The 57671-nt window shown below is 62.4% G+C and carries 44 protein-coding genes and 1 pseudogene (1 of these 45 running past the window's edge); 29 read left to right on the top strand and 16 right to left on the bottom strand.

Annotated elements, in window-relative coordinates; all coding sequences use genetic code 11:
* From JF616_19675 to JF616_19665, 3 genes and pseudogenes are all read left to right on the top strand, one after another.
* Positions 1-1300 carry part of the coding region annotated (locus tag JF616_19675) for a tetratricopeptide repeat protein (protein MBW8889981.1) on the top strand (this coding region is incomplete at its 5' end). Its footprint begins 39 nt before the window's first position, so 1300 of the 1339 annotated nt are shown.
* 662 nt (positions 1301-1962) lie between these two features.
* Positions 1963-3828 carry a DNA helicase RecQ gene (gene recQ / locus JF616_19670; protein ID MBW8889980.1) on the top strand — a complete coding sequence of 622 codons (1866 nt, stop codon included), beginning with the start codon at positions 1963-1965 and terminating at the stop codon, positions 3826-3828.
* A 287-nt stretch (positions 3829-4115) separates the two neighbouring features.
* Positions 4116-4743: pseudogene (locus JF616_19665) on the top strand (hypothetical protein).
* Here JF616_19665 and JF616_19660 read toward each other — a convergent pair.
* The 5 genes from JF616_19660 to creB form a co-directional block, all read right to left on the bottom strand.
* Positions 4695-5438: a lysozyme gene (locus JF616_19660; protein MBW8889979.1), complete on the bottom strand. Its 744-nt coding sequence runs from the start codon at positions 5436-5438 to the stop codon at positions 4695-4697. The pseudogene JF616_19665 and the gene JF616_19660 overlap by 49 nt on opposite strands.
* Entirely contained in the window at positions 5435-6199 is a 765-nt protein-coding gene (locus JF616_19655) for a hypothetical protein (GenBank protein ID MBW8889978.1), read from the bottom strand. The genes JF616_19660 and JF616_19655 overlap by 4 nt, the downstream gene beginning before the upstream one ends.
* On the bottom strand, positions 6196-7602 hold the full coding sequence (gene creD / locus JF616_19650; protein MBW8889977.1) for a cell envelope integrity protein CreD: 1407 nt from the start codon (positions 7600-7602) through the stop codon (positions 6196-6198). The genes JF616_19655 and creD overlap by 4 nt, the downstream gene beginning before the upstream one ends.
* Positions 7603-7688: 86 nt before the next feature.
* Positions 7689-9152, bottom strand: a complete 1464-nt coding sequence (gene creC / locus JF616_19645; protein ID MBW8889976.1) for a two-component system sensor histidine kinase CreC — start codon at positions 9150-9152, stop codon at positions 7689-7691.
* Between the two features lie 3 nt (positions 9153-9155).
* Positions 9156-9887, bottom strand: a complete 732-nt coding sequence (gene creB / locus JF616_19640) for a two-component system response regulator CreB (protein ID MBW8889975.1) — start codon at positions 9885-9887, stop codon at positions 9156-9158.
* 307 nt (positions 9888-10194) lie between these two features.
* Between creB and JF616_19635 the strand changes: the two genes are divergently transcribed.
* Genes JF616_19635 through JF616_19595 form a run of 9 tightly spaced genes read left to right on the top strand, consistent with a single transcriptional unit; the run spans position 10195 to position 24830 of the window.
* A complete protein-coding gene (locus JF616_19635; GenBank protein MBW8889974.1) occupies positions 10195-12864 on the top strand; it encodes a bifunctional glycoside hydrolase 114/ polysaccharide deacetylase family protein in 2670 nt (889 codons plus the stop codon).
* Entirely contained in the window at positions 12861-13745 is an 885-nt protein-coding gene (locus JF616_19630) for a hypothetical protein (protein ID MBW8889973.1), read from the top strand. Before JF616_19635 ends, JF616_19630 begins: the two co-directional genes overlap by 4 nt.
* The gene (locus JF616_19625; GenBank protein MBW8889972.1) at positions 13742-16639 is read left to right on the top strand and encodes a tetratricopeptide repeat protein; all 2898 of its coding nucleotides are present in this window, start codon (positions 13742-13744) and stop codon (positions 16637-16639) included. Before JF616_19630 ends, JF616_19625 begins: the two co-directional genes overlap by 4 nt.
* 10 nt (positions 16640-16649) lie before the next feature.
* Positions 16650-17180: a penicillin-binding protein activator LpoB gene (locus JF616_19620; protein MBW8889971.1), complete on the top strand. Its 531-nt coding sequence runs from the start codon at positions 16650-16652 to the stop codon at positions 17178-17180.
* A 7-nt stretch (positions 17181-17187) separates the two neighbouring features.
* On the top strand, positions 17188-18516 hold the full coding sequence (locus JF616_19615; GenBank protein ID MBW8889970.1) for a hypothetical protein: 1329 nt from the start codon (positions 17188-17190) through the stop codon (positions 18514-18516).
* Positions 18513-19571, top strand: coding sequence for a hypothetical protein (locus tag JF616_19610; GenBank protein MBW8889969.1), 1059 nt, complete (start codon positions 18513-18515; stop codon positions 19569-19571). The genes JF616_19615 and JF616_19610 overlap by 4 nt, the downstream gene beginning before the upstream one ends.
* 1 nt (position 19572) lies before the next feature.
* Positions 19573-21165, top strand: a complete 1593-nt coding sequence (gene pelF / locus JF616_19605; protein ID MBW8889968.1) for a GT4 family glycosyltransferase PelF — start codon at positions 19573-19575, stop codon at positions 21163-21165.
* Between the two features lie 18 nt (positions 21166-21183).
* Positions 21184-22569, top strand: a complete 1386-nt coding sequence (gene pelG / locus JF616_19600; GenBank protein ID MBW8889967.1) for an exopolysaccharide Pel transporter PelG — start codon at positions 21184-21186, stop codon at positions 22567-22569.
* The gene (locus JF616_19595) at positions 22566-24830 is read left to right on the top strand and encodes a hypothetical protein (GenBank protein MBW8889966.1); all 2265 of its coding nucleotides are present in this window, start codon (positions 22566-22568) and stop codon (positions 24828-24830) included. The genes pelG and JF616_19595 overlap by 4 nt, the downstream gene beginning before the upstream one ends.
* 33 nt (positions 24831-24863) lie before the next feature.
* Here the strand turns inward: JF616_19595 and pyrE are convergent, their stop codons facing one another.
* Entirely contained in the window at positions 24864-25550 is a 687-nt protein-coding gene (pyrE, locus tag JF616_19590) for an orotate phosphoribosyltransferase (protein ID MBW8889965.1), read from the bottom strand.
* A 162-nt stretch (positions 25551-25712) separates the two neighbouring features.
* Here pyrE and JF616_19585 point away from each other — a divergent pair, with 162 nt between their 5' ends.
* The 3 genes from JF616_19585 (at position 25713) to JF616_19575 (ending at position 30154) form a co-directional block, all read left to right on the top strand.
* Complete coding sequence (locus JF616_19585) at positions 25713-26099, top strand: STAS domain-containing protein (GenBank protein ID MBW8889964.1); 387 nt, start codon at positions 25713-25715, stop codon at positions 26097-26099.
* A 99-nt stretch (positions 26100-26198) separates the two neighbouring features.
* Positions 26199-28061 carry a peptidase M3 gene (locus tag JF616_19580; protein ID MBW8889963.1) on the top strand — a complete coding sequence of 621 codons (1863 nt, stop codon included), beginning with the start codon at positions 26199-26201 and terminating at the stop codon, positions 28059-28061.
* A gap of 5 nt (positions 28062-28066) precedes the next feature.
* Positions 28067-30154, top strand: coding sequence for a hypothetical protein (locus JF616_19575; GenBank protein ID MBW8889962.1), 2088 nt, complete (start codon positions 28067-28069; stop codon positions 30152-30154).
* A gap of 62 nt (positions 30155-30216) precedes the next feature.
* On the opposite strand, the gene JF616_19570 is transcribed toward JF616_19575, so the two are convergent.
* On the bottom strand, positions 30217-31020 hold the full coding sequence (locus JF616_19570; GenBank protein ID MBW8889961.1) for a hypothetical protein: 804 nt from the start codon (positions 31018-31020) through the stop codon (positions 30217-30219).
* A 127-nt stretch (positions 31021-31147) separates the two neighbouring features.
* On the bottom strand, positions 31148-32497 hold the full coding sequence (locus tag JF616_19565) for a hypothetical protein (GenBank protein MBW8889960.1): 1350 nt from the start codon (positions 32495-32497) through the stop codon (positions 31148-31150).
* 223 nt (positions 32498-32720) lie between these two features.
* On the opposite strand from JF616_19565, the gene JF616_19560 reads away from it, so the two are divergent.
* From JF616_19560 to JF616_19545, 4 genes are all read left to right on the top strand, one after another.
* Complete coding sequence (locus tag JF616_19560) at positions 32721-34985, top strand: aconitate hydratase (GenBank protein ID MBW8889959.1); 2265 nt, start codon at positions 32721-32723, stop codon at positions 34983-34985.
* A gap of 200 nt (positions 34986-35185) precedes the next feature.
* Complete coding sequence (locus JF616_19555; GenBank protein ID MBW8889958.1) at positions 35186-35566, top strand: hypothetical protein; 381 nt, start codon at positions 35186-35188, stop codon at positions 35564-35566.
* 56 nt (positions 35567-35622) lie between these two features.
* Positions 35623-35985, top strand: coding sequence for a NusG domain II-containing protein (locus JF616_19550; GenBank protein MBW8889957.1), 363 nt, complete (start codon positions 35623-35625; stop codon positions 35983-35985).
* Positions 35969-37087, top strand: a complete 1119-nt coding sequence (locus JF616_19545) for a Gx transporter family protein (protein ID MBW8889956.1) — start codon at positions 35969-35971, stop codon at positions 37085-37087. The genes JF616_19550 and JF616_19545 overlap by 17 nt, the downstream gene beginning before the upstream one ends.
* A 5-nt stretch (positions 37088-37092) precedes the next feature.
* On the opposite strand, the gene JF616_19540 is transcribed toward JF616_19545, so the two are convergent.
* On the bottom strand, positions 37093-37857 hold the full coding sequence (locus JF616_19540; protein MBW8889955.1) for a hypothetical protein: 765 nt from the start codon (positions 37855-37857) through the stop codon (positions 37093-37095).
* Position 37858: 1 nt separating this feature from the next.
* On the bottom strand, positions 37859-38734 hold the full coding sequence (locus tag JF616_19535) for a TIGR02147 family protein (GenBank protein MBW8889954.1): 876 nt from the start codon (positions 38732-38734) through the stop codon (positions 37859-37861).
* A gap of 288 nt (positions 38735-39022) precedes the next feature.
* Here JF616_19535 and JF616_19530 point away from each other — a divergent pair, with 288 nt between their 5' ends.
* The 4 genes from JF616_19530 to JF616_19515 are packed head-to-tail and all read left to right on the top strand — an operon-like array spanning position 39023 to position 41740.
* The gene (locus tag JF616_19530; protein ID MBW8889953.1) at positions 39023-39763 is read left to right on the top strand and encodes a hypothetical protein; all 741 of its coding nucleotides are present in this window, start codon (positions 39023-39025) and stop codon (positions 39761-39763) included.
* A complete protein-coding gene (locus JF616_19525; GenBank protein MBW8889952.1) occupies positions 39763-39987 on the top strand; it encodes a DUF4266 domain-containing protein in 225 nt (74 codons plus the stop codon). Before JF616_19530 ends, JF616_19525 begins: the two co-directional genes overlap by 1 nt.
* Complete coding sequence (locus tag JF616_19520; GenBank protein MBW8889951.1) at positions 39981-41165, top strand: DUF3570 domain-containing protein; 1185 nt, start codon at positions 39981-39983, stop codon at positions 41163-41165. Before JF616_19525 ends, JF616_19520 begins: the two co-directional genes overlap by 7 nt.
* 47 nt (positions 41166-41212) lie before the next feature.
* Positions 41213-41740 (top strand): fibronectin type III domain-containing protein, encoded by a 528-nt coding sequence (locus tag JF616_19515; GenBank protein ID MBW8889950.1) that lies wholly within the window; start codon positions 41213-41215, stop codon positions 41738-41740.
* 70 nt (positions 41741-41810) lie between these two features.
* On the opposite strand, the gene JF616_19510 is transcribed toward JF616_19515, so the two are convergent.
* Positions 41811-42404, bottom strand: a complete 594-nt coding sequence (locus JF616_19510; GenBank protein ID MBW8889949.1) for a NifU family protein — start codon at positions 42402-42404, stop codon at positions 41811-41813.
* Between the two features lie 124 nt (positions 42405-42528).
* Between JF616_19510 and JF616_19505 the strand changes: the two genes are divergently transcribed.
* Both JF616_19505 and JF616_19500 read left to right on the top strand, forming a co-directional pair.
* Complete coding sequence (locus JF616_19505) at positions 42529-43710, top strand: dihydroorotate oxidase (GenBank protein ID MBW8889948.1); 1182 nt, start codon at positions 42529-42531, stop codon at positions 43708-43710.
* A 100-nt stretch (positions 43711-43810) separates the two neighbouring features.
* Positions 43811-44356 carry a hypothetical protein gene (locus JF616_19500; protein MBW8889947.1) on the top strand — a complete coding sequence of 182 codons (546 nt, stop codon included), beginning with the start codon at positions 43811-43813 and terminating at the stop codon, positions 44354-44356.
* A gap of 38 nt (positions 44357-44394) precedes the next feature.
* On the opposite strand, the gene JF616_19495 is transcribed toward JF616_19500, so the two are convergent.
* From JF616_19495 to JF616_19480, 4 genes are all read right to left on the bottom strand, one after another.
* Positions 44395-45651, bottom strand: a complete 1257-nt coding sequence (locus JF616_19495; protein MBW8889946.1) for a glutamate dehydrogenase — start codon at positions 45649-45651, stop codon at positions 44395-44397.
* Positions 45652-45750: 99 nt separating this feature from the next.
* Positions 45751-46683 carry a HEAT repeat domain-containing protein gene (locus tag JF616_19490; protein ID MBW8889945.1) on the bottom strand — a complete coding sequence of 311 codons (933 nt, stop codon included), beginning with the start codon at positions 46681-46683 and terminating at the stop codon, positions 45751-45753.
* Complete coding sequence (locus tag JF616_19485) at positions 46661-48589, bottom strand: curlin repeat-containing protein (protein ID MBW8889944.1); 1929 nt, start codon at positions 48587-48589, stop codon at positions 46661-46663. The genes JF616_19490 and JF616_19485 overlap by 23 nt, the downstream gene beginning before the upstream one ends.
* Positions 48586-49839 (bottom strand): hypothetical protein, encoded by a 1254-nt coding sequence (locus tag JF616_19480; protein MBW8889943.1) that lies wholly within the window; start codon positions 49837-49839, stop codon positions 48586-48588. Before JF616_19480 ends, JF616_19485 begins: the two co-directional genes overlap by 4 nt.
* A gap of 34 nt (positions 49840-49873) precedes the next feature.
* On the opposite strand from JF616_19480, the gene murI reads away from it, so the two are divergent.
* The 4 genes from murI to JF616_19460 all read left to right on the top strand — a co-directional run bounded on the left by murI (position 49874) and on the right by JF616_19460 (position 56790).
* Positions 49874-50716 carry a glutamate racemase gene (murI, locus tag JF616_19475; protein MBW8889942.1) on the top strand — a complete coding sequence of 281 codons (843 nt, stop codon included), beginning with the start codon at positions 49874-49876 and terminating at the stop codon, positions 50714-50716.
* Between the two features lie 171 nt (positions 50717-50887).
* The gene (locus JF616_19470; GenBank protein MBW8889941.1) at positions 50888-51550 is read left to right on the top strand and encodes a hypothetical protein; all 663 of its coding nucleotides are present in this window, start codon (positions 50888-50890) and stop codon (positions 51548-51550) included.
* A gap of 167 nt (positions 51551-51717) precedes the next feature.
* Positions 51718-55278 (top strand): glycoside hydrolase family 9 protein, encoded by a 3561-nt coding sequence (locus JF616_19465; protein ID MBW8889940.1) that lies wholly within the window; start codon positions 51718-51720, stop codon positions 55276-55278.
* 24 nt (positions 55279-55302) lie between these two features.
* Positions 55303-56790 (top strand): hypothetical protein, encoded by a 1488-nt coding sequence (locus JF616_19460; GenBank protein MBW8889939.1) that lies wholly within the window; start codon positions 55303-55305, stop codon positions 56788-56790.
* A 23-nt stretch (positions 56791-56813) separates the two neighbouring features.
* On the opposite strand, the gene JF616_19455 is transcribed toward JF616_19460, so the two are convergent.
* Positions 56814-57485 carry a hypothetical protein gene (locus JF616_19455; protein MBW8889938.1) on the bottom strand — a complete coding sequence of 224 codons (672 nt, stop codon included), beginning with the start codon at positions 57483-57485 and terminating at the stop codon, positions 56814-56816.
* Positions 57486-57671: the final 186 nt, after the last annotated feature.

Here is a 57671-nt window from a genome sequence, read left to right as displayed (position 1 = left end):
TGGCGCCGCCGCCGATTACTCGCATAGGGCCCTGAAAATTGATTCGACTTCTGGGCAGGCCTACGAATGTCTCGGGATCGTTGCGCTTAAGCAAGGTCATTTCGATGAGTGCATCGCGTATTTTAAGAAAGCGATCCAAGTTGATTCCGCTTGTTCGTCGGCTCGTTCCAACCTGGGAACCGCTTACTTCATGAGCCACCGATACAAAGAGGCCGTCGCATTCCTGGATTCATCCATTGCCATGGACTCCAGTCAATTCGAACCTTACATTTCCATGGCCACCTTTTACATTGGCATGAAGGACTATGAAAAGGCATATCCATACTGCCAAAAGGCGAAGGAATTGGCGCCTGCGGATGCCCGGACCTGGGTTAACTACGGATTCGTCCAAGCAAAACGCGGCCATAAGGAAGAGGGAATGGAATCGTTGCGAAAGGCTTTGCAGATGGACTCCGCCAATAGCGGCGCATATGCCGCTATTGGAACCATTTACGGGGATAACCTGCTTTTCAATCTTGCGATTGAAAATCTGACCAAGTCCATCAGGCTTGATTCCACGAGTAAGCCGGCATATTTCCAACTCGCTCTTGCCCAATTTCGACTTGGAAAGGATAGTGAAACGATCTTGAATCTGAAGACGCTTCTTTCCCTCGATTCAAGCCTTCTCGAAGCCTACAAGCTACTTGCAATGGCCTATACCTTGTCGGGAATGTGCAAGGATGCCATCGCCGCCTCCAAAGCGGCCATTGCAATCGATTCAGATTATGCCGACGGACATAGCAGCTTGGCAGCAGCCTACATTTGCGATGGAAGCTATCAAGAAGCGGATCAAAGTCTACGTAAGTCGCTCAAACTTGATCCAGGCGACTATTACGCCTACTTCAGCGCCGGCCAACGCGACTTCCAACTCGGGGTTTACGACCTGGCTATCAAGGAATACCGCAAGACCCTCGAAATCAACCCAACATTTCAGGCTGCGCGAAAAATGCTTACGATGGCTCAATACTACCGGAAGGAAATCAAGGCGGGAAAATACCGGGTCAGGAATATTCTGGCGAAAAATCAGCAACAAGCCTCGGATCTCATTTTGTTGATTAAAAACGGCTCAACTTTCGAGCATTTGGCCAGGGAGGAGTCCCTTGATGACAAAACCCGAGAAGATTGCGGTGATATGGGAATAATGAGTAGGCAGGACATGTCGCCTACCTTCAGGGAGGCATTGTCAAAACTGAAACCCGGAGAAATCAGCGGTATCGTGAAAAGCGGGCAGGGTTACCATATCCTAAAAAGGGTGAACTGAATAAAGCGGCCCGAGACCGGTCAAAAAAACCAGCTACCCATGGACGTGTCCATCATCCACACACCCGCCATTCTCTTTCTCACTCACATTCTTCCCGTCTCCTTTCCCCTCTCCGCCCGATGATTCGAGGCCCGATTCGCTTCATAGCGTACCTTGCCCGCCCCTGAATTTCCTTCGTTCCTACCTTTTTTTCCCTCCCAGGGAAATTGGCTGGCCTGCCAGGTCCGTGTCCTTTTCCTTTCCAGGGACGGGGGCTCAGCTGGCTGGGGCGCGATACCTGCGTTACGGGGGTCGCTACACCCGGGTGTTGATCCGCCTCGATACATTGATCGCCTGGATCAAAACCTCTGTCACGATCTGGTCCGAAATCAGTAGCCGACTCCGCAGTCGTCCTCGCCTACCGGGGGGCTGGCTTTGCTCAAGCGGTGGCAACCGGCAAGGGCCTTTTCGTCCTCGCCGGCAACGGGGTCGCCTTCTTTTCCGAGGACGGCCGCGCCGACTGGAAGCCCGTTACGGAAGGAATCCTCCGGAAATCCGGTTCTATGCCAAAGTCGCGCGGCTCCATCCAAGGAGCTCCATTTTCAAGCGCGGGATGTTCCTCCCAATGCCGGGCTGAGAACGCCGGCACAGGGGTGACCCGTGCCGATTCCTATATTTTCCCCATGCCTTCCGCCGTCTCCGAGCCCTTGTTGCTTACGGCCCTGAGCCGGACCTTCGGATACGCCTCGTTCCGGCCGCACCAGAAGGAAATCGTCGAAGCCATTCTGGCGGGACAGGACGTGCTGGCCATCATGCCGACGGGAGGCGGCAAGTCCCTCTGTTACCAGCTGCCCGCGCGCATGGCCGCCGGCACCGCCGTGGTCATCAGCCCGCTCATCTCGCTGATGAAGGATCAGGTCGATTCCGCTAAGGAAAACAACATGGCGGCGGCCTTCCTGAACAGTTCCCTGAGCGGGAGCCAGGCTGCGCAGGTTTATCGCCGGCTGGAAACGGGCGATCTCGATCTCCTTTACATCTCGCCCGAACGCTTCGCCATGGAATCCTTCGTGGACAGCCTGAAGGCCGCCAAGATTTCTTTCTTCGCCGTGGACGAGGCCCATTGCCTGTCGGAATGGGGCCATGATTTCCGGCCCGACTACCTGGCCTTGGGCGAGATCCGCCGGCACTTCCCGCGCGCGCCCATCGCCGCCTTCACGGCCACGGCCACCTCAAAGGTGGGCGACGACATCGCCGCGCGCCTTGGCCTTCGTGATGCCTTCCGGGTGCGCGCCTCCTTCAATCGGCCCAACCTCTTCTACGAAGTGCGCGCCAAGCGCGACGTGGACGCGCAGATCCTGGAATTCCTCCGGGCCCATCCCGACGAGCCCGGCATCATCTACCGCACCACCCGCGACGCCGTTGAGAAAACCGCCGCGCATCTGAAGAAGAAAGGCATCCAGGCCCTGCCCTACCATGCGGGCCTGCCGGTCGAGCAGCGCGCCTCCAACCAGGAGGCCTTCAGCAAGGACGAAACCCAAGTCGTGGTCGCGACCATCGCCTTCGGGATGGGCATCGACAAATCCAACGTGCGCTTCGTGGTGCACGCCGATTTGCCCAAGAACCTGGAAGGCTATTACCAGGAAACCGGACGGGCGGGCCGCGACGGCGAGCCGTCCCTCTGCGTACTGTATTACGGCGGCGGGGACATCCCGAAAATCCGCCACTTCCTGGATCAGATTAACGATCCCGAGGAGCGCGAACTGTCCATCAGGCGGCTTAACCAGATGGCCGCCTTCGCTTCCCGCAACCTATGCCGCCGCAAGCAACTGCTCGCCTACTTCGAAGAGGTATATCCGGAACCCGATTGCGGCTCCTGCGACATCTGCACCGGTAAGGCTTCCACCCAGGACGCGACGCGCGAGGCGCAGATGGTCCTTTCGGCCCTGGTGCGCACCGGCGAACGCTTCGGAGCCGCCCATGTCGTAGACGTGATCGTCGGAGCGGATACGCAGAAGGTGCGTGAGTTGCGTCACGATCAAATCAAGACCTACGGCGCCGGCAAGCATAAGGATAAACCCTTCTGGAGGTCCCTCATCGGCGAGATGCTGGGCCGGGGACTGCTGACCTTGGATCCCGGGCTCTATCCCATCCTAAAACTGACGGAAGCTTGCTTGCCGGTTTTGCAAGGCAAGGAAACCTTCGAGATCCTGGAACTCGTTCAGCGCGAAAAGCCGGCGGCCAAGAAACGGGGTCTCGCCCCTTCCGCATCGCTCGCGGCGGGGGATGAAGGCGAAGCCGTCGATTTCGATCGGGAACTTTTCGATCGCCTGCGGACCCTGCGCAAAGGCCTGGCCAAGAACCAGAATATCCCGCCCTACATGGTATTTTCGGATCGAACCCTGCACGAGATGTGCCGGCAAATGCCCATGACGCTTTCCGCCCTCCGGGAAATACCAGGCGTGGGCGACAATAAGCGGGATAAGTACGGCATTGAATTCGTGCAGGAAATCCGGGCCTATGCGAGCAAAGAACGGGATCAGAACGGGTGAATGGGAGGCTCCTTTCCAAAGGAACCCTTTCATTTCACCCGATTAGCCCCGATGTCAAACTGAATTCATCGTTCTCGCACACTCTGTGCGTATGGTGATAACTTGTTGATAACTTGGGGAAAACAATGGGGGCCCCAGCATGTCACTGCTGCCATTTCCCGGCTACCGGAAGTTTTATCATAACCCTATTATGATGGCTCCTGTTCTCCTCCGTATTCTGCGCGGGACGTAGCACGCGCGCTACCGCTGCCGCCGGCCGACCGGAAACGATCGAAGAGACCGCGGAGATGGTTTCCGCCCATGGCGGCGAAGGCATAGCGACGCGGGTCGATTTCCTGGATCCGTCCCAGGCGGAAGCCCTCTTCGACAGGGTACGGCGGGAGCGGGGCCGTCTCGACATCCTGGTAAACGATGTCTGGGGCGGCGAGGACGCGGTGGAATGGGGGAAGCCTTTTTGGGAACTGGACATGGGCAAAGGCCTTCCCATGTTGGCGAACGCCGTGCACACCCACCTCATTGCCAGCCGCTATGCGGGTCCGCTCCTGATCAGGACGGGCGGGGGCCTCATCGTCGAGATCACCGACGGCAACGGTTTCGGGGCTGGAGCGCTTCGGGGTCACCGAGGCAGACTGGCGGAAAGGGGCGGAGACGGATCCGCATTTCCTGGCCTCCGAATCCCCCTGTTTCGTCGGCCGCGCGGTCGCGGCCCTGGCGGCCGATCCCAAGGTGATGGAAAAATCGGGACGCGTCTTCGGCAGTTGGGACTTGTCGGACGAATACGGCTTCGCCGATCTGGAAGGATCGAAGCGGCATTGGGAGAAAGCCTTCGGAAGGCCGCTGCGCCCGATGGATGCTGCCTTCTACGCCTACGGGGCGGATGCGCCTATCGCCGCGGTCGACCCGGATTGGCCTTGAGCTGGAGCAATATACCGATGCGCCGGATCATATCGGAGCTCCGCCAAGGTCGACTCCCCTCCCCGTAAGACATTCAGATCAACGGCACCGTCCGCACCCGGTATCCTGGTCGTGGCGTACTGCCAGATGGCCCAAGGCGATCCTTCCGAGGGCCTCCAATACGGGGCGCGAATCCAAAGTGGCGCTGTCAGAGGATGGGACCCGAAGTACCGCCAATGGAACCACGCCGTCATATAAAGCATCGGCTCACGTCCCGTTGAGCGGGCCACGACCGAGATGAAGATCCGCAAATTAGCGCGAAGGGTTTCGGGATCGGGATCCCGCAGGCAATTTCCCTGGTTCTCGATATCCACGGCGGGAAGCATATCCCCAGGACGTAAATCCAAGCTGGCCAGAAAATGCATGGCTTGCCGTTCCGGATCGGAGCAGAAGCTGAAATAATGGTAGGCGCCGACCAGGAGGCCGCGCGAACGCGCAGCCTCCGCGTGAGACCGATAGGCGGGATCGTTCCAATCGGTTCCTTCCGTGGCCTTGATATAGGCGAAACGCACCCCGTGGCCCGATAACACGTCCCAATCCATCGGCCCTTGATGATGGGAGACGTCCACGCCTTGGATTCCTCGCGTTCCCGGCGGAATGCAAGAGACCAGGGCCAGACCGGTGATCGACGTCACGAGGATGCGTTGGGCTTTCATATCGCCCTTCGCAAGCCTTCGACTTCCCGTCCATCGCGGAAAGCGATGCGCGCGCTCCGCTCCGGGAAGGCCCGCTGGAATTCCTGCCAACATGCCGAGCGGAACCGTTGCCAGGGATAGCCTCCCGCCCGCAGCACGAAGCGATGCTCCCGGAAGACGACGGCCAAGGTGACGGCGAAAAGCGCACGTTGCCCCCATCGCCAGATCCGCATCCGCCAGAAGGTCCGCTCCTGCGCGTAGCGGATCAAGGCGGACTCGTATTCGACGTGGGCCTTCTCATCGTCCAGGATCTTGTTGCACATGGCCCGCAGCAAGCGGGATCCGGTGGCCTCCCGCAGGGCCCGGTAATAGATCAAGGCGATCAGCTCCGCCGTAATCAAGACCGAAATGGACGCGGCGAATCCGAAGGGGCGGCGCAGGCCGCGGAACACAGAATCGGTCCAATCGGAGGCCAGCCGAGGGATGGCGTGCTTGTCCATGAAGCGGGTGAGCATCGCGCTATGCTTCCGCTCTTCCTGGATGAAGCAGGCCGTAACCAGGGGCAGCACCGCGAAGCCCTCCCGGTCCCCGAAAGCCCGGGCGAACTTGAGCAGCGCCGAGCCCTCGGAATTTTCGCCCAACTGGAAGGCGGCGATCGATTTGGCGATGCGCATGCGTTCCAAGGGCGTCAACGATTCGCGGGCATCCCAGGGCAAGGTATCCGGCTCCTCCGAGTTCCATTGGAAATAGTCGAGCCATTCACGGAAAAACGCCTCTCTCATGCGGCCCCCGGGGCGGGAATGGTCGAGGTTGCCCGATTGAGTTTGCGGGTCAGGTACATCACGCCACCGAGGATGGCGAACAAACCCAGCGCGCCCATCAGCAGGGAAAAATCCTCCATCTGCAAGAGCGAATACAGGTAGGCATACAGGCACGCGAGCATTCCCCCCAGGGCATAAGCGCGTTTACGGGTGCTGAGCACCGCGGCACCGTAAGCGGTGATCATCCCCACGATGCCCGCCGTGGCGATGGCGTAAGCGTAGCCGAAGGGGACCTGCTCGGTCAGGGCCAATAACAGCAAGTAGAACAGGCAGAGGGCGCAACCGACCAGCACGTATTGCAAGGGATGGATGCGGCGGCGATCGAAGGTTTCGTTCATGAAGAAAATCAGGAAGGTCAATACGATGAATAGGACCGCGTATTTGGCGCACCGGTTCGTCTTCTGATAGCGGTCGACGGGCAATTTCAGATCCACGCCGAATGCATACCGGTCCCAATTCGCCTCGGTGATCTCCGATCCGCGCCAGCTTTGGGGGAAGGAACGCGAAAGATGGAAGGTGGCCCAGTTGGCGGTGAACCCTTGGGCATCCACGCGGTTCTCGCGCGGCAGGAAGGCGCCGGAGAAGCTAGGGGTTTTCCAGGGCGAAGCGAGGGAGACCCGGGTTTCCTTGCCCATGGGCAGGAATTGCATGCTACCGCTTCCATTCAACGCCACGCTCATCTCGAAGGGATACACTTCCTTGCCGGAGGCTTGCGGGGCCATGTTCACGGGGGCATGCAGGCCCGCGGAGACAGGGCTTCCGACGAAATTGTCCGGTAGGCATTGGGCCGTTTTACCGTTCCAGCTCAAGGGGACTTCGCCGGCCAGGGAGCGCACGTCGGGAACCGCCAGGGTCACGAAGGCCGCGTCCCAAAGGATATTCTCCGGGGCCACGCGCCATCCCGAGAAGTCCGGACGGGCGAAGTGCCCGGTGAGGTGGAGATTGGCCCGGAAAAGCGCCACGTCGTAAATGCCGCGGTGGCGGATTTCCGGCTCCAAGGATCCGGTGACGCTCAGATCTTCGGGCAGGAAATGCGCGTACTCGATGCTGGTATCCGTCTTGCCTTTCTCGCGCTGGGTGAAGACGCGGTAAGGTACGGTCAGGATGGGCCCCGTGACTTGCTGGCTTCCGCCCCATTTGCCCGCCACTTCCTGTTCCGCCGATGTCCCGTTGTATTCGCGCTCCCTGATCAAGCTCTCCACCATGCCTACCGGGATCAACAACAAGCCGATGAGGATGGCGATGAAGGCCATCTTGCCCACGGAACCGGCACCCTGTATCGCTTTGGCGAAGGGGGCGCGGGATCCGGCGGGGAACGCGGTTTCGTCGGCGTGGTCGTAACGTTCGGGATCGGGAATCATCATAGGGCCTTCCTGGTTAAGGCCGCGGGATGCGTTCCCGAGGCCATGCCCAAAGGATAGGGACCCTAGGTGAAGGGAGTATGAAAGCCTTATGAAGACGCGGAGAATTCGGCGGGAAGTATCCATTCGGCCCGCAGGCCGCCTTCGCTGCGATTCCCCAGGCGGATGGTCCCTTTATGCAGGCGGGTGATCTCTTGCACTATCGTCAGGCCGAGCCCCGAACTCTTGCGACCGGTGTCCGGACGTTGCAGGGAATAGAATTTCTCGAAAACGCGTTCCCCCGCGAAGTCGGGCAGACCCGGCCCATCGTCCAGGATTTCGATGCGCGCCCATGAGCGCGGCCCTTCGTCTACGCGCGCCGCCTTGATCCGGATCGCTCCATTCCGCGGGGAAAAGGAAACCGCGTTTTCGATCAGGTTCAGCAATGCCTGTTGCAGCAGGAAGCGCTCCCCCGGAACCGTCAGCCCGGGCGCGATATCGGAATCCCAACGCAAGCCTTTGCCGGCCAAGGCGGATTCCAGGCGGGCCTGCGATTCCGCCGCGAGGGCGGCGACGTCCACCGGCTCGATTTGAAGCAAGCCACGCCGGCTCTCCAAACCGGAGAGATCGAGCATCCGATCCACCAGGGATTGCATGCGCTCGGTTTCGGAGCGGATATTGGCGAGGAACCCGGCGCGCCGCTCCGGAGGCATTTCCTCTTGCAACAACTCGGCGGCGCCGCGCACCGAGGAAATGGGGCTCTTGAGCTCGTGGGTCAAGGTATGCACGTACTCTTCCACGTATTTCTTCCCCTCCAGGGCTTCGCGCATTTCCTCGAAGGCGCGGCCCATCTCCCCGATTTCGCTGCGGCCCAAGGCTGGGAAGGCGGCGGGCCGTCCGTCCCTGATCGCGCGGGCATAGTCCGTGATCCGCTGGATGGGCCGGGTCACGAAGGCGGAAAGCACCATGCCCGCCAGGGCCACCGCGGCGGCCGCCAACAGGCCCGCCAGCACGATTTTCCCCCGCGCCGCCTGGATGAAAAGATTGATGCTGTTGGAAGGCTTGGAAACCGTCACCACCCCCGCGATGCGGCCCCCAGGCTCGCGTACGGGCGCGGCCACGTACAGCACCGATGAAGACGCGACCGCGGGATCGACGCGGGTGGTCCGGGCCCCGTACTGCCCGCGCAAGGCGAGGAAAACGTCCCGCCAACGCGAGTAATCTTTCCCCTCATCGCGGCCGGCGTCGGAATCGAAGAGGACCTTTCCCGAGGAGTCGGTAACATACACGCGCAAGTCCACCCGGGTCTTGGCGAAGCGGTAGATCTGCGCGCTTATCGGGCGGCCCGGAAGCCTGGCGTATGCGCCGCGTAGCCGCTCCACGGGGATGGCCCCGTCGGGCCCGATATCCTGCTCTAACAAGGCGGCCAGCAGGTTGGCCGAATCGATCAGGCTTTCCTCGGAGGATTCCAGATAGCGCGGCCTTAAATCGCGGAGGATCCAGCCGACCAGGACATAGAAACCGGCGCCGGTCAGCAGAAAGAAGCCCAAGAACAGGCGCGTCCGCAACCGCACGCGTCACCACTCCTCTTTGAGGGAATAGCCCATGCCCCGATGGGTCATGATGGCTTCCACATCCGGCCGTACCTGGCGTAGCTTGGCGCGCACCGCCTTGATATGCGCATCCACGGTGCGGTCCAGGCTCGCCTCCGGCTCGTCCCAGGCTTTTTCCATCAAGCGCTCGCGCGACCATACGCGCCCGGGCTTCTCGATGAGAGCCAAGAGGAGACGGTATTCGTAGCGGGACAGGTCCAGGCGTTTTCCGAAATAGGTAATCGAGCAACGTTCCGCATCGTGATGGAAGGGCGATATGTCCGCTCGGGCCGGCTCGCCAGGGACGGGATTCGCCGAAGCGATGGGCCCAACCGGTCCGGGCTCGCCTGGACCCTTGGCGGTTCGCCGCAGGATGGCCTTGATACGCGCCGCCAATTCCCGGGGACTGAAAGGTTTGACGACGTAATCGTCGGCCCCGAGCTCAAGCCCCACTACGCGATCGATTTCGCCCGCGCGGGCGGTCAGGAATAGAATGGGCAAATCGCGACGCTTGCGGATCTCGCGGCAAACGTCGAATCCCCCCATGTCGGGAAGGCCGACGTCCAATACCGCCAAGTCGAAGGGCTCGTCCAGGGCCGCCAGCCCTTCCCGCCCGGTCGCGCACCAGCGGCAAGTGAATCCTTCTGTTTCCAGCGCATAGACGATATTGTCGGCGATTGCCGGTTCGTCTTCGATGATGAGGATGCGTCCGGGCATGGGCTGGGAGCCAAGGAAGATAACAATACCGGTTCCGGACACTGTCCCATCCGGTACACCGGCGAGCCCGGCGGTCCACCGGTACGTTACCTTAATCTGACCATTTTTTAATGTCCGGTTTGATTTCGCTTTTGGGAGAAGGCCGCCGCTTTTTGCTGATTTGAAAACATGATTCATTGAGTAAATTTGCGGGGTGTCCGTTCGCCAAAGCTTTCGCTTCTGGCTTTGGTTTGCCGCACTCCCTGTCAGCGTTTGCGCCACGACCACCCAGAAGTCTTTCGCATTCTATTATGGAGCGAATCCTCCCTTGCAGGAGCTTCGCGTTTTCGATCATGTCATCCTCGAACCGGATCACGTGAATGGCCCTGCGCCCGTTTTCGGACCCGGGGATTCGGCCTCCGCCAATCGCTGGATAGCCTACGTAGCCTTGGGCGAAGTCCACCGCAGCCGGAACTATTACCGTAAAATCCCCAAGCAATGGATCCTGGGCGAAAATCCCGCCTGGGGCTCCGCCGTTCTCGATCAAACGGCGGAAGCGTGGCCTGATTTTTATTTGGCGCATGTCATCGTTCCGCTATGGAAACGGGGATATCGTGGTTTCTTCCTGGACGCCCTTGATTCTTATGAATTGTACGTGAAGTCGCCGGAAGAGCGGGCCCGGCAGGAAAAAGGCCTCATAGCGGTGATCCGCCGCATCAAGAAGGCTTATCCCGAGGCCCGCCTGGTTCTGAACCGGGGCTTCGATCTGCTGCCGGAAATCCATGAGCAAATCTACGCTGTGGCCTTCGAATCGCTTTTTCGGGGATGGGATGCCGCGCGCGGGAAGTTCACCGAGGTATCCGAGCAGGACCGCTTCTACCTGTTGGACAAGGCCGGCCAGGTTACCAAAAAATATGGCTTACCGGCCATCGCCATCGATTACGTGCCCGCTTCCGATCGCGATCTGATGCGCGCCACGGCGGAACGGATCCGGGACGTGGGGCTGGTACCGTGGGTGACCACGCCGGGCCTGGACATGCTCGGGGTAGGCTCCGTGGAAGCGGTGCCCCGCCGGATCCTCATGCTGTACGACGGGGAGGAGGGCGGCGATCTCGACGAATTGGCCATCCACCGCAATGCCGATCCCATGCTCACCTACCTGGGTTACATCCCGGAATTCCGCGACATCCGTCTTCCTCCGCCGAACTTCCCGCTGGCAGGCCGCTACGCCGGCATCCTTTGCTGGCAAGCGGGCGGAACCCCTCCGGTCAGCTCGGCGATGGCTACCTGGTTGGTTGCCCAATCCGCCGAGGGGATGAAAATCGTTTTTTGGGGCGAGCTCCCTTTCTCGTGGACCGGCCCCCACGCCCAGGCATTCGGCTTCCGGCCTTCGCGGGCTTCCGCCAAGGACACGGTAGTGCGACTGGTGCAGTCCGAAAAGGTGATGCACTTCGAGATGGAGCCGCTCCCCGACGCCCGCGCCTTCCGGCCCTTGCGCATCGCGGCCGGGAAGCCTCTGCTCCAAATCGCCGGCGTACGCGGGGACACCATGGTGGCCGCGGCCTACACGCCCTGGGGCGGTTACGTCCTGTCTCCCTTCCTGATGCGGACCCTGCCGGACAATCGACTGGAAAGATGGGTGACGCAGCCTATGGAATTCCTGGCGCAGGCCCTGCGCCTGCCGGTATTGCCCGCGCCCGATATCACCACCGAGAACGGTACGCGTTTGCTGATGGTCCACGTGGACGGGGACGGATTCGCCAACCGGGCGGATTGGGTCCCCCATCCCTTCGCCGGGGAAGTCCTGGAGCAGGAAGTCCTCTCCAAGTATCCCTTCGCCACGACCTTCTCCGTCATCGAAGGGGAGGTGGCGCCCAAGGGTATGTATCCCCAATCCAGCCCGCAGACCTTGCCTGTCGCCAAACGGATCCTGGCGCTCCCCCAGATCGAGATCGCCAGCCATACCTATTCCCACCCTTTCAATTGGGGCCGATTCGCGCGCGGCGGCAAGGAAGGGAAAGAGAACCACTTGGACATTCCCGGATTCCGTTTCGGGCCCGATCTAATGCAACGGGAAGTGGGCGGGTCCATCGACTACATCAACAAGGAACTGGCCCCTCCCGGCAAAACCTGCAAGGTTCTGCTTTGGTCCGGGAATTGCAATCCGGATTCCCGCACCGTCGGATTGACCTATGCCGCCGGGGTAGCCAATATGAACGGCGGCGAGACGGTGATCACGGCCTCGAGCGATAGCTGGACCGGCATCGCCCCCATAGGGCTGAACAAGGGCGGGTTTTTCCAGGTGTACGCCCCGAACCAGAACGAAAACATGTACACCAATGAATGGACCGGCCCTTTTTACGGGTACGAAAACGTGATCGAAACCTTCGAACGTACCGATAAGCCAGTCCGCTTCAAGCCCGTGGACATCTATTACCACAGCTACTCGGGCTCCAAGGAAGCCTCCCTGAAGGCCCTGAAGAAGGTGTATGACTGGGCGCTGGGTCGCGAGCTCTATAACGTCTACGTATCCGAATATACCGCCAAGGTCCTCGACTTCAACGGCATGGCGCTTGCTCGCTCAGGCGAGGCATGGCTCATCCAAGGCGGGGGATCGCTCAGGGAATTGCGTATCCCGGCATCCATGGGATATCCGGATTTGGCCCGTTCGGAAGGCGTGATCGGCTACGCCGACGCCGGGGAGTCGCGCTACATCCACCTATCCGGAGCGACGTGCAAATTGGTTCTCTCCCCCAAACCCCCGGAACGGCCTTACCTGGCCGCCGCCAATGCCGTTCTTTCGGATTGGGCCTCGGACGGGCGGCGCCTTAGCATGACGCTGGAAGGCCATTTGGATCTCGTCTTTTCGTTGGGAGGGGCCGGGCGGTGCCGGATCAAGGCCGATGGCGCGCCCGTGGGCGGGAAAGCCGGCCCCGGCGATCGCCAAACCTTCCGCATCGCCTCTCGCAAGGCCCGTATCGAGGCGGACTGCCCATGAGCCCGTCCCATCTTCCCCGCCGCCGTCTCTTGCCCCCTTGGGCCTTGGCCCTCTTCGGGGCGGCCATGCTCATGATCATCGTCCTGATTTTCCCGAAGGCCTCGGTCTTCCAGCAACTCGGGGGCGGGGGCGGGGGCGATGCCGATCATGGGGACAGCGTGCGCGTGCTGCTTTTGCGCAGCCTGCTGGCGAAAGGGGAAAAGGGGTTTCCCTTGCGGCGCGAATATATCCGCCAACTCGGGCTCACGGGGGATTACGCGGGAGCCTTCGCGGAGTTCGATCGCTTGCAAACGGATCGCGGAAGTCCGCGGGACAGCTTGTGGATGCTGGAAATCGAGGTCGCCTCCTGGGCCTTCTCCTCCGCATCAGGCAAGGACGCGAATGCCGCGGCGCGCTTGCGGACGGCGGGGGAAGAATTGCTGCAAGGAGGGACGCCGTCGCATCTGGCCTGGGCCGGGGAAAAGGCGGGAGCCGGCGGCGCGTATGATCTGGCCGCCAAGTTATACCTGCGGGCCGCGGGCGCGGATTCGCTTCACCCGGCCTGGTACCGTCGCTCGGCGGAAATGAGCCGGGCCGCGGGCGATTGCCAGGGGGCCTCGGCGGCGCTTTTCGCGGCCCTGGATGGCCGGAAGGACGGGGCGGTACTGAAGGATGCGGCGGAGCGCAAATCCGCGTTCCTGGACGGCTTGCGCGACTTGCAAGCCTGCGGCCGACTGGACGAAGCCCTGGCCGCCGCCGACAGCCGCATGCGGGAATGGAGCGGCGACACCGAGGTACTGCTTTTCCTGGTACGTTTGGCCCAAGCCGCCGATCGGCCCGGCCAGGCCCAACGTTACGCCCAACTTTTGGTCAAGCCCATCGCTTCCGGGCCCCGCCCATGAGGCATACCGGAAGCGGCCTGCTGATCCTGTCGGCGGCCGCGATTTTGACGTTCGCCTGGCCCGCCCTTTCGGCCGGCATTCCAGAGGCGGATGCCTCCGGTAACTCCGATGTTACGGGCGCCAAGCCCTTCCGCGCCTTCAACGATACCGTTTACGCGCTGGCATACGATGTTTTCCTGGCGGCGCGCAACGTCAAGGACGCCTTCGAGTTGGCGAAGGAGGCGGTGCGCCAACGCCCGGAGCTTTCCGCTTGGCGGGAACGCCTGGCCAAGACCGCGGAGTGGGCCGGGGACCCCGCCCTGGCCCTGCGCGAGTGGGAATACCTGGGCGCGCATGGCCGTCGCGGGGAGGCCTATCGCGAGGCCGTGCGCCTGGCAGCGGCCTTGCGGGATTACAACGCGTCGGTGCGGGCTTGGGAAGGGATCGCCGCCGAGCAGGATCTGGACGCGGCGGAGTGGAGCCAGTTTCTGGATGCCTACGAAAACAGCGGCGAGCCCGGGAAGGGCATCGAACGTTTGCGGAAGCGCCTGGCCGGCCGCCCCGATTCCGTGCTCACGCTTAAGCTGATCGAACTCCTGGAGCGTACGGACCGGGATGCGGAAGCCCTGAAGACGCTGGAAACGATGGCCTCGCAATACGGGAACTCCCCCGCCATCGGGCTCCGTCGCGCTGAAATCTACAGCCGCCGGGGCCGCATCCGGGAGGCCGCGGCGGTCCTGGATGCCGTGCATGGCCTGGCCACGGGCGAGGCCGAACGGATCCCTATCTTGCGCCTCCAGGCTTCCGCATACGTTTGGATGCAGAGGTACGGGGACGCCCTCAAGGCCTATCGGGCGCTTTTCGAAAGCGGGCGTTATGACGCCGCGGATTTGCGGGATCTGAACGGGCTGGCCCGCTTGCGCGATCCGGACCTGGCCATGCGCGCCGCAGTCGCGGGATGGGCCAAGTTCCGTGAACCAGATATGTTGGTGTATTACCTGGAGCGATGCATCGAAGTCGATCGCTGGGATCTGGCCTCGCGCGCCTTGGCCGGCTTGACCCCGGATCAATGGGCCCTGTTCACGGACGCGCCCTACTTTTACGTGCTGGCGGCGCGGATCCATCAGAAGGAAGGTAAGCCCGCTTTGGCCCGCCGGGAATTCCAGCGCGCCCTTTCGCAAGAACCCGGTTCCGAGGATTTCCAATCGGGATACCTGTGGCTGCTGATCGAGCAAAGCCGCCTCTCGGATCTGGCGGTCTATGCCGATCGCTGGAACCGCGGTCCCGCCACGCCGCAATCCCTTCTCGAGCCCCTGGCCATGGCCAACAAGTTGTTGCAACGCCATCGCGAGGCTTTGGCGTATTTCCGATTGCTGGACCGGGAAGGGGAGCATCCCGATTTCCCGTTCCTCTTGAGTTACGCCGAGATCCTTGAGGAGGCCGGCGATGGGCAAGGCGCCCTGCGCGCATATCGGCGCGCAGGGGAAGCGATGCGGGCGCCACCGGCTCCCGGGGACGATCGGCAAGGCCGGGAATGGCTCGAAGCGGAGGCGCGTTGGGCATGGAAGTTCGGCTCCAGCGATGAAACGGCCGGCCGCATGGCGGCCTTGAACCGGCAATTCAAGGGCGGCTCGGGCAGCAAGGAAGCGGCATTCTCCTGGAGGGTCGACCGCGGGGAAAACCCCGAGGATGCCATGGCCGCCCTGGGCGGCGCCGGGACCGGTGAAAAGGATTTCCCCGCTTGGGCCCAGTTGGCGGTGGCCATGCGGACCGAGAACGTAGGCAAGGTCGCCGATCTGCTGGACAACAAGGAAGCGGGATTGGGCGCGGAGGACAAGGCCCGCGCGGCGGCCTTTTTGGGGAACGCCCGGGCGGCGGCGGGGTACGCCGGCGAAGGCGGCATGGGCCTGGCCTCCATTCCCGAGCCCACCGGCATCCGGGCCTTGCGCGGGGCCGCCGGCATCGGCGGCGGATACGAGGCGGACCGCCATCTTTTTTACGATGAGGAGAAGGCGGTCTTGCAGGGCGACCGGCCCATGGGCGCGGGAGTCCTTTTGAGCGCGCACGCGGAAACGCGCCGGCGGCCATGGATCTCGAAAGACCTCGACGTGACGGTTCCCGATCGGGAAGACGCCGGAAACCTGGAACTCAAGCGTGTAACCCGGCATGGAACCACCCGTCTGGCGGCAGGCATCCGCTCGACTTCCGCCGCCGCCGTGGGCGGCTCCCGGGATCCGCTTTATTCCGTGACCGCCGAGCAGGACTGGCGTCCGATGCGTGAGGTTTCGATCATCGCCGGCTATGACCGGAACGCGCTCGCGGAAGAAAATCCCATCCTGGCCATCGCGGCGGTGAAAGAATGCTGGCGGGGCGGCTTGCACCTTTCCCTGCCGGCCGAAGTCGATTTGGATCTGCATCTGGCCCGCGCCGGATTCCGCTCTTGGGACCGCCGTTGGTTGGGCGAAGGCGCCTTGGCGCGCGTCGTCGTCGAGCACCGCCTTTTGCCATCGCTGTCGGCGGGCACCAGTTTCGCCTACAACGGTTTCGCGTCGGCCCAAGCCATGCCGGGGCCGAAAGGGATTTCCCTGATTGGCGGACTGCTTACGCCGAAGGAATTCCCCCAAACCTTTTGGCACGGTTCGGCCTACCTGGAATGGCAGGACCGGACCCGGCCGGAAGCCGGTTGGCTCCCCTCTCCGACCGCGTCCTTCGAACTGGGACGGAACTATTTTCCCGATCCCGGATCCGAAGGACCGGGGGCATGGGCCAATGAATTGGCGGTCCGGGCGGGATTCACCCTGAAGCCTTCCGCCGCGCAAAGGATCACCGCTCTCGCCGAGTACGCGAGCGGCCTCCTGACCCGCAACGAATCCGAATCCGCATTATCCTTGAACTACGCTTGCACTTTCAGATGAGGAAAACGAGATGAATCCATGCATGAAAACGGCGGTCTGCCTGATCGCCGCCGCCTTGGCCGGTTGCTCCCCGATCCAGCACAGCGCCTCGCCGGCCATGTCCTGCTCGGAAAAGTGGGCGGTGCTGCCGTTCCACAATTATTCCGAGACGCCGCAAGCGGGTCCGGCGGTCGCCCGCATCGTGGAGAACGCCTTGCGCAGCCGGGGGCTGGCCGATCTCCACTATTACCCGTCCTCCCTCGACGACAGCTTGGGCGAGTACGGCATGAGCCAAGGGCAATACGAGCGGGCCCTGGATTGGGCCAAGGGGCAGAACGCCCGCTATGCGGTGACCGGCTCGGTGACGGAGTGGCGCTACAAGAGCGGCATGGACGGCGAACCCGCGGTGGGCCTGACCTTGGAAGTGGTGGACGTGGAAAGCGGCAAAGGCATCTGGAGCGCGGGAGGCGCGAAAACCGGTTGGAGCAACGATGCCTTGAGCGGCGTGGGTTTGAAGCTCATCAAGAATATGGTGTCCAAGGCGACCATCTCGTGCAATTGAGGTCCGGATGTTCCTGAATCGGCAGTCCCGCGAGGAAATGAAGGAGCGATCCTTCCTCCCCGCCGCGGCGGAGTCCGTCCTGTTGCCGGCGTTCTGCCTTATGCTTTGCCTTTGGCTGCGGCCCAAGGACCCGTTCTTCCTGGCCGCGCCCTTCCCTTGGATCTGGCTGGTTCCCATACTGGCGGCCTTGCGCTACGGCTCGGCCGCGGCCCTGATCGCTTCCCTGACCCTGGCCGCCGGTTGGAGCCTTACGGCCGCGCGAGGGATGGATTTTCCCCGCGGCTTTTTCCTGGGAGGTTTCATAACCACCTTCCTGTGCGGTGAGTTCCGCGATCTCGGATTGGCCGAGGTACGCAAGGAACGCAAGACCCGCGAACATCTCGGCCTGCGCCTGGACGAGCTGGGGCGCGCCCACCACGTGTTGGCGGAATCGCATGAAAGGCTCATGACCGATTTCATCGGGCATCCCCCCACCCTGCGGGACGCCCTCGCCGAAATCCCCCGCGCCGCCTCCGGCCGGCTGGACGCCGAATCCGCGCAAGCCCTGCTCGTTTTCCTGGCGCGCTTCTTCCAACTCGAAACCGCCGCGCTCCACCTTATGGAAGAAGATGGGCTGCGGGCCGACCCCATCGCGGCCTTGGGCCACGCCCGCCGTCTCGACGGAAGGGAAAAATTGATCGCCGCCTGCCTGGAAACCCGATCCCTTTGCCATGCCCTCGAAGACGCGGGAGCGCCCGCACCCCCAGGTGCGCCCGCTCCGGCAGGAGCGCCCGGACCCTATCTGTTCGCCGCCCCCGTTGCCGCGGTAGGAGGACCCATCCTGGCCGTCTTGGCCGTGGAAAAGATGCCCTTCTTCGCCTTCCAGGAAGAAAACCTCCGCGGCCTCTTCGCCGCCCTCGGATATTACGCGGACACCCTGGCCGCCGGAGCCCTGGCCGCGCAAGTGATCGCGAAAGCGCCGGATTGCCCCCCCGAATTCGCGGCAGGATACTTGCGCCTCCACCGCTTGCAGGCCACGTCCGGCGTGCCGGGCGTCTTGGCGGCGCGGATCGCGCCCGCCGGTTCCGAAGGGGAAATCCCCGCGCCCAGGCGCGGAGCCGATCTGACCTGGCGCCGCGAAGCCCAGGACGGAAGCATCGCCTTGATCCTGTTGATGCCTTTCTGCGGCGAAGAGCAGGCTAGGGCCGCGCTCGCCAGGCTGCCGGGCGGACCGGGGCGGACGCAAGTGAAGGCGCTGACCCGGAACGAACCCGTGCGGGAATTATCCGACTTCCTCGCATCATTGGAAGCGTCCGTAGACCTCGCCCCGCGGATGGCAACGGGAAGGAAACCATGAATAATGGTTCTCAAGATTCCCTTCCGCCCCCGCGTATCCCGGTATTACAGATGGTACGGCTGGCGCGCATCCTGGCGGCCGCGGCGGCCATGACCGTGGAAGCGGTAACGGCCCGGGATTTCCTGGGGGCGCCCGCCGGCTCCGCGCCCATGCTCCCCCTGCTCCTGCTCCATTTCGCCGCTTGCGCCTTGTTCGGCCTCGCCTTCCTTCCGGCCCAGGGCAGAGACGCGGGCCGGCGATGGTTCACGATCTTCGTCTTCGCTTTTTCCTTCGCATTGCCCTTGCTGGGCATGCTCGGGATCGTATTCGGGGCGCTCCCGGCCTTGTCCAGGGAAGCGAAACCGGGACGACGGTCGTACGGGATCCTTCGCGATGATCGCGCGCGGATCGCCTTCCCCGTTTACCCCGCGCGCCATGGCCCGGGCGGATTCCGCGCCCGCTTGCTGGCGCGCGGTACGCCGGCGCAGCAACGCATGGGCGCCTTACTTGCCATCCGCCGACGCTCCAGCCCCCGCGGGAACCGCCTGCTCAAGGAAATGTTGCGCGATCCCGTCGATGAACTGCGCTTGGCGGCATACGCCGCCTTGGAGCGCATGGAACGGGATTCCCAGGCCTCCCTCTCGGCCGCCCATGCGGTCTTGCGCGAAGCGGGGTACGGGCCCGGCCGCCGGGCCGCCCTGCGGCGAGTGGCCTTCCTCCACTGGGAAGCCGCCTACCAGGAACTGGCGGACGGGGAGGTTTCCCGGCACCATCTCGAACAAGCCTTGCCTGCCGCCCAGGAACTCCTGGATCTGGATCCCGGGGACGCATTCATGGCCCTCTTGAAGGGCCGTATCCTGGCGCGCCTGGGAGCCTGGGACTCCGCGCAAAGCGCCTTCGCCGATGCGGCCGGATCCGGGGCGCAGGCCTCTCGGCTGCTTCCGCATCGCGCCGAATCCGATTTCCAAAAGGGGGACTTCGCCGCCGTTCGCGGCCACCTCGCGGAACTGCGCGGGCAAAGCCAGGGCGGCCCTTTGGAGCCGGTGATCCGGTTCTGGCTGGGACGGGATCGCTGACATGCCGACCACCCCCAAGATTCCCACCGCCGCATCCGCCGACGTCGCCTTATTGCTCGAAGGCACCTACCCCTTCGTCCGCGGGGGCGTCTCCGCCTGGGTCCATCATTTGATCCAAGGCTTCCCGGAAATCCGCTTCGCGGCGGTCTTCCTTGGCAGCGAGCCGGGCGCGTATAAAGGCATCCGTTACGAGTTGCCACCGAACCTGGTGCATCTGGAAGTGCATTACCTTTACGACCGGTCCCGAGCGAAGCCCCGCGAAGAGACCCGGGTCGACCCTCACGCATTCGCCGACATGCGCGCCATGCACGAAGGCTTCGCCGCGCCCGGCGGTTGCCCGGCCCACGTGCTCGCCGCCAACGCGGATCATCTCTTGGCGGGGCGGCTCGGCGAAGGCCAGTTCCAAGGCTCGCGGGAAGCCTGGGACATGATCACCGCCTATTACCGGGATCACGCTCCCGATTCGTCCTTCCTGGATTATTTCTGGACCATCCGCTCCATGCACGATCCCGTATGGGCCCTGGCGCGCATCGCGCGCGGACTCATACCGGCCCGTTGCTACCACAGCGTATCGACCGGCTATGCCGGGTTCCTGGGCGCGCTGCTCTCGCAAGCGCGCAAGCGGCCGTTCGTCCTGACCGAGCATGGCTTGTACACGAAAGAACGCAAGATCGATCTGCTGCAAAGCGCATGGATCGAGGGGGGCGGCGAGGCGCCGGGCGGCGAGGCGCCGGGCAGCGAGGCGCCGGGCGGCGGGACCCCGGGCGCAAAGCCGGCCGGGGGAAGCCTGGGCGCCGAAGGGCCGGAAGGCAGCTATATCCGCCGGCTCTGGATCCGCTTCTTCGAGGCCTTGGGGAAATCGGCCTACGCTGCGGCCGATCCCGTTATCTCCCTATACCAAGGAATCCGCCAACAGCAAATCCAGGATGGCGCCGCCGCCGACCGGGCCATCTCCATCCCGAACGGCATCCGCCTGGAACGCTTCCAGCCCTTACGATCCCGGCAGGCGATCCCGCCGAAGCCCATCTTCACCCTTATCGGCCGGGTGGTTCCCATCAAGGATATCAAGACCTTCTTGCGCGCCATGCGGTCGGTGCGCGCGCGGGTGCCCCGGGCCGAAGGCTGGATCGTCGGCCCGGGCGACGAAGATCCCGCCTACTTCGCGGAATGCCAGGCCTTGGCCGAGGCCCTCGGCCTTTCGGATACCGTCCGCTTCCTCGGTTTCCGCGACGTTAACGAAGTTTTGCCGCAAACCGCCGTGCTGGTCCTCAGTTCCATCAGCGAGGCCCTGCCCTTGACCTTGCTGGAAGGCTTCGCCGCGGGGGTTCCGGCGGTCTCCACCGACGTAGGCTCCTGCCGGCAGCTGATCCAGGGCAAGGAGGAGGATGCGGAGGATAAAGCCATCGGCGCGGCGGGCCGGGTGGTGGGCATAGGCGATCCGGCGGCCTTGGCCGAAGCGATAGCCGGGCTCTACCAAGACCAGGAAGAATGGTCTCGCGCCCGCGCCGCCGCCATGACCCGGGTCGAGCGTTATTACACGGAACGGCTCATGTTGGATCGCTACGCGGAGATCTACGGGAAGGCCCTGGCCTGAAGGGGCCGCGGTGATGTCATGGCAGGCATAGGTTTCGGCATCCGCGATCTTTTGCGCAGGGATACCTTCCTGGGTTTCTTCCGCGCGTATGCGTACGCGGGCGTCATCGGCTCCGGCCCTTGGATCCTTTCCTTCGCCGGCATCCTCATGATCCATATCCTGGGCCGCCGCCTGGGCATCCCGGTCCGGCTCATCACCCAATTCCAAACCTCGGTCACCTACGTCATCGCCGCCAGCCTCGTCTTCAGCGGGGTCCTGACCTTGTCCTTCACGCGTTACGCCTCCGACCGGATATACGAGAATAAGCCCGAGCGGGTAGGCCCGGCCTTCCTGGGCGCCTTGACTCTCATCACCGCAGGCAGTTTCGCCCTGGGCCTGCTCCTGGCCGCCTTCGCCTTCCCGGGCCAGAGCCCGGTTTATCGCATCTTCATGGTGATGTCCTTCGTGACCATGAACTGCATCTGGCTTTCCGCCTCCCTGCTCTCGGGCCTCAAACGCTATCTGGCCTTGGTAGGATTGTTCGGGATCGGTTACGCGGTCGTGGTGGCGGTGTCCCTGGCCTTACGCTCCCGCGGGCTGGAGGGCCTTCTGGGAGGCTTCCTGTTGGGCCATTTCCTGATGCTGACGGGAATGCTCCGGCTTATCCTGGGCGCCTTTCCGGCGGCGACGTCCGCCGGCGCGAGCGTGCGTTTCGATTTCCTGGAGCGGCGGCATTGGTACGCGTCCCTCACCTTCGCCGCCCTGGCCTACAATCTGGGGATCTGGGCGGACAAGGCCTACTTCTGGTACGCGCCGCATCTGGGCCAGCCCATCATAGGGATGCTGCGCTCCTCCCTCATCTACGATATCCCCATCTTCCTGTCCTACGTCGCCACCTTGCCCGGGATGGCCGTATTCCTGGTGCGCATGGAAACCGATTTCGCCGAGAAGCATAAGGATTATTACGGCGCCATCCATGGGGGCGCCACCCTGGGGCAAATCGCGGGGGCCAAGGACGAGATGGTGGATACCATCCGGCAGGGGTTGCTGGAGATCGCGAAGATCCAGGGCCTGGGCGTGCTCTTCGCCATGATCTGGGGCCCGGCCATGCTGCGCTGGCTGGGCATCTCCCAACTCTATCAGCATCTGCTCTACATCGACGTCGTGGCCGCGGGGATGCAGGTGGTATTCCTGGGGCTGTGCAACGTCCTCTTCTATCTCGACAAACGGCGCGCGGTGTTGGGGCTGTCCTCGCTCCTGCTCGCGTCGAATCTCCTTTTCACCATGGCGAGCGTGAGCCTGGGGGCCGAGTTCTATGGTTACGGTTTCGCCGCGGCCCTGCTCGTCGCCGTGCTGGCGGGGCTCTGGACATTGGACCGGAATCTCCACGATCTTGAGTTCCGTACCTTTATGAGGCAACCATGAAATTTGCGCTTCGGCTCACGGTCATTACCGCCGCCATCGGGTTCGCCCTGCCGGCGGCCGGCGCGCGCATCACTTCGCATTTGACCCACTATGGCGCTTGGCAGGAAAGCGATGTCGCCCTCTTCCAGCGCTTCGGGCTCGTCGCCTTGCAATCGGGAACGTATTCCCCTCCCGAATCGGAGGCCCAAGCCATCGCCCGCGTACGCGCGAACGGCACCAAGGTCTTGCTTTACATTTCCATCGGCGAAGACGCCTCCACGTTCAACCAGGCGGCGCCTGCGCATGGCGATGGCCGCGGGCCCGTACACTATGACGAAAAGGGCCTTACCACCATCTACGAGAATAAGGGAATCGCTTCCTATTACCTCGACGAGTGGAACGCCAAGGGCATGGACGCGGACGGGGTGAATAAGGTGCCGGACGGGATCCCGGATCGCCAAGGCGATTGGGGGGCTTGCCTCGTCAATGCCGGCGATACGGCCTGGCAACGGGTGGTGCTGACCGAGGCGGCGCGCTTGATGGCCCTGGGGGCCGACGGGCTGTTCCTCGACACCCCGGAAACGGCCGATCCCTGGCATGGCTACGGTTGGACCGCGCCGGGCATGTCCGATCTGATCCGCCGCCTCCGATTGGCGTACCCTGGGAAGTACCTGCTCCTCAACCGGGGGCTTTTCTTCTTCGATCCGGATTATCCCTTGCAGTACGGGGCGAGCCCGCGGAAATACGTGGATGGAATCCTGTTCGAAAGCTTTTACACCGGGAGCAATTACACCACGGACCAAGGGGGGAACGGGATATGGCAACCCAGTCCGTACTTCGGGTCGAATAAATTCATCAGCGCGCCCCGCCTCAACGCCGAAATGAACCGGCCCGACAGCCGGGGGGCCGTTTTCCACCTCGACTACGTGGCCGATCCGGCGCGCATCCTCCAGGATCATCCCGACTTGTTCCGGACCATCCAGCGGGAGGCGGTGGTGGAGCAGGGATGGGTGCCGGAGGTCAACGATCGCCTGCTGGGCCAAGCGCCCACGCTGTTCCTCGACAATCCCGCCCAGGCCGATCGCGATCCGCCCAAATGGCGGAATACCGTTTCCGGAAGCGTGGATACGAACGCCCCCCCGCCGCCCCGGGTGGGCTTGCTGAAGGCCATCCCGGGTAACGGGAAGGTTACCCTACGCTGGGACGTCGCGGCCGATCAGACCTGGCCGGTGAAGTACAACGTCTACTACTCCAAGAACGCTCCCCTGGATTTCGCCTCGTCCCCGCATCTGGAGGCGGTGGCGACCGAGGTGGGGGCGGATTACACCGACCGCGCCCATGAAGGCGCCGACGATGGCTGTCCTTATCAATTCACCGTGACCGGCCTTGCGAACAATGCCTTGTACCGCTTCGCGGTACGCGCCGAGGACGGTACCAGCGGCGCGGCGCCCGCCTCGGGTCGCATCGGGCCGGGCGGCGGCATCGAGGACACCAATGGCGTGGTCCTCATGGCCATACCGCGGGATTCGGCCGCCTACCCGATCTCCATCGACGGCGCCTTCGGAGATTGGGGAGCCATCACGTCGATTACCGACCCGTCCGGGGACGGAAGCGGGGTCGATTTCACCGGACTCTCCGCCACCGACGACCAGAATTACCTCTACCTCTTGCTTCAGTATCAAGGGAATGCCGATCCTGCCAAGACCGTTCTGCTTTTCAACTCCGATCGCCGGGGCAATACCGGCGATCCCGCGGCGGTGGGGGGCGGCTTCCACGGAGCGGACTACAAATGGGAAGCGGGAAACTTCTATAAGTACCAGGACGGCGATTGGGCCGAATCCCCAGGCACCGTGGTCATGGAGTTTTCCGGCAACCGGTTGGAACTGCGTATCGCCAAGCGGGATTTGGAGGCGGCGGGGACCGGGATCGATCTGCTCGCGGCTTCTTCCGATCGGCACGAAACCCTGCCGGACCTGGGCCTTACCGGCTTTTCCTACTCCTTCACCCATGGAAACACCGAGCGCATCGTACCGCGGGAAATGGCGATCCCGCGCGCCATACGCATAAGCAACCGGGGCGACGGGCTGAGCATCGGTTTCCCCAATCCGAGGGGCCGGGCCGAGATCCGCATTTACGGACTTGACGGCAAGGTCCTCCTCGACCGCCCGGGACTGTCGGGAGAGGAAATGACCTGGTCGGGATCCGCCGAGCGGAAAGCCGTGGTCTTGATCTGGGTCCGGGCCGAAGGCGAGGCTCCCTTCTCGCGGCTTTGGATCCCTTAGTGCTCCTTGCCTGGGACCCCTAATGGAACGGGGCTAAGCCCCGTACTCCTTGCGGTAGGCGTCCATCCGCTTGAGCAATTGCGGATCAAGCTCCAAATGCACTTCCCCGGCCCCGCTCTTGAGGAATGAGAAAATATCCTCCAGGGTCACGATGGCCGTGGTCTTGAGCCCGAACTCGGACTCGATTTCCTTGAGCGCGGGCAGGTTCCCCTTGCCGCGTTCCATGCGGTCCACGGAAACCACGAGGCCCGTCGGTTCGATACCCGGCAACGCGATCAGGGGCAGGCTTTCGCGTATCGAGGTTCCGGCGGTCGTTACGTCCTCGATAATCACCACGCGGCAGGGCTTGTCCGGGTCGGGGCGGGAAGCGTAATTGTAACCGACCAGGGTTCCGCCTTCGCCGTGATCCTTGGGCTCTTTGCGATTGAAAGTGTAGCTGACATCGTGCCCGTACAATTCGTTCAAGGCGATAGCCGCGGTAACCGCCAGGGGGATTCCCTTATAGGCGGGCCCGAACAGGTTGTCGATCTCGCGGCCGAAGGCGGCGTGGATGGCGCGGGCGTAGAATTCGCCCAGCCTTTTCGCCTGGGAGGCGCGCACGTAGGCTCCCGTATTGATGAAGTAAGGCGTCTTGCGCCCGCTCTTGGTGGTGAAGTCCCCGAAGCGCAAGGCCCCCGCCGACAGCATGAACTCGATGAAGGATTGCTTGAAGTTTTCCATTGACCTTCCCAGCCCGATCGGTCTCCCACGTACCATCCGGTACAGGCCCGCCGCGGCGCCCGGGAAAATAGCAACTGCCGCGGCGATGCCGCGCCCGCGCGCCGCCGGCGCTTGCCGATCATTTATCTTCCCACCCCCGCGGGCCGGAGGTATACTCGAATTATGCCCGTCATGGACGTCATCCTCGGAGATCTCAACTACACCCTCGGGGTGGGCCGCGCCAACACCTTCCTGCGCGTGGCGGGAAACCTGGCCGGCGGGAACGCCGCCAAGTTGCACGTGATCCTGAACCGGGCCCTGGCGCATGCGAGCGGCAAGCTGATCTTCAGCCTGCAGGGATGCTATTCCATCGACTCGGCGGCCATGGCCGCCCTCGCCCGCCAACATCAGGCCTTCGCGGAAAAGGCCATGGAAATGGTCCTCGTCGAGGTCCCCGCGCAGATCCGAGCCGCTTTGGAAGGCAGCCATCTCGACTCCCTCTTCGAAATCTTCCCGTCCCTCCGGGAAGCCGAATTGAAGTACGGCCCGGTCTCCATCAGCGGCCTTTAAGTCCCCTTTAGGCATCTCGATCCATGGGGCCGCCTTGTCCCCGCCCCTCCGATTTTCCATTTTGCATTCCCGTCCCCCATCCTCACTACGGAGCGAAGCATGATCGCCAAAGCCATCGATTCCGCCTTGAACCCCTTGCTCGCCAAGCTGAACCGGGAGTACCTGCAAGCCCATTTCGCCAAGGAGGACGCTTTCTGGAAGGATAAGATGGGGCTGACCGCGCGCGTGGCCGGGGACTTCGAAAGCAAGGAGAACCGGTTGCAGGCGTGGGTTTCCGATCCCGCCTATCTGCCCGCGCTGCGGACGGAATTGGCCAAGCCCGATCTCTCCGGGGATGATCGCGTGGGCCTCCAGGGTTGGGTCCGCTTCTTCGAGGTGAACGCCATCGAAAATCCCGATGCCCGGGCCCTGGCCGAACGGATCGTGGGGATGGAAGGCCGGCTGCAGGAGGCCCGCGGCGCCATGAAACTCGGCTATCGGGACCCCATCTCCGGGGAAACCGTGCCGGCCAGTTCGGTGCGGCTCGGCCTGATGGTGCGGACCGCGCCGGACGAAGCGCTACGCAAAGCGGCCCATCGCGGTCTGCAATCCATCGAACGCGAGGTGCTGGACAAGGGCTTCCTGGACATCGTGCGCGAAAGGAACAAGCTCGGGCGCATGCTCGGCTACGAGGACTATTACGATTACAAGGTCTCGCGCAACGAAGGCTTCTCCAAGAAAATCCTGTTCGGGATCCTGGGCGATCTGGAAGCTCGCACCCGCGATGCTTGCAAGGCCGCCATCGACGCGCTCGCGAAGGAACGCGGGCCTTCAGCGCGGGAAGGCTGGAACCTGCTCTACCTGACCGCCGGGGACGTGACCGCGCAGATGGATCCTTATTTCGGTTTCGCTTCGGCCCTGGGGCGTTGGGGTCGTTCCTTCACGGCGTTGGGCATCAAGTATCGCGGGGCGACCCTCACCTTGGATCTGCTTGATCGCAAGGGCAAATACGAAAACGGGTTCATGCACGGTCCCGTACCCGGCTTCGTCGACGGCGGGAAATACCTGCCGGCCCGCATCAACTTCACCGCCAACGCCATTCCCGGCCAAGTGGGCAGCGGCCACCGCGCCACCGAAACCCTTTTCCACGAAGGCGGCCACGCCGCCCACTTCAGCAACATCCTCATGCCCTCCCCCTGCTTCGCGCAAGAGTACGCGCCTACCTCGGTGGCCTTCGCCGAAACCCAGAGCATGTTCCTGGACAGCTTCATCGAAACCCCGGATTGGCTGGCTCGCTACGCACGCGACGCGGCGGGAGGCCCCATGCCGTTGGAGCTGATCCGCTCCAACATCTCAAAGAAGCATCCTTACAAGGCCTTCGCCCTTAGGGCCATGCTCACGGTTTGCTTCGCCGAGAAGGCCATTTACGAAATGCCCGAAGCATCCCTCACGCCGGACAACGTCATCAAGACCCTTCGCGAGATCGAATCGGGCATGCAGTTCCTGAACGAAGGCACGCGCCCGGTCTTGAGCGTGCCTCACCTGCTCTCGGGTGAATCTTCGGCGTATTACCACGGTTACGTCTTGGCGGAGATGGCCGTGCATCAGACCCGCCGATTTTTCGAGAAGCGTGACGGATATCTCGTAGACAACCCGGCCATCGGCCGCGACCTGGCGGAGCATTATTGGAAGCCGGGCAACTCCCTGACCTTCCCGGAAATGATCAAAGGCCTGACTGGCCAGCCTTTCGGGGCCGAAGCCACCGTCGAGATGGTGAACAAGCCCCTGGCCGAAGCCCTCGCCGAGGCGGAAAAGGCCTTCACGCGCGCGCGCGACGCCGTCCCCGGAGGGAAGGTAGACCTGGACGCCGTCATCCGCCTCGCGCACGGGGACGAGATCATCGCCAGCAACGAGAACGGCGAAAGCTTCGAATCGATCGAGAAGAAGTTCAGCGAATGGCTGGCGTCCGGGATCCCAGCTTGAGCGGGATGCGTCGATCCACCGTCGCCTATCCGTTCGCCCGGATTCCCTGGCTCCTGCTCTTCTCGGGCTTATCCTTCGGCCTCATTCCCGGCGGGAAATGGATATGGATGAATCCGCTCCCGCAGGGAAACCGCCTCTTGGCGGTGGACTTTCCCAGTCCCGACGTGGGCTATGCGGCGGGCGAAGACGGCGCCCTCCTCAAGACGACCGATGCGGGAACCAACTGGAAGGCCATGGCGGATCTCCCGGCCGAAGATTTCACGATGCTCCGATTCCCGGATGAGAATCACGGGTACTTGGCAGGGAATTACTCCCTATTACGCACCTCCGATGGCGGCGGAAATTGGAGCCGTGTAATAACCCCGCTCTACGCCAGACCATCCTCGATTCAGGCTACGGATGCGCAAACGCTTTACCTCTTGAATGGCGCCGACTCCCTGCTCAGAAGCCGGGACGGCGGTACGAATTGGCTGGGGTCGCCGATCCAAAAGGGGACCTTCTTCGAGGACTTGTCCTTCCCGGCCCCGGATACCGGATTCGCCTTGAGCGACAGCGGGATCTTTAAGACCACCAACGGGGGGACGACCTGGGTACGGCACAAATACGATTTTGCGAGCAACCCGGCTTCGGTCCTTTATTTCCTGGATACCCGTCACGGCTACGCGGTCGGGAATTCCGGCCACGCCTATCGCACCGATGACGGCGGGGCGACTTGGACGGACCGGGGAAGGACACGGATCAATCGGATCTATTCCGTTCGATTCACCAGTCCCGATACGGGATTCCTGGCCGGGGACACCTCTTCGAACTTCGGTTTAGTCGCGATCCTTAAAACCGTGGACGGCGGCAGGGACTGGTCTCCAGTTTCCCCGCCAGGCCTCACCACCCGATTCAACTCGATCGCTTTCACGGGGTCCCGTACGGGATACGCGGTGGGCGACACCGGAATCATCCTGAAAACCTTCGATGGAGGGGACTCCTGGTCGATGATCTCCACGGCCGTGACGACGGAGTGGTTGCACGATGCGCGATTTCTCGATTCCGCTACGGGAATCGCGGTGGGCGGCATCAATCTCGGGACCGACATCATCTTGAAAACCGGGGACGGAGGCAGGACATGGTCATCCTATTCCCTTCCCAAGCTCGGCGGCTTCCTTTCGATCGCCTTCGCGACGCCCCGCATCGCCGTCGCCGCGGGCCTGGGCGGGTCCATGGCGCGGACCCGCGACGGCGGCGACACATGGGAAGATATCTCAACGTCGATGAACGACTACCGCGCGGCCATCGTATTCCCATCCGCGGCAATCGGGTTCACTGCGGGGGCCGGGATTTGCAAAAGCACGGATAGCGGGGCGACTTGGATCCATCAGAGCGTCCCGACCCGGGAAACGCTCTACTCCATATTCTTCCCCGATACCCTCAACGGATTCGCCGTAGGGGACAATGGAACCATCCTGCATACGTCGAATGGCGGAGCCCTATGGGAAATCCAAACTTCGGGTCTTACATGGGCCTTGAATTCTGTTTGGTTCTCCACCCCCGAGAAGGGATTCGCCGCGGGCGGACCGATCCTGAAAACCCTTGATGGCGGAAAGCATTGGGATTCTATCCCTAATGCGGCGGTAGACGGCCTATCGTCGATCCGTTTCCTGGATTCCAAGATCGGTTTCGCGCTGGGTTCGGATGACATCCTCGAGACGCAAGACGGAGGGGAGACCTGGGAAGCGATGGCGTGCCCGACCCGGAACGGATTGTCTTCCATCATTCCCATCGATCGGGATTACGCGTACGCCGTGGGTCGGGACGGGGTAATCCTGAAATTGATTCCCGACAACGCCTCCAATGCGCGCCCGCCCATCCGGGCATCCCGTGGCCAGGCTCTTATGCGGAACGGAACGGTGGCCTACGCGTTGGAATCGGCGGCCCGGGTGCGGCTTTCGGCATTCGATGCCCGCGGACGGCGCCTCGCGGTCCTTCTCGATGAGACCGAACCCGCCGGCCCGCACGGGTTCAGGCTTCCTGACGCGTTTCGACGTAAAGGCTTGATCCTCGTATTGGAATCGAAGGGCGTACGCCATCGCTTCCTTCCGTGAAACTCCCGGCCCGTCCGCGCGCCGCTGCCCGCGCGGACTTTTCCAACGACTGTAAAAGCAGATCAGCGAGCGGGAAGGAAGTAGGCCTCCCCGATTTCGATATGATCGGGACCGTCGTCCTCTTGGTAGGCGCAAGCCAGCCCGATGACGCCCGCGCAGCCATCGAAGTTCAGGATGCGGCATTCGATCAGTTCCTTCTCCAGGCCGCCGCAAGCGGGCCCGGCGCAGGCCGGGTCGGACCGTTCCAGGAATTCCCCCAAGGAGATCGTCGCCGCCGAATCGCGGTTCACCCAGCGCGAAAAGCCTTCGGACACGCCGTCGATGGAATTCCACTCCATGTCGCGCAACTCGGGGCGGGGCACGAGGGAGGCGGATTCGAGTTCCTCGTACGCGAAGAGGGCCTTGAGCGGGAAGACGCTGGCGCGCAGGACGTCCCAGCGCAAGGTCCCGCCTGGGGACGGGCGGCCGCCCCGTTCGCTGCAAACCCGGAGTCGGGCGCGGCACTCTCCTTCCGAGGCCGTCCAAGTCTCGCATTGGCCGGGCTTGGGCGCCGACATGGGCGCTCCCAGCTTGTCCAGGAGGAAGTAGGCGTTCTTACGGTCGCGCAGATCCGGGAAGGACCATACCGAGGTGTCGGCGGAGGCCAGGCTGGCATCGGCCAGGCGCAAGGCCTCGCGAGCGCATGCCAACGCCGAATCCTTCAGCCCCAGCTTCTGGTAGCAGCCCGCCATATCGTTGCGGGCATTGGCATCATTGGGATCCAGGCGCGCGCAGGCGGAGTAGAGATCGACCGCCTCCCGGTATTTTCGCCCACGGTACAGCCCGTTGGCCCTTACTTTCAGCAGTTGGATGCGGCGGGCGATCATATCAAACCGAAGATGGCGAATCGCATGAGCAGGCGAAGGAATTCTACATCCGACGCGATACGGGGATCCACTCCCCGTATCGATCTATGCGGTTATGCCTCGGCCGGGTGGGCCTGAACCGATCGCCTTACGGTAAGGTCCCGTTGTGTTCGATGGCCCCGATATCGCAATTGGGCGGGGAGCTATTGGCGTTGGGGCGGTAAAATCCCCGCTCATCGTCGTAGGGGCAGTTATCCTGGCCCGACCCGGCGGGCTCGTACGCGCCAATCGCATGGCTGTTCGCGTAGGTCATCTGGGTGGGCAAGGTGAAGCCATACCCGTCGTTTCCGTTGTCCAGCAATACCTGCAATCCCGGATCGTAAGGGGCCCCGGACCATCCGATATACCCGAATCCGCTGGAACCGAAATAGTAGGAGCAATTGTCGATGATACCAACCATGTTGGTATTCTGATCGACGGTCCATGCGTAACTATTATCGCTGTAGCAATCGCGGCCCTCGTATCCGTAGAGCAGCGATGGATTCGGGATGGCCACCGAGTTCTCCGCGAGGATGTTCCCGTAGGATTTCAGGCTTCCCGAGAAATAGGACATTCCCAGTCCTCCGCCGTAATGGGATTCATCCCCGGAATTGTCGCTCCCGGCGACATTGTTGGCGATGGTGTTGAATCGCAAGAGTACGTCCGCATTCCCTTCCTGGAGATAAACGCCCCCGCCGCGCGCATACCCTTTGTTGCCGCTCACGGTCGTATTTTCCAAGGTGAAGGTACCGCCTCCGCCGTCCACGATCCCGCCTCCGCGGCAAGCCCCGTTATCCCGGACCGTAGAGGACTCGACGGTAAGGTCGGCATCGACAGCCCCGATACCGCCTCCGGAGTTCGTCCTCCCGCCGCCGCATTGCGTCCCTTGCAGGTTGGTATTGCTGTCCACCAGGGAATGAAACAGATAGAGGGTGGCGTCCTGGGCGAATAACCCCGAGCCCCAGAGATCGCCCCGGTTCTTCCGCACGATGCTGTAGTAGACGTACACGTATGCGTGAACGGCGCGCAATCCGCCTCCGCCTTCCAAGCCGATATCATTGTCGGCATAACCGTCGCGTATGGTGACGCCGTACAATTCCAGGAACGGATAGCTTCCATTGGTGCCGGTAATGTCCATAACGGGGAATCGGGAATTGATGTCCGCCGGTTGCTGCGCCGTAATGACGACGTTTTCCGGATGCATGGAATCGCCGATCAGCAGCAGCTTCCCTTGATATAGGGAGATGCGGCTGTAAATCGGGTAGGTACCCGGGGCGAGATACACGTAGTAGTAATCCCCGGGGTTGGAGTTGGCACTGTTGATAGCGGAGAGCAACCCTCGGGAGGTACGGATATGCATGGTGACGGAATTCGCGAATACGGTTCCATGGAAGGCAAACAGGGCGGCGAGCGCCAATCCGGCGCGAGAGACACGGGAAAGAAAGGCGGAGTGGAACATAGCGGCTCCAATGCTTTGGATCCAGGACACCTGGCCCTGGATTTAGATGGGCGGCGATCGGACTTTGTATCACGGGCTCGGGGGACTGGGTGGAATTCAAGCCAACGGATTCAGAGGTTTGTCCATCAAATTGCCGGGTAAAGGCCCGATTTCTAATGTTGCAAGCATACGTACCCGCCCCGCGGCGAACGCGCCGCCTGGCTCTCCCAACGAGGACGCGACCATGGAAGGCATTGACATCGCAGCGATTTACGCCGGGCTGGACGCGAAGCACGCGTACGCGCGCAAGACCCTGGGCAAGCCCCTCACCCTAGCCGAAAAAATCATCTGGTCGCACCTGCACGATACGAACCAGCCCAAGATGGAACGCGGCAAGTCCTTCGCGCTGCTGCGCCCCGACCGCGTGGCCATGCAGGACGCCACCGCGCAGATGGCCATCCTCCAGTTCATGCAAGCGCGCCGGCCCAAGGTGGCGGTCCCCACCACGGTGCATTGCGATCACCTCATCATCGCCCGCGACGGCGCCACCCGCGACGTCGAGATCGCCAACCATGACAACAAGGAGGTCTTCGACTTCCTCAGTTCCGCGGCCCGGAAATACGGCATGGGTTTCTGGAAGCCAGGCTCCGGCATCATCCACCAGGTCGTACTCGAGAATTACGCCTTCCCCGGCGGCATGATGATCGGCACCGACAGCCACACCCCCAACGCCGGCGGCCTCGGCATGATGGCGGTGGGCGTGGGCGGCTCCGATGCCGTTGACGTGATGGTGGGGATGCCTTGGGAAGTGCTCTATCCCAAGGTTACGGGCGTCCACTTGAAAGGCAAGCTCAACGGCTGGACGTCGGGCAAGGACATCATCCTTAAGCTGCTCGAGATCCTCACGGTAAAGGGCGGGACCAATAAGATCATCGAGTACTTCGGCAAGGGCGTGGAAAGCTTGTCCTGCACGGCCCAAGCCACGGTGACCAACATGGGGGCCGAGCTGGGCGCCACCTGTTCGCTTTTCCCCTACCATGCCGCCATGGGCGCCTACTTGAGCGCCACCCGCCGCGCCGACGTCGCCGATCTTGCGGACAAGTACAAGGCCTTCCTCAATCCCGATCCCGAGGTCATGGCCAACCCGCAAGCCTTTTACGACGAGGTGATCGAGATCGATTTGGACAAGCTGGAGCCTTACGTGGTCGGGCCGCATAGCCCGGACAAGGCCCGTCCCATCTCCAAGTTCAAGGAAGAGATCGAAAAGGAGAAGTATCCCGAGCGCCTCTCCGCGGCCCTGATCGGATCCTGCACCAACTCCAGCTACGAGGACGTGGGCCGCGCAGCCTTCGTCGCTAAGCAGGCCCTTTCCAAGGGCGCCAAGGCCGCCTCGCAATTCTTCGTAAGCCCCGGCTCGGAACAGGTGTTCGATACCACGAAACGCGACGGTTACCTGGCCACCCTGGATCAGATGGGCGCCGTCGTGATGGCTAACGCCTGCGGCCCTTGCATCGGGCAATGGCAGCGCAAGGATCTCGCGGACGGCGTGCCCAATTCCATCATCACCTCTTTCAACCGCAATTTCCGCGGCCGCAACGACGGCAACAACGCCACGCTTTCCTTCATCGGTTCGCCCGAGCTCGTGACCGCGATGGCCTTGGCGGGCACCATCAAGTTCAACCCCCTGACGGATACGCTCTCCGCCCCGGACGGCTCGGCCTACAAGCTCCAGCCCCCCCAGGCCGATGCGCTCCCGAAGAACGGCTACGCCTTCAACGACGGCGGCTTCGTGCCCCCCGCCCAGGACGGCGCGGCCGTCGAAGTCAAGGTGGCGCCGGATAGCCAGCGTCTCCAGCTCCTGGAGCCTTTCAAGGCTTGGGACGGCAAGGATATCGAGGGCGTTCTGGTGCTGGCCAAGGCGGCCGGCAAGTGCACCACCGATCATATCTCGCCCGCCGGCAAGTGGCTCAAGTTCCGCGGGCACCTGGACAAGATCTCGGACAACATGTTGTTGGGCGCGACCAATGCCTTCGCCACGCCGAACGCGGGAGCGGACGGCATCGGTAAGGGCCGCAACGTGCTGACCGGCGTAACGGGCAAGACCTACGCGCAAATCGCCCGCGATTACAAGGCGGAAGGCAAAGGCTGGGTCATTTTCGGGGAGGAGAATTACGGCGAAGGCAGCTCGCGCGAGCATGCCGCCATGTCGCCGCGCTTTCTCGGCTGCAAGGCCGTGATCGCCAAGAGCATGGCCCGCATCCACGAGACCAACCTGAAGAAGCAAGGGCTGCTGCCGCTGAAGTTCGCCAACCCCGCCGACTACGATAAGGTACGCGAGGACGATCGCGTCAGCATCACCGGGCTTACCGCATTCGCCCCCGGCAAGAACCTGAAGGTCACCTTGGCCCACAGCGACGGGACCCGCGAGGACTTCGAAGTGACGCATACCTTCAATCCCGAGCAGATCGCCTGGTTCAAGGCGGGCAGCGCCTTGAACCTGATGAGCTAGGGCCCCATGACGTAGGCGGGGGCGCTGCCCCGCCCGTTTTCCCGACGCATTTGCCCCTCTCTGTCACGGTCCCGTAACTTCTGTGTTATCGCCTCCCGGATCTTTGACTCCGCCCCCAGGGACGGATAAAATGGATCAAGGAGCCGCGCCTTAGCGGATACGAGCCAGCCGGACCCGCACCCCGGCACTAAGCGATTGCCATGGAAAAGTTCACCCTCCGGTCGATTTCCACCCGGGTCGGTTTCCACCCCCGCCAGGGCCCGCATGACCCGGCCGATGCCAGCCGGAGGAACCAAGCCCTCCCCAGATCGGATGACGGACCCCATCCCGGCTTCCCCCGCCTTTCGGATCCCGAAGACGTGGCCGCGCGCATCGCGGAGTCGTGGGATCGTGAGTTCGCGGCCATGGGCGGGCTGCGTCGGGATTTCGCGGCCTGCGCCCGGACCCGGTTGCGCCATTGGGCGTCCGCCATGGAGGGGGAAGGGTTGCCCATGACTTTCGAAGCGCGGTTCCGGAGCCAAGTCGCGAGCAAGGTTTCCGCGCGCCTGGACGCATGGATGCGTCCGAAACCTCCGGTGTAGCGCGCCTAACGTGCTAAATTGTTCCCGTGCAGGGCTCCCGCGATTTTTTCCGTCCCTTGGACGCGATCATCCTCGGCGTCATCGCGGCAGCGGCCCTATGGGGATTCCTGGCGTTCCGCTTTTCGGCGGCCGGTAAGGCGGTGGTATTCGTGGGCGATGCCCGCTACGGCTGGTACGATCTCGGCGGCGCCGTCCGGCGCATCGATGTGCCCACGCGTATCGGCCCGGTTACCCTGGAGATCGGCGCGGGCTCGGCGCGCGTCTTCCATTCCCCTTGCCCCAATCAGCTATGCGTCCACCAAGGTTCCGTACGCCGCTCCCATGCGGAGCTCATCTGCATGCCCGCGCGCCTGCTCGTCCTCCTCGAAGGCGGGCCGGGGGACCCTCGCGAAAAATCCATCGATGCCGTCACCTACTGAACCCAACCACCCCGTGGCGTTAAGCGGGGCCGCGCCCGGCCGTCCCGCGCCGGAAACCTTCGCCCTGGCCTTGCTGATCGCCGCCAGCCTTCAGATCATGGAGAATCTGGTCCCCCGGCTGCCCCTGTTTCCCTGGATGCGCATGGGGCTTTCCTACGTGGTCATCCTTCCCTTCCTGCTCTCCTTCGGCGCGGAAGCCGCTTGCGCCCTGTTCCTGGCGCGCAACGCCATCGCCCTTTTATACGGAGGCCAGCCTCTCACGTCCTTCCTGATCGGGACCGGGGCGGGTTGCGCCACCTTGTTGACCTTGGGCCCCGCCGTTGCCTGGGGCCATCGCCAAAAGCTGATCGGCATCCTCGGGGCCAGCGTGGCCCTGGCTTCGGCCTTCAACGTGACCCAACTCGCTTTGGTCAACTTGGCCCTGATCCGGCATGCGGGTTTCTACTTCCAGACCGGGCCCATCCTGGCCTGGTCCCTGCTTTCCGGCGCCGGGGTAGCCTTCCTGATCCGCTTTTCCGAAGCCGAGCTGAATGATTTGCTGGGCCACTCGCCCTCCGCCGGCGGATTACGATCCGCGCCGCTTTCGCCGGCCCCTCTCCTCCCCTTCCTGGGGGCGCTGGCTGCCATGGCCGCCGTCTTCATGGTTCCCTGGCCCGCCGCCCAAGCAATATTCCTGGTGGTTTTGCTGCCCATGGCGCCGGGCCGTTTCGCCGTACTCATGCAAGCCTGGCCGTTTTTCTTCTACCTCCTATGGCTGCACCTGTTCCATACGCCGGGAGCATACATATGGGGGCCGATTACCCGCGAAGGCGCATCCGCATTCGCGCTTTACGCGTTGCGCCTCGCCAACCTGATGCTGTTGGGACGTTGGGCCGCGCCGCGGTTCCCCTGGCAATGGGCCGCGCGCTCGCGATCGCCTTATCTGCGCGGCTTCCTCTTATGCCTGCCCTTGCTCGCGGGGGTCTTCGGGCCCAGCCTGCAATTCGGACGCGAATTGATCCGGGGGCTCATGGCGGGGAAAAGGCATGGGGTGTTGGCCCCTGCCTTTACGGCTTGGCGCCGTAAGCTCGAGGCGGCGGCCGCGGCCTCGGAAAACGCTTAGCCCGCTTAGGGATGCGTCTCCAAATACACGTTGGGGGCGTTGAAAGAGGTGGAAAAGGCCGTCGTGAGCGCGGCGAATGCCGCCGCATTGTGGCTGGCGTCCAATAGGATCACCTTCCGTCCGGTCACGTCCGGAGTTTCCTCCGCGGCGGACAAGTCGGCCGCGGCGATCCATTTGTTCGCGTAAAAGATGAACTGGCAACGGTAGTGCGTGCTGCTGTACCAGGTTTCAATGATGGATTTCGGGTAGGCCAGGGAAAGTTCGCTTCCCGACGGCAATGCGAAAAGGAAAGCCGTGGAATCGCGGCCATCCCACATCACGCCTTTGATATACCCGGGATCGGTAAAGGTTCCGAAGTTCAAGGTCGTCGAGCTCAAGGTCTTGGGCACGGGAAGAACGCATTCCAGCTTCATGGATAAAGGATCGATTCCGCTCACCTTTTGATCGGGCAAGGACGCGGCCGGATCATGCCCGGTGAAGTCCACGGGTAAAACGGCCGTATCTTCCTTCCATAAATGGTATTCCGCCCGCTGGTTGGTGGCGGAATCGAACAGCTGGAACTCGGCCTCGCGCACGCCCAAGTAGAAACGCAGGATGGTAGCCGTCTGGATGGGCGCCGTATAGGCGGCCCGTTTCGGTTGGGCTTTCACGGGCTGCGAGTAGTCGACGCTGAATTGGGCTTCCAACAAACGGTCATCGCCCGCATTGCCGACTTCGGTAAAGCAACCGCCGAAAATGGCGGCGGCCAATAAGATCCCCGGAAAACGCATGCTACTTCGCCTTGGTCAAAGGGAACATCTGCATGTTCACCTGTACGATGCGATCCGCCGTGCCGGGCTCGGCCGCGAAGGCGCGCAGCTCTTTACGCATCAATTGCAATTGCTTCTTAAGTGCCGGCAACTCCGATTCCTTGATCGCGAAAGTGACCGAGGAAACGTCCCGCTCGGCCACGGCCACCTCGTCCTGGGCCCAACCGGCCAGGCGGATCATTTGGGCATGGTAGTTCTTGACGAGGAAGGATTTCACCTCGTCCTCGGTGGTGATGTCAGGATCAGCCGCTTTATACCCGTTCGCGGTCTTCTTGATCAGTCCGGTTTCCAGCAACAAGGCCAAGGCTTCTTCCGATTCGTAGGTCTGGACGGGAGGAAGCAGTCGCCCGGTAATCCAGGCGGCGTTCCCCCGGAAACCCTCCAGGTTCAACATCTCCCGTATAGCGATAGTATACCAACGGCGGAAGGCTTGCAGTTGCGAGGAATCCAGCTTCTTGAAAGTGGACTTCCCGTTTGAGCGGACCAGTTTGTCGTAAAAGAAGCCTTTTTCCTCCAAGGTTTTCGCTTGGTTGAAGAATACCAGGTTCTCGAAATACTGGGTCCGTTCCTTATCCAAACCGAGGGCCAAGGACAATTTGACCAAGGTCTTCTTGCTCAGGTTACGTTCGCCGTCCATCAGGTACTGCAACAAGCCATGGCTGGGGAAGCGGGCCGCCATCGCGAGGGAACGCAGGGAAAACCTCGGGTCCGCTTGCTTGCGGGCGAGGTAATAGTCTTTCAGGAATTGGCGGTAGTTGGTGTAATTCAGGAGGTCGGGTAAACCTCCCGTCCCCTTAAGGGATTGCTTCGCGTTATCCTTAGCGTTAACGGAATTCAGGGGCCACCTCCAGCCTTAACAAGAATAACATCCGTTCGCAGTCCCATGTATCGGCATCGCGACGTTCCTGTACACAAAAGTGTACGGGCCGGGACAGCCTAGTGGGCTTCGGGATCAATGAAAGCGGGATTATCCGCGTACACAAAAGTGTACAAAGGGTCGATAGGATTGAGGGTGTTGGAAGCGATTCCGCGGTAGATTCACCAGTGTCGGGGAAAAAAAGACATGCGTAAAAAGAAGAGATCAGGCCCGGGGGGAACCGGGGGACGGGCAGGAAGGGCGGCGGCAATGGCCGCCCTCTCCTTGTTATGCGCTTGCGATCCCATGCCCAAGCTGGCCCCGGATACGGCCGCCCTCACGGCAAGCACGCCAGGCGCGGTGCCGCCTGCACCCGATTGCGCGAGCTGTCATGCCTATCCTTTGCACGACGTCAACCACCAGTACCATTTGATTTCGGCCAACGTGAACCGGAACAACCTGACCTTTCCTCAGCTCAACAACGTCACCACCTGCATGGATTGCCACTTCAATTCCATCCAGCACTTCACCTTCCTGCATAGCGACACGACCTGGTTCGACTCCAACGGCATCGAGGTGTTCCAGCATACCGATAAGGATACCATGCACGTGACCACTTACCGTGGTTGGAGGCCCCTGCCCCAATTCCCCGTGGATACCACGCGCGGCCGTTCGCTGGCCCAAGACATCGATTCCCTTATCTTCCGCTACGCCCGGCAATCGAAGCACGTACCCTGGCGAACCGGCCCCTATCATGACAACGGCGTGGTGGACGTGTTCCTGGCGCCCAACGACGTCACCACTCCCGATTCCCTCGCGACCGCCTATAAGCCCCGCGATTTTTCCTGTTCCGCCATCGCGTGCCACAACCAACCTGCCGCGACCTACCGTTTCATGGATCCCAGCCGCGGGCTTTCCAATTGCCCGTCGCTGGATGGCAATGATCCCACTTGCAACGAAACCACGGGCGCCGCCAAGCGGGGCGCGCTGGCCAAACGAGGCGGCAAATGATGAATGCGTTCCGACTCCTGCTGACCGCGCTCTCGGGCTTGACCGCTCTCGCCACGCTTTCCGGATGCGCCATGGTGCATCAGAAGGACCGCGAAATCCTGAGCGATCCCATCATGCAGCGCCAGGAAGACGGCCTCGAAAGCGGCCTGGAAAGCCACGATATGCCCCGCCGGGAAGGGTCCACGGGCGGTTCGTCGGGAAGCGGAGGCGGATGCGGATGCTGATGCGCGCCTGCCTGGCAGCCTATCTTCTGGCGGCGGCGCTGCCTTGCGCGGCCGGCGAGGCGGGAAGTCGCCTGGAACTCAAGGACGAATACTTCTGGGACAAGAATAAAGTCTGGAACCAGACCCCTGCCTTCTCCCTCACCCAGGCGCTATCCCGTATCTGGAGCTTCGGATGGGAACAGGAATTCGATTTCGTAACCGGCGCCTCCCGGCGGCTCGGGATGGATAAAGTGGGACTGACCGGCGATCGCGATATCGACGCCGTCTCAGGGGCCTCGAAGATCGAAATGCGGCATTCCGAAAACCCTTCGCTCACCTATTCCGAACACGGAACGATCGCCACCGGCTCGCTCTACTATAGCCACGAAGACGACTACGTATCGATCTCGCCGGCGGCCTCGGTATCGTTCGACTTCAACGAGCGCAATACCACCTTGGGCGCATCCTACGCCGAATTCTTCGATGACTTCAAACCCACCGGGGCCTTCGCGGGGCTGGGCGGAAAGAAACGCATCACCAGCGTCGGGGCGACCTTCGCGCAATCCGTCACCTCCCTGACCCTAATCGGATTCACGGCCACATTGAACCGCAATTGGGGATTCCTCGGGCATCCGTACAACCCTCCCATGAACGTGCTCGGGGACATGATGACCGAGGCGGTCCCGAACCACAAGCAGGGTGGCGCCTTAGCCTCCCAGATCGTCCAGGGTTTCCATATGGGCGATCGGCTGGGCTCGCTCAACCTTGATTACCGTCGCTATCAGGATGATTGGGGCCTGAAATCGAATACGCTCGATGCCAAGCTCAGCCAGTACTTCACCGAGACCGCGTACGTCCGGTTCCGGGTCCGCTATTACAACCAGAACGGGGCCGTATTCGCGAAAGAATTCTACTCCGGAACCGAGGTGTACCGTACCGCCGACATCCGTTGGTTCCCATTCACCTCCTGGCTGGGCGGCATCAAGATTTCGGCGGCCTTCCCCGAGGATTGGGAGAAATCCGCCTTCCTGCCCGATCGCTGGGATATCAAGTTCGACTACACCTTGCGGGACACGCGCGGGGACAAGGTAGCCGCCCAGGCCGCGAGGGAACCCCGCAGCATCCGCTATCAGCTATACGACCCGGAAGAAGACTATAGCCAAGGCGTTATCATGGCCGGACTGGTTTTCGATCTATGATACGCCGCGAAGGAAAGATGAATCGCCACCAAGAAAAGGAGTCCCCCATGAAAATGCGCATCGCTTTGCCGTTGGCCCTCGCCGCGCTGCCTCTCGTGTTCCTGGCACGGCGCGGAGCCGTAGCGGAAGTAGACGCCGTTTCGGCGGCCAGCCTCACCGTCGCGACCGCCAATATCACGGCCACTACGGCTACCATCAATTACAGCAAGGACAAGTACAACTACGGGACCCGTACCTTGTGCTATGATCCCGCCCCGGCCACGGCGGCGAATAATTGCAGCACCAAGAACGCATCCGGCAACGCGGGTTCGTTCAACATTACGGGGCTCACCCCCAACACCCAATACAATTACAGCATCAAGGCGATAGATACCCGGGGCGGAGAAAGGCCCTATACCTCGTCGGGAACCTTCAAGACCTTGACCACAGCAGGCATCATCCCCGTCCTTCCCGGGGCGCGCCCTGCGGGCTTCGATCAATTCGACGCCGCCGGCCGGCGCCAGAACCCGGTCCAGGGCCGCGGCGGCGAAGGCGTGATCTTCACGAACCGGATGGCCCAGCCGACGAATCGTTGATCCGGGAGGGACGCCGCAAGCGCCCTTGGTAATCGTCTCTTGAATGGGGCCGGCCTTGGCCGGTTCGGGGCTAATCCGCCGCGACCGTCAGTTCGGGATGGGCCTTCTTCTGCAAGGCCCCTTCGATGTACATCAGGGTTCCCGAAGTCGCGCTGGGACAGCTTCCGCAAGCGCCTTCATAGTGGATGCGCACCGTAGTGCCCTCGATTCCCAATAGCTCCAATCCCCCGCCATCGCCCGCCAGCCCCGGCCGCACCATCTCATCCATGACGAGATTCAGGTGGGCTAACTGGTCCTCTAGCGTCAGTTGGAAGAAATCCTCCGGCCGCTGGATATGGGCGCCGGCGGCATACGGATCGAAAGCCTCCTCTTCCGGAGCCGCGGATTCCGGCGCGGGCGAGATCGAATCCTCCAACACGTCCGCGATGGGGGTGATCATTTCGTTCCAATCGCCGTCCTCATCCTTGTTCACCGTCACTGTGGTCCCGACGTAAAACACCGAAGTCACGTGGGGAATGGCGAAGAGGCGATTGGCGGTAGGGTCGGCCTGCGCCGATTCGGGATCGGGATAGGAACGCGATCCCGATGCGACCACCTTCGCGTCCATATGGAAGCGGATGGCGAGCGGGTTGGGTGTCTCCGAGGTTTTCTGGACTTTGGCCATGGTATATACGGTTCCAATCTAACAAATCGCCCCGAACCCCGCCGCGACGCCGGAGCCCCGGCTCCCGGCCGGCTTCCGCCTTGCCTCTCCCCCTTTATTACCTTATAGTCCAGCCATGGGGAACATGCCCGATACGCTCAAGATCGAGCAACGCGGCCAAGGGGTCGTACATCACGATTATAGTCGCGGGCTAGGCGATTTCCTGCTGGAAACCTTCAAGTCCGTGGTGCGCACCCCGGAAGCCAGGCACAAGCTTTACTCCACTTACGCGGCCTGCGCCGATCTCATTCCGCATGGCCGGCCCCATCACGATCTCGAGAAGACCGTCCGTTTCCACGACCGCAGCGTGCCTTTGACCTTGGCCAGCCCCATCATGCTGGCCGCGGGAGGCAATAAGTACGCCGACCATCTGGCAGCTTATGCGGGCCTCGGCTTCGGCGCGGTTTCGGTGGGCTCGGCCACCCGCGAAGCCCGCGAGGGGAATCCCTTCCGCCCCCGCATGCGCATGCTGCCCAAGGACCGCTCCATGAGCAACGCCATGGGGCTCAACAATCCGGGCGTGGAGGCCATCGCCACCGAAGTGGATAAAGCCCTCGGCAAGTGCCACCGCCGCAAGCTGGCCCTCGGGATCAGCGTGGCGGATACCCCCGGCGACGATGATGCCGAAGCCAAGATCGCGGACGTGCTGGCCACCTTCCGGCGCGCCTATCGCGCCGCCGATTACATCGAGCTCAACGTGAGTTGCCCGAACACGGGGAAGAACCGCCTGGACAGGCAAGAAGCCTTCCTGACGGACCTGTTGCGCGAGGTGATGGAAGCCCGTAAGGGGCTGGCGCCGCGCAAAGCCGTACTGGTCAAGCTTTCGCCCGACCTTTCCGCGCGCGCCTTGGATGCCAATCTGCAGATCATCTCCGACGCCGGGGTTACGGGCCTGGTCCTTTTCAACACCTTCCCCGGCGATAAGGCCCGCTACCTGCGCATGCAGACCCCCGAGGAAGAGATCAAGCCGGTGCAAGCCGACGGCGGCAAAGGCGGCTTATCCGGTCGCATTTTGTACAAGAATACCTTGCCCGCGGTCCAGTACATCCGCAGGCAATTGCCCAAGCTGACCATCTTCGCCTCGGGAGGGGTGGACCACGGCGCCAAGGTACTTGACCTGATCGAAGCCGGCGCCGACGCCGTGCAATGCTACTCCGTGGTCGCCTACCGCTGGAACGCCATCCGCAAGATGAACAAGGAATTGCTCGAAGCCATGCGCGCCCGCGGCGTCCAAAGCCTGGACGCCTATCCGCCCGCCACCGCTTGAGATCGCGCCGTTGAGCCTTCCGCCGCCGCAACGCCGCGCCCCGCGTCTATTCTGCCTTCCGCTGAGGGTCGCCCTGTCCGCCTTCATTTTGGCGGGAGCGATGAACGGGATCCGCGCGGCCGAACCGGAACAGCTTCCCGAAGAAGGCCAAAACCACGACGAGCGCATGTATAACCTGGCGGAAGCAGGATCGGGCATCGCCATCGGAAGCAAGCTGGGCACCTTGCCCCAGCTCGGCTTCTTCCATGATTTGCCCGGGACCTGGCAGATCGGCGCCCAGGCGCGCTTCGCCATCGGACCGGCCCGCATCGGCTACGATTACCTGCCGTTGGCCAGCCTTTCCCTGCGTAAGCTCTGGTTCGGGGACGAGGACACGGTTCCTATCCGGAATTCGGAATACTTCGGGATGTCCTTGGGCGCCTATTACGCCTACGATTTCGACGGCACGCGCCTGGGCGCGCGCCCTATGGCATCCATCTCGCTCGGGAAGTATTGGATGCCCTTCGAGTCCCATCCGCTGGGCCTGGATCTGAACCTGGATCTGACGACGCTGAAATTGCCTTTCCTCGCCTCCGGGCATCTGACCGGCCAATCGGAGCAGGTCATCGTCACCTTCGCGGTGAACCTGTTCTACGCCTTCCGATGACGGCCGCGCCAACTTGGGCTCTCAGGCATTGGTTCGGCTCAATGCCCGCGGGCCACCGCCGCCTGGAACACGCGATCCACGCCCACCACGAAAGCCGCCTCGCGGTAATTGATGGCGTGCTTCTTGGCCGCCGCCGAGACGCCGGCCAAGGCCGTCGACATGAATTTGTCGAGCTCCAATTTGCTTTCCGCGCGCTCCCAATTGTGGACCTGGATGTTCTGGGCCCACTCGAAATAGGAGCCGACCACCCCGCCCGCATTGGCCAGGATGTCGGGCACCACGATAATCCCCTGCCGCCCTAAGTATTCGTCCGCTTCCGGGGTGATCGGGCCGTTGGCGCCTTCGATGACATAGCGGGCCCTGATCTTGTCCATGTTGCCGGAATGAATGACGTGCCCCAGCGCCGCCGGCACCAGGATATCGCAGGGGACCGTGAGGACGTCCAATTGCTCCCGCGGGGCGAACTCGCCTTGGGGGAAACCCTTCAGGGTGCGGTTGGCCTCGAAATGGGCCATCAGCTTCTCCACGTCGATCCCGTCCTTGTCCCGCACCACGCCCGTAACGTCACCGATGGCGACCACCTTGGCGCTCATGCGATGCAGATGCAGGGCGGCGAAGCTGCCTACGTTGCCGAAGCCTTGCACCACCACGCTTTTCCCGCTCAGAAATTCCTTGCGTTCTTCCAGGATGCGCCGCGTGATCATCGCGACGCCCAGGCCGGTCGCGTCTAGTCGATCCGGGGTGCCTCCCAGGGCCACCGGCTTACCGGTAACGATGGCCGGCGAATATCCTGCCACTTGCTGATAGGCGTCCATCATCCATCCCATCACCTTGGGATTAGTGCCCACGTCGGGCGCCATGATATCCTTGTAAGGGCCCACCATGCCCTTCACGCTCATCATGAACCGTCGGGAAAGCGTCTGCAATTCCCGCTCGGATAATTTGGAGGGATCGACCGCGATGCCGCCCTTGGCGCCGCCGAAGGGAATGTTCACGATAGCGCATTTCCAGGTCATCAGGGAAGCTAGGGCCTTCACCTCATCCAAATCCACCTCGGGATGGTAACGCACGCCGCCCTTATAGGGCCCACGCACGCCGTTGTGCTGGACGCGGTAACCCTCGTAGACGTTCATCTCTCCCTTGTCGTTGGTAATGGGCAGGGAGACCTTGACTTCCCGCCAGCATGAGGTGAGGAGCCGGCGGTAATTCTCCTTGATACCGAGCAAATCGGAGGCGCGGTTGACGCGGGCGTTGACTTCTCCAAAGGGGGTGAGTTTACGGGTGGGTTGGATCATGGGGCCTTTCCAAGGGTCCTGCGGAGGACTATCCATATTATACAACCTGCCCGAATCCCGGGAAAAGCGCGGAATTCGGCCCATCGCAGGGCTAATAGCCTATTGCAAACGCAGGGCGGACCCGATGAACTTCATGCGCGCCGGCGAGAGCATGGGCACGTGCTTGCGGACCCAGATTTTGGCCGATAGGCCCGGGGATTCGTCCGCCATCAGGACCCACTCCAAAAGCTCGTCATCGTCCATGGGCGAGGGGGCCAGCTTTTCCACGTTGGACCAATCGACGCAAGACGCCGCCACGATGCGGCGCGCCAACTCGCGGTTGTATAAATTCGAGTCCCTCAAGATGGGCAGCACCTTCGGCCAGTCCTGGAAGCCCTTCTGCCTGCCCAAGGCCCACAGGCGTTCGGCCCGCTCCAGGTCCCGGGTCTTGTCCAATCCCGCGATCAGCCAGGCGGCGTTGTCCGGCGACGGATAGGACCCCAGGCTGCGGACCGCGTTCTTGCGCACCTCCAGGCTATCGTGTTCGAGGAAATGGCGGGCGGTCTTCAGAAAGGAAGAGTCCCCTAGCTCGGACCCGATGTGCAGCAATTGCGTCTTCAAGCTGTCAGGGACCGCCGGCAAAGCCGCGGACAAGCGGGCGGCGGCGGCGGGATGCCGGCCGGAGTCGGAGATGGCCTTGAATAAGGTCTCCACGTAATGACGCTGGCGCGGGGTCTGGCCCATGAGGCGATGGGCGATCAAATAGTCCAGGGTGGCCGTGTCCCCCGCTACCAGGATCTTCTCGGAGCTATCGCGTATGCGTTGGAAGCGAGGCTCGCCGGTGGCGGCGGCGATGAAGAGGGAGTCCTGGCGCGTCAGGACGGGGACGATCGCGACGGCTTTGGGCGTGGCCTTCGAGACGGCCGCTGCGTTTGCGGTTGCAGGCGCAGCCGCGAAAACCGGAGGCGTAGTACTCGCGATCAAGGCGCCGGCCAGGCCCAGCGCCAACTTCGCGCAAGCGCGCCAATGCTTATCTGTCCAGACCGAAGCCATTGCCCTTCAACTTTCCGTCCGAGACGCGCCACGCGGCGCCATCGCTGCGCGGCCGGGTGTATTTGTCCTTGCCCCCGCGATCGAGGAAGAAACCGTAACTGCCCCGGTCGCGCCGCAAATCGGCATGGCCCAAAGCCATCTCCGGATTGGCGGTGACGTAGAAATCGTTCCCGGACCCGTCTTGCATGATCCCCAAGCCGTTGGCGCTGCCGGCGCCTTGGCTCATGTCGACGGCGAAGTAGTTATCGTCGCCGCCGCGATCGTAGAGGTAGCCGAATCCGTAATCGTGGCCGCAACCCTGGCTGACGCCCTTGGAAGCCCGTTGATCGTTACCGCCGAAGTCCAGGGCCGCGCCTACCGCGATATGCACCCCGGCCCCTTGCGCGTATTGATGGGCCTCGTAGCGGTCGTCCCCGGCCTCGTCGATGAGCAAACCCAGGGCGTACCAATAGGCCGAACCTTGCCCGAAGATATCGGCCAGATAGACGTCGTTGCCGGCCCCGTCCCGTAACAGGCCGATGCCGCCCCCGTAGTCCGGGGAAAAACCCGTGGCGAAACCCTGCACCATCTGGATGTAATGATCCGAGTAACGCAGATCATCCTTGAAGGTGGGGCGCGCCAGGTAGCGATCATCCCCTGATCGATCGAGGAGCGCGCCCAACCCCCGCGTGGAGGCCGCGCCTTCCGAGAGCAGGCTGGCGGTATATACGTCATTCCCGCTTTCGTCCTGGAGCACGCCGATGCCGAAAAAGCCGAAGCCGAGGGAGGCGCAGCGGCCTTCGTAAGAGTCGTGCCCGGCCGCATCGAAGAGGGACGCGTATCCGAACAGCGCCGAGCCCCAGGCGAAGTTGCGGCCCAGATAGCGATCGGATCCGCCCAGGTCCGCGATCAGGGAAACCCCCAGGTTACCTGCTCCCAGATCGAGGCTGTCCTTGGAGATGTAAAGATCGTCCCCTCCGCCGTCCACGACCATGCTGAAGCCTCCCGGCTTCCCCGGTCCCTTGAATACGTATTCGTCGTCGCCGCCGGGATCGATCCAAATCCCCTGCCCCACGATGTACCGGTCCGCTCCCGTCCCGCCCAAATGGACGGGGATATCGTTCCCGCCCAGGCGCTTCAGAAGGGCCGCCGCCTGCCGGGCCCGGCCCGCGCGCACCTCCCCGATCAGCCAGGCCTCCAGGCGCCAGGCCGCCGCCGCCGCGCGCGATAACCCTTCTCGATGGAGGCGATCCGCCAATTCCATCACCCGGTGCGTGCGCGTATCATCTTCCAACCGCTTCAGCTCCATCTGCACCGGGGTCAAGGTGGTATCCTCTTCGTCCTGGAGGAAGAGGCCGGGAGCCTCGCGGTAAAGGAAGAGAGCTTCCTCCGCGGAGAGGCCCGAAGTGTGTTCCTTGAGGCCGGCGCGCAGCAGGGCGATATCGATCTCCGGCGCCGAGGAATCGGGCGCGAACGCCCGTACCGGCCCGGCCTTGGCCGCGCCCGTGTCGCCCGGGGCACGGACAACGGCGGCCTTACCCGCAGCCGCCGGGGTAACCGACACGTTACCTGCGGGGACGCGGGCTCCGGCCGCGTCGCTGGAAACGGGCGCATCCAACAGGGGCCACAGGGAATCGGGATGGACGGGAAGCCTCGCCCGGCCCGTGTCGGGAGCGGTGCGGCCCATGATTTCCGTGGTCACCTCCCCCAAGCGGAAAGGCTCCCGCAACAAGGCTTCCACCCGGGTCAGCCGGAAGCGGTCCGGACGGGCGTTGGGAGGCAACATGGAAACGTCCCGCAGGGAAACGTCGTTGGGGTCCAGCATCAGGAGCTTGACCGAATCCAATTCGATGGGATCGGCGGCCCAAGCGGTTGGTACGGCCTGGGCGGCGCCCAGCAGGAACAATGCCCAGGCGAACGGCTTCACAGCCCGAGTTGCTTTCTTAGCGAGGTAACGTCCCGGCCTTGCCGGATCATATCCTTGAGGATCAGATTCAAACGCCGCCGACCCAGGTCATGGATGCTGGCCTGAATCGGGGTCTGTCCGTTCAGCAGATCCAAAGGGGTGTGGATCCACATGTCTTGCGACTCGGCGCTATCGCCGGGCAAGGATTCCGCCGCGCTTTCCTCGGGCGGGCTCACCGACTGGCCCAGGCGCTCCGACAGCCAATCGCGTACGTAGGCCCGGAAAGCCGCGTCCGCCACCGTAACCAGCAGGTTTCCCCCCTTGATCTCGATGCGCGCCAATCGCAAGGAACGGTAACGCAATTCCCATTGCCCGGCGCCCGCGGGGCGGACCTCCTGGGCCTTACCCAGGGCGCCCACCAGGGCCTCGCGGTTCCGGATTGCCAAGCTGAAGATCGGGCTCGAGGCGGCATCTTCGGAAGGGCGGGTGGGGCGGCCCACCGCGGCATCGTAGATCTCGGCGCGCCAGAGCGCGAGGAAGGCCGCGCCATGGCGGCGCCATTCGTCGCAATGCACGTCCGGCCGCAAGGTAACGGAAGGCTTAACCCCCAGATCGCGGCAACCGGCGCGGAAAAGCGAATCCAGGCGCGCCGCCCCCACGGCATTGGCCGGGCGCTCGCCGTCGCCGAAAGACAACACCGCATGGCCGCAATACTCGCGTCCGCGAAAGGGAAGGATGCGCGTGATGACCCCTTCGCCCACCGCCGGCATACGGCCTCCATGCATCACCACGTGGGTCTTGAGATTGCCCAGGTTGGCCAGCCGCGCGGTGCGCTCATTCCGCTCCACCACGCGATAGAACCAAACGGGGGCATAGGACCATTGCATCAGATCGTGGGCCAAACGCAGGTCCTTGCTTTCCAATTCGCGGGCGGTGCGCAGGATGGGGCGCGCGTCCGAGTATTGCACGAAATGATCCCAAAAGAAATTCTCGACGATGGCCCGGGCGTAATCCGCATCCTCCATGAGCATATCATGCGGATAATCCTCCTTGCCGAGCTTTTCCCAATAGGCCTGGTACAGGGATCGCAAGGGGAAGAGGGCCATGGACAATTCGTGCAAGCCATGCCGGAACGCATGATAGCACGCGGCCTCGGATTCGGGGGCCTCCGTCGATCCCGCCGTCTGGGGATCGGCGTAACGGCCGCAGCATTCCAGATAGGGCCGGGTATTGCCGCAAATGCAACTATTCCTTAATTTGCTTGCGTCCATGCGGATCGGGAAACCACCCCGCATAATCTAAATAATGCAAATTGGAATATTCGATTCGGGGTTCGGCGGGCTCTCCATCTTCCGGAGCATACGCGCCCGTTTCCCGTCCTACGACTACGTATATCTGGGCGACAATGCCCGCGCGCCGTACGGCAACCGTTCCTTCGAGGCGATTTACCGCTTCACCAAGGAAGGCGTCGATCACCTGTTCGCGCGCGGCTGCAAACTCGTCATCATCGCCTGTAATACCGCTTCCGCCAAGGCCCTGCGCTCCATCCAGCAGAAGAACCTCCCCCTGGAGCATCCCGATCGCCGCGTGCTCGGCATTATCCGCCCTTCCGCCGAGGCCCTGGCCGACTACCCCCGCGACCGCGCGGTCGCCCTGTGGGCCACCGAAGGCACGGTCAAGTCGGGAAGTTTCGCGCTCGAGCTGGAAAAGCTCGCCCCGGGTTTGCGCCTGATCCAGAAGGCCTGCCCGCTCCTGGTCCCGCTGGTGGAAGCGGGCGAGATCTCCGGTCCGGGCATCGAATACTACCTCGACAAGTATTGGCAGGAAACGCTCGACCTGGCCCGCGCCGCCGCACCGAAGGGGGGGCCGCAGGGAGGCATCGGCGCTTTGCTGTTGGCCTGCACCCATTACCCGCTCCTCCACCCCCTCATCCGCAAACGCGTTCCGGCCGGGATCGATATCGTGGTGCAAGGCGACATCGTCGCGCCCAGCCTGGCGGATTACCTCTCGCGGCATCGCGAGATCGAAAGCTCGCTATCGCGCGGCGGCACCCAGCGATTCCTCACGACGGATCAAACCGATGGCTTCGATCGCCTCTCGGAAGTATTCCTCGGGCACCGCGTGGTATCGGAGCGGGTCGAGATCTAACTCTCGAGAGAGATGGGACCGGGCGGCGCGGGCGGGATTCCGTTGACGGTTCCATGACCATATCCTTATATTGACCTTTTGCCACCGGGCCTACAAAGCCCCCGTGGCAGACTTTGCCGGAACCCGGAAACACCGCGGTTCCCTCCCTCCTTTTCAGCCGAAAGGGCGCATATGTTGAGCACGGGAAACTGGCAGGACTACCGCGGCAAGGGCGAAGGGGTGCTCATCCACCTCGATACGTCCAAGCAGCATGCCCTGCCCGTGCGCGAGCCCTTGAACGAGCAAGGCCTGCCCATTCTGGACCCGAATTACGAGACGGGAACCTTCGGCTATCTGCAATGCTCGGACGCCAAGACGCGCCTGGCCACCATGAAGAACCGCCGCCGCTATTTCCTGTTCGGCACGCGCTACCAAGGGATGGCCGAGCCGTTCCGCGGCAAGTTCCTCATCATCGGATACATGCGCCTGGATCAGATCCTCGAGGTGCGGAAGCGCCACATCCATAAATGGATGGAGCAAAAGGCCGCCGGCGCGCCCTCCCCCGAGTGCATGGATATGGACCAATGCTTCGCCTTCCAATCAGCGGAGATGAACTTTTACGCCACCGAGGACAGCTTCGAGCTCTCCGAGGAATTGATGAAGAAGTGGGGCTATAAGGGCAAGGTCACCAAGCAGATGAAGCTGACCTTCACCGAGGAAAAGCTCCAGGTCATCCTCGAACACTTCAAGGCCAAGTCCCATAAGAACGCGGAGTATGCCGCGGCGGCCAAGGAGCTGGAAGAAGCCGCGGCGGCCGCCAAAGGGGAAGAAGCCTCCGGCCCGGACGTTTGGTAAGAGTTCGCCGGGGCCTTGAGGCCCCTTGGCGAATGGTATCCCGGCGACGAAAAGCCCGCTAATTTCGACATCAACCCAATCCATAGCCCAATTCCACACGAGAGGTTCGAGTTCGCACGAACCCCACCTGCCCTGTTCCCCACCAAGCCTTCCCGAGGGGGTGTTCCATGCGCGCAAACGCGGCGCGTCGGGCGCTAAGACATTTCAGCAATTCCGTCCTGGCCGGCCTCGTGTCGGCCGCCTGCCTGTTGGCGGGGGCGCCCCGGACCGCCTCCGCCCAGGCGGGAGGACCTCTCCCCTACGCGCCAATCGCCAATCCGCTCCCGGATACCATGGATCAGCTCTATCGCGATTCCCTGAACATCAAGTTCTCGAAGATCCGGGTGAATCAGGCGGGCTACCGCACGACCGACCGCAAGTTTTTCTACACCGTGGGCGCGACGGGAACGACTTTCAAGGTCATCGATGAGGGGAAGGCGCAGGTGGCGACGGGGACGCTGACCGCGACCGGGCAGTCGACTTCGGGGCAGCTTTCCATCAAAGCTTCAAACAACGCCTCCTTGGTCTCCGGCGGCGACACGCGTTATACCATGATTGGACCGATTTTTTCCGGCCCGGTTTCCGAGGGTGAAATCCCGACGAGCATCGCTCCGGGCAAATACCGCATCGTGGTCGGCACCGATACTTCGGCGCCTTTCATGGTCGACAACCGGATTTACAGCTGGGTCAAGGATGCCCTCCTCAAGTTCTATGGCGTCAACCGCGACGGCAATACCGATTCCTGGTTCCATCCCGCCTCGCATATGAAAGACGGTCCCAATGGGGATGGCTCCTTGACCGGAGGCTGGTTTGATTGCGGAGATCACCTGAAGGAATCCCAAACCATGGGTTATGCCATGGCCATGCTCGGCCTTTACTCGGCAACGCTTCCGGATCGCGACGCGGACCATTATGGCAGGAATCAGAACGATACCTATCGCACCGACGGCGTCCCCGACATGCTCTACGAAACCAAAATCGGCGCGGATTACTTCTTGAAATCCTACGACCTCGCCAAAGGCGATCCCTCGAAGATGATCACTTCCATCGGATCTTTCGGGGGCGATCATGGCTGGTGGGGGCGGCCGGAATTCCAGGACGGGTTGCCGCATGATCGCGGCGGACCCGTTCGCGACGTACGCGTGGAGGTCGGGGCCAACGTCACCGGGAAAATCGCCGCCGGGTTGGCTTTCTTCTCCCGGCAATACTCCCCATTCGACAAAGATTATTCGGATCGCTGCTTGGCGGCCGCCAAGAAGATATACGCATACGGAAAGACCAATCTCACCATCACGAATAGCTCGGCTTACAACGGTGATGCTTCTTATCGCGATGATTTGGCCTTGGCGGCGGTCGCCTTGTTGTGGGCCACGAAGGATACGACATACAAGAATGACCTGATTGCCAACGCCACCCTAGGGACCTACGCGAACACCAATTACTACGTCCAAGGGACCTTCGCGGCAGGTTGGCTCGCCGATAGCGGCCAAGGCTACCTCAATCGCGGCGGCGCCAACACCTGCTGGGCAAGCCTCCAGATGCCCACGCTTTGGGCTTTCTATCGCTTGATCCTGAAGGATTCGGCGCAAGCCGCGACCTATGGCATTACCAGTCAGCGGTTGGATTTAATCGAGGACGTCGCTTTCGGATACATCGCCAATCTCGGCTGGATGCAAGGCGGCACAAGCACCATCACCTTACCGGCATCGAATCCCCAGCTTTACGGGGGCAACATCCTGACCTATGATCCGCTTTGGAAGATCAACACCCATATCGGCGCCAATGCAACCCCGGTCTATAACCGTTATATCGCAGGCAACTCCTCAGATATTTTCTGCTATTACGATATGGCGAAGGATCTGCAAGGCAAAGCCTTGCCGCATACCCCTGCTTCCATGGATTGGAAAGCGGATGAAGTGCATCAACTGCTGGTGCGCCAAATGGATTACATGCTGGGAGTGAACCCCTGGGACATCAGCATGATCTACGGCGTAGGCGCGAAGAACTTCAATCATCCCCATCATCGCGGAGCCAATCCGGAGGGATCGAATCTGCCCGGCGCTTTTTATCATTACCGCCCCCCCGTGGGGGCCTTGCAAGGCGGCTATCCTGCGGCAGGCCAGAACGGTTCCGGCTTGTACTATGAATTTTGGGGAGATTACGATCATTCCGAATCTTGCCTGGACGGGACGACCAGCATGCTTTTGCCGGCATTGGGCTTGGCCAACGACGAGGCCGCGGATCCCTTGGCTGTGCAAGTGCAAATCGAATACGTCGGCACCGATCATGCGATCATCATTGTGCGGCAAAGCCGATTCGGCACCGCCCTAATCCGCTACGGAACTTCGGCGACCGCGCTCAACACGACTAAAGCCGGCGATTCCGCCGGCATGGAGCATCGCATCGTCCTCTCCGGTTTGACGCCTGGCACCACTTATTACTTTCAGGCCGAAGCCGTCGACATCAAAGGGGGTTCGGGTCTCAATGATAACGGCGGGAGCAAGTTCGTTTTCACGACCCTGGCCCAGCCCCCGGGCGCGGCCCAAATCGCCCAGGTGAAGGTTTGCAACGTCACCGATAAGACGGCGGAGATCCTTTGGTACACTCCGAACGGCGCTTACGATAGCAAGGTGGTCTACGGAACCGGCAAACCGCCGACCCAGGTGCATGACGGCGACATCACGGACGATAACCAAGGGCAGTTCTATACCTTCACGACGAAAATCCAGCACGTGGAATTCGATGTCCGCGCGATCAGCTACCCGTTGGACGGCAAGACCTATCTGGGCTTCAATATCGTGAACCAGGATATCAAAAGTTACGATTCGCTAGATGTGCGCTTGTACATGCGCGCGACTGTGGACCAGATGGCCGACTTCGGCGTACGCGCCGACATCGGGCAGGCCTACCTTTCCACCGGCTATCTCGATCCCACTAATGCCTTCAAGACCGGGCTGGACACCCTCATCCAGCGCGTGAAGCCGGTACGAATGGACGAGACCTTCGACGCCGCGACCAACACTTATTTTTGGTACGTCTCGCTGCCGATGGGAAACGCCGTGATGGCCTCGGGAGCACGATTCCGCGTCGACGTGACATTCGTCAAACGTAACGAGCATAACGATCTACTCGACCAGCCCTCCACCTATGTCCCAAGCTCGAAGGACTGGAGCTGGGCTCCCCATTCGCGGGCCCAAGGCGATCCCGTCGACTTCGGAGGCATTAAAACCGGGACCAAGGACGATGTCGATACCAAGTACATCTTCACCGAGGTCGACCCCTACATCACCGTATACCGCAAGGGCCAATTCGTCTGGGGTTATTCGCCTTCGAGCAAGGAACAAGCCACCAAGGTTACGAATTACCAGATGAACGTGCAGATCACGGCGCCCCTGAACAATCCTCCTGAGGATTACAAGAAGCTGGATCAAGCTTCCTCTACCGCCATCGTTAAGGGCACGGTCACCATCTCGGACGCGGGCAAGCTCACGGACGTTTGGGTGAACGGTGAACGCGTCGCCAATGTCTCCCAGGTCGCAACCTACGACGCCAAGGCCAATGCCTGGAACCTGAACGTGCCGATCAAACTGAAGCCCGGCCCCAATGAAGTCGATATCACCCTGTTCGGAGGCGCCGATCCCAATTGCCAGGGTTGCGTGGGCTGCGCCTTCGTCAACCGGCACTTTTAGGTCATCGGACAAACGCAATTCATCGTGGAGGTGCAGGACAAGAACGGCGACCTCACGGCGAACGCCGATCAGTTGCAAGTGCTGGTGGCCAATCCCAATCAGGGGGATAGCCTGCGCGTTACCCTGACCGAAACAGGGCCGAAGACGGGGGTGTTCCGTTCCTCCGTTCCCGTGGCGGTCCTGGACGTTTCCCCCGCTGCAACGGGAGCGGGCCAAATCGCCATGAGCGAAGGCGACAGCGTATGGGTCACTTATGTGGACCCGACCGACCCGGACGATTCTTCCCACGCCTACCTATACACGCCGGCCACTTTCCCTCAGGCGGTCTCCGGGTGGTACCTGGATACCGATGGGGATGGCGCGGTGGACAAGGCCGTGGTCAATTACTCGAAGGCCCTGAAATCCGCCCCGGACTCCCTACAACTCTGGTTCCCGGATGCGGCCGCCCAAAAGACCTTTACCTCCGCCATGGGTGGCTTTACCTTCCAAGGGACGCGGGTCGAAGCCGTCCTACAGCCCCCCTTCGCCGCCGGCACGACGGGCTTCGCGGGCGACAACCGCAATTCGGGACGGTCCTTCCTCACCGATGGCGGGAAGTCGCGTACCTCGGCCTTCACCCTGGCCGATAGCGTGGGGCCGGTCCTGAACCGGGCCGTACTCGCGCCGGCCTCCAGCCCCGAATTGCCGGATACCCTGACGGTGACTTTCAGCGAGGCCATTACCTACACGCCCTCCGAAAAGCATCCCTTCCTAAATTGGCAGGGAGGAACCGCCCACGCCGCCTCCGATATCACCGTCCTCGCATCGCCGGACGTGCAGCCTTTGCGTCTGGTGTTGCTCCTCGATGCCAATTCAAAGATCCTCTTGGCGCCCGGCGACAGCCTTCGCATCGCCGCCGGCATCGTCGACCTATTAGGCAATCGCCCTTCCGTCAACAACCGCTGGGTTCCCGTGGAAGGCGGCAAGCGCCTGCCTCCCGTGCCGCCGGCGGTGTTCACCGTCCAATGGGACCCCCGCGTGTATGATTCCCAATCGAGCGGTCCCGAAGGCGCGCCCTTCGTCCTCTCCTCCCGGGACGGCGGCGGCAATTGGACCCCCGTGCAAGGCTCGGTCGGGAGCCTGTCCCGGAACTGCACGGGCACGGACTGCGGCCAACCTCTCCCATCCGCCGCGGACGGCTCGGTAACCAAGCCCTCGATCCTCATCACCTTCGACAAGCCCTTCCGCTACGAAAGCATCCTTTTCAGCAACCTGGGCGCCTTTGTGGCCGGAATCGCGGGCACCGTGGATGCGAATCTGATGGACGGGAACGGAAATGCGTCGGCGCCCGTCCACTTGGACCCAGCGACGGGGCATTATCGGATACGGTTGATCTGGAACGGGAAGGCCGTGAACGGAACGCGGGCGGGGACGGGGGCCTACATCTGGAAGGTGAACATCGTCCCCTTGGGCGCAACCAAGCAGGCAGCCATTTCGTCCTCGAAGATCATCGGGCTATTGCGGAGGAATTGAAACCCGGAGACCAACCGGCCCGTTTAGAGGCCGGGTATCAAGCTTCGGTACAATACCGCATTGCTTCCCGCGGCGCGGACAATCAACCATGCCGGTCCCGTGTTCCGTGCTTGCGGAGCATGGAATACGTGCCAGCCGGCATCGAAATGGCCTTCCGCTAATACGATACCCGCGTTGCCACGCGCATCGACCAGGGAAACTTTCATCTCCAGAGGGCGGGATATCCGCAAGCGGATCGACTCCCGGGAAATCCCGGACCGGAATTCCGCCTGCCCTCCGGCACGCCCCGCTCCGAGTCCCGTGGTGGCGCCGGAAACCACTTGAGTCACGAAATCGGCCAACGCCTTATTGCGTGAAATCGCGATGCCATCAGGCAGCTTGCGGACGAACCATTTCACTTCCCAAGCGACCGAATCGTTGGCGGGAATGGCATCGTACGCCCCTTGCAATTCCATTTCCTGCAGCGCTTGCGTGACATAGAGTTCGCATTCGTTTTCCGTCCCCGGCGCCTTCTTGGCCAAGGGCGTATCGGTGAACTTCTTGATGAAAAGCACCCTCCCCTTGTCCACGTGGGCCATCCACCCCGCCGCGCCACCGTCGGAGAAAATCTTGGTCGTGCCAGAAAGGCTGGCGGAACTGTCATAAGTGAACCAGGTGACGCCGAGCGTATCCCGCACCTGCTTCAGCAGTCCCACATTGCCCGTCGGGGCCCCGCTTCCGGTGGGCCAGAAAGTCAGGCCGCCGGAAGGGAACCGCGTATCTTCCCACGGCGCCCAAGTAATGGGCGAGGATGATGCATTAACGTAATGGTAGAGGTTGGTGAACGATTAATCCTTCAGGTTGGCGGAGAAGGTTTTGCGGATCCGCAAATGCATGTAGCT

The organism is Fibrobacterota bacterium (genome assembly GCA_019509785.1).
GTDB lineage: Bacteria > Fibrobacterota > Fibrobacteria > UBA11236 > UBA11236 > Chersky-265.
Note: the sequence above shows the minus strand (reverse complement) of the source record. Positions and strands in the feature narration are given on the sequence as shown.

Bases quoted from the DNA above. Each gene is read 5' to 3' on its own strand.
- recQ (MBW8889980.1), top strand. From the start codon at position 1,963: ATGCCTTCCGCCGTCTCCGAGCCCTTGTTGCTTACGGCCCTGAGCCGG.
- JF616_19660 (MBW8889979.1), bottom strand. From the start codon at position 5,438: ATGAAAGCCCAACGCATCCTCGTGACGTCGATCACCGGTCTGGCCCTG.
- JF616_19655 (MBW8889978.1), bottom strand. From the start codon at position 6,199: ATGAGAGAGGCGTTTTTCCGTGAATGGCTCGACTATTTCCAATGGAAC.
- creD (MBW8889977.1), bottom strand. From the start codon at position 7,602: ATGATGATTCCCGATCCCGAACGTTACGACCACGCCGACGAAACCGCG.
- creB (MBW8889975.1), bottom strand. From the start codon at position 9,887: ATGCCCGGACGCATCCTCATCATCGAAGACGAACCGGCAATCGCCGAC.
- JF616_19630 (MBW8889973.1), top strand. From the start codon at position 12,861: ATGAGCCCGTCCCATCTTCCCCGCCGCCGTCTCTTGCCCCCTTGGGCC.
- JF616_19625 (MBW8889972.1), top strand. From the start codon at position 13,742: ATGAGGCATACCGGAAGCGGCCTGCTGATCCTGTCGGCGGCCGCGATT.
- JF616_19620 (MBW8889971.1), top strand. From the start codon at position 16,650: ATGAATCCATGCATGAAAACGGCGGTCTGCCTGATCGCCGCCGCCTTG.
- JF616_19615 (MBW8889970.1), top strand. From the start codon at position 17,188: ATGTTCCTGAATCGGCAGTCCCGCGAGGAAATGAAGGAGCGATCCTTC.
- JF616_19610 (MBW8889969.1), top strand. From the start codon at position 18,513: ATGAATAATGGTTCTCAAGATTCCCTTCCGCCCCCGCGTATCCCGGTA.
- pelF (MBW8889968.1), top strand. From the start codon at position 19,573: ATGCCGACCACCCCCAAGATTCCCACCGCCGCATCCGCCGACGTCGCC.
- pelG (MBW8889967.1), top strand. From the start codon at position 21,184: ATGGCAGGCATAGGTTTCGGCATCCGCGATCTTTTGCGCAGGGATACC.
- JF616_19595 (MBW8889966.1), top strand. From the start codon at position 22,566: ATGAAATTTGCGCTTCGGCTCACGGTCATTACCGCCGCCATCGGGTTC.
- pyrE (MBW8889965.1), bottom strand. From the start codon at position 25,550: ATGGAAAACTTCAAGCAATCCTTCATCGAGTTCATGCTGTCGGCGGGG.
- JF616_19585 (MBW8889964.1), top strand. From the start codon at position 25,713: ATGCCCGTCATGGACGTCATCCTCGGAGATCTCAACTACACCCTCGGG.
- JF616_19580 (MBW8889963.1), top strand. From the start codon at position 26,199: ATGATCGCCAAAGCCATCGATTCCGCCTTGAACCCCTTGCTCGCCAAG.
- JF616_19575 (MBW8889962.1), top strand. From the start codon at position 28,067: ATGCGTCGATCCACCGTCGCCTATCCGTTCGCCCGGATTCCCTGGCTC.
- JF616_19570 (MBW8889961.1), bottom strand. From the start codon at position 31,020: ATGATCGCCCGCCGCATCCAACTGCTGAAAGTAAGGGCCAACGGGCTG.
- JF616_19565 (MBW8889960.1), bottom strand. From the start codon at position 32,497: ATGTTCCACTCCGCCTTTCTTTCCCGTGTCTCTCGCGCCGGATTGGCG.
- JF616_19560 (MBW8889959.1), top strand. From the start codon at position 32,721: ATGGAAGGCATTGACATCGCAGCGATTTACGCCGGGCTGGACGCGAAG.
- JF616_19555 (MBW8889958.1), top strand. From the start codon at position 35,186: ATGGAAAAGTTCACCCTCCGGTCGATTTCCACCCGGGTCGGTTTCCAC.
- JF616_19545 (MBW8889956.1), top strand. From the start codon at position 35,969: ATGCCGTCACCTACTGAACCCAACCACCCCGTGGCGTTAAGCGGGGCC.
- JF616_19540 (MBW8889955.1), bottom strand. From the start codon at position 37,857: ATGCGTTTTCCGGGGATCTTATTGGCCGCCGCCATTTTCGGCGGTTGC.
- JF616_19530 (MBW8889953.1), top strand. From the start codon at position 39,023: ATGGCCGCCCTCTCCTTGTTATGCGCTTGCGATCCCATGCCCAAGCTG.
- JF616_19525 (MBW8889952.1), top strand. From the start codon at position 39,763: ATGAATGCGTTCCGACTCCTGCTGACCGCGCTCTCGGGCTTGACCGCT.
- JF616_19520 (MBW8889951.1), top strand. From the start codon at position 39,981: ATGCTGATGCGCGCCTGCCTGGCAGCCTATCTTCTGGCGGCGGCGCTG.
- JF616_19515 (MBW8889950.1), top strand. From the start codon at position 41,213: ATGAAAATGCGCATCGCTTTGCCGTTGGCCCTCGCCGCGCTGCCTCTC.
- JF616_19510 (MBW8889949.1), bottom strand. From the start codon at position 42,404: ATGGCCAAAGTCCAGAAAACCTCGGAGACACCCAACCCGCTCGCCATC.
- JF616_19505 (MBW8889948.1), top strand. From the start codon at position 42,529: ATGCCCGATACGCTCAAGATCGAGCAACGCGGCCAAGGGGTCGTACAT.
- JF616_19500 (MBW8889947.1), top strand. From the start codon at position 43,811: ATGAACGGGATCCGCGCGGCCGAACCGGAACAGCTTCCCGAAGAAGGC.
- JF616_19495 (MBW8889946.1), bottom strand. From the start codon at position 45,651: ATGATCCAACCCACCCGTAAACTCACCCCCTTTGGAGAAGTCAACGCC.
- JF616_19490 (MBW8889945.1), bottom strand. From the start codon at position 46,683: ATGGCTTCGGTCTGGACAGATAAGCATTGGCGCGCTTGCGCGAAGTTG.
- JF616_19480 (MBW8889943.1), bottom strand. From the start codon at position 49,839: ATGGACGCAAGCAAATTAAGGAATAGTTGCATTTGCGGCAATACCCGG.
- murI (MBW8889942.1), top strand. From the start codon at position 49,874: ATGCAAATTGGAATATTCGATTCGGGGTTCGGCGGGCTCTCCATCTTC.
- JF616_19470 (MBW8889941.1), top strand. From the start codon at position 50,888: ATGTTGAGCACGGGAAACTGGCAGGACTACCGCGGCAAGGGCGAAGGG.
- JF616_19465 (MBW8889940.1), top strand. From the start codon at position 51,718: ATGCGCGCAAACGCGGCGCGTCGGGCGCTAAGACATTTCAGCAATTCC.